The sequence below is a fragment of the Flavobacterium reichenbachii genome, assembly GCF_002217435.1.
In the GTDB taxonomy this organism is placed as follows: domain Bacteria; phylum Bacteroidota; class Bacteroidia; order Flavobacteriales; family Flavobacteriaceae; genus Flavobacterium; species Flavobacterium reichenbachii.
Genome location: NZ_MUHF01000001.1, coordinates 1 through 57,671, shown reverse-complemented (window position 1 = coordinate 57,671; position 57,671 = coordinate 1). Strand labels below are relative to the sequence as shown.

At 33.9% G+C, this 57,671-nt stretch carries 46 protein-coding genes (1 of these 46 running past the window's edge); 27 read left to right on the top strand and 19 right to left on the bottom strand.

Translation table 11 applies throughout. The features are described 5' to 3' along the window. Positions 1-75, top strand: the end of a protein-coding gene (locus tag B0A68_RS00225) for a triple tyrosine motif-containing protein (RefSeq protein WP_035685943.1). Its footprint begins 2,796 nt before the window's first position; 75 of the gene's 2,871 nt are visible here — the last part of the coding sequence; its start codon lies beyond the left edge, outside the window; its stop codon occupies positions 73-75. A 40-nt stretch (positions 76-115) separates the two neighbouring features. Here the strand turns inward: B0A68_RS00225 and B0A68_RS00220 are convergent, their stop codons facing one another. Both B0A68_RS00220 and gldJ read right to left on the bottom strand, forming a co-directional pair. Next, on the bottom strand, positions 116-1,402 hold the full coding sequence (locus B0A68_RS00220) for a UDP-N-acetylmuramoyl-tripeptide--D-alanyl-D-alanine ligase (protein ID WP_035685946.1): 1,287 nt from the start codon (positions 1,400-1,402) through the stop codon (positions 116-118). 117 nt (positions 1,403-1,519) lie between these two features. Then, positions 1,520-3,205 carry a gliding motility lipoprotein GldJ gene (gene gldJ, locus B0A68_RS00215; RefSeq protein ID WP_035685949.1) on the bottom strand — a complete coding sequence of 562 codons (1,686 nt, stop codon included), beginning with the start codon at positions 3,203-3,205 and terminating at the stop codon, positions 1,520-1,522. Between the two features lie 213 nt (positions 3,206-3,418). Between gldJ and porU the strand changes: the two genes are divergently transcribed. From porU to B0A68_RS00175, 9 genes are all read left to right on the top strand, one after another. After that, the gene (porU, locus tag B0A68_RS00210) at positions 3,419-7,255 is read left to right on the top strand and encodes a type IX secretion system sortase PorU (RefSeq protein ID WP_035685952.1); all 3,837 of its coding nucleotides are present in this window, start codon (positions 3,419-3,421) and stop codon (positions 7,253-7,255) included. Between the two features lie 40 nt (positions 7,256-7,295). Next, positions 7,296-8,501 (top strand): type IX secretion system outer membrane channel protein PorV, encoded by a 1,206-nt coding sequence (gene porV, locus B0A68_RS00205; RefSeq protein WP_035685955.1) that lies wholly within the window; start codon positions 7,296-7,298, stop codon positions 8,499-8,501. 74 nt (positions 8,502-8,575) lie between these two features. Beyond that, positions 8,576-9,058: a cytidine deaminase gene (cdd, locus tag B0A68_RS00200; RefSeq protein ID WP_035685958.1), complete on the top strand. Its 483-nt coding sequence runs from the start codon at positions 8,576-8,578 to the stop codon at positions 9,056-9,058. Between the two features lie 156 nt (positions 9,059-9,214). Then, positions 9,215-10,213, top strand: a complete 999-nt coding sequence (gene pdhA, locus B0A68_RS00195; RefSeq protein WP_035688251.1) for a pyruvate dehydrogenase (acetyl-transferring) E1 component subunit alpha — start codon at positions 9,215-9,217, stop codon at positions 10,211-10,213. A gap of 4 nt (positions 10,214-10,217) precedes the next feature. Next, positions 10,218-11,867, top strand: a complete 1,650-nt coding sequence (locus tag B0A68_RS00190) for a pyruvate dehydrogenase complex dihydrolipoamide acetyltransferase (RefSeq protein ID WP_035685961.1) — start codon at positions 10,218-10,220, stop codon at positions 11,865-11,867. Positions 11,868-11,978: 111 nt separating this feature from the next. After that, positions 11,979-13,826, top strand: coding sequence for a hydrolase/aminopeptidase (locus B0A68_RS00185; protein ID WP_035685963.1), 1,848 nt, complete (start codon positions 11,979-11,981; stop codon positions 13,824-13,826). A 263-nt stretch (positions 13,827-14,089) separates the two neighbouring features. Further along, positions 14,090-14,269, top strand: a complete 180-nt coding sequence (locus B0A68_RS24290) for a hypothetical protein (protein WP_123947460.1) — start codon at positions 14,090-14,092, stop codon at positions 14,267-14,269. Positions 14,270-14,390: 121 nt separating this feature from the next. Next, entirely contained in the window at positions 14,391-14,930 is a 540-nt protein-coding gene (locus B0A68_RS00180) for a carboxymuconolactone decarboxylase family protein (RefSeq protein ID WP_035685966.1), read from the top strand. An 87-nt stretch (positions 14,931-15,017) separates the two neighbouring features. After that, the gene (locus B0A68_RS00175) at positions 15,018-15,893 is read left to right on the top strand and encodes a helix-turn-helix domain-containing protein (RefSeq protein WP_035685970.1); all 876 of its coding nucleotides are present in this window, start codon (positions 15,018-15,020) and stop codon (positions 15,891-15,893) included. Here B0A68_RS00175 and B0A68_RS00170 read toward each other — a convergent pair. Next, positions 15,890-17,134 (bottom strand): glycosyltransferase, encoded by a 1,245-nt coding sequence (locus B0A68_RS00170; protein ID WP_035685973.1) that lies wholly within the window; start codon positions 17,132-17,134, stop codon positions 15,890-15,892. The two genes, B0A68_RS00175 and B0A68_RS00170, sit on opposite strands and share 4 nt — an antisense overlap. Positions 17,135-17,245: 111 nt before the next feature. On the opposite strand from B0A68_RS00170, the gene miaE reads away from it, so the two are divergent. Together miaE and B0A68_RS00160 are read left to right on the top strand one after the other, a co-directional pair. Continuing rightward, on the top strand, positions 17,246-17,827 hold the full coding sequence (miaE, locus tag B0A68_RS00165; RefSeq protein ID WP_035685975.1) for a tRNA-(ms[2]io[6]A)-hydroxylase: 582 nt from the start codon (positions 17,246-17,248) through the stop codon (positions 17,825-17,827). A gap of 56 nt (positions 17,828-17,883) precedes the next feature. Continuing rightward, positions 17,884-20,631, top strand: a complete 2,748-nt coding sequence (locus B0A68_RS00160) for an AsmA-like C-terminal region-containing protein (protein ID WP_035685978.1) — start codon at positions 17,884-17,886, stop codon at positions 20,629-20,631. A gap of 116 nt (positions 20,632-20,747) precedes the next feature. Here the strand turns inward: B0A68_RS00160 and B0A68_RS00155 are convergent, their stop codons facing one another. The 3 genes from B0A68_RS00155 to rplU form a co-directional block, all read right to left on the bottom strand. Further along, on the bottom strand, positions 20,748-22,049 hold the full coding sequence (locus tag B0A68_RS00155) for a hypothetical protein (protein ID WP_240475259.1): 1,302 nt from the start codon (positions 22,047-22,049) through the stop codon (positions 20,748-20,750). Between the two features lie 147 nt (positions 22,050-22,196). Next, complete coding sequence (gene rpmA / locus B0A68_RS00150) at positions 22,197-22,457, bottom strand: 50S ribosomal protein L27 (protein ID WP_035685981.1); 261 nt, start codon at positions 22,455-22,457, stop codon at positions 22,197-22,199. Positions 22,458-22,481: 24 nt separating this feature from the next. Then, positions 22,482-22,925, bottom strand: a complete 444-nt coding sequence (rplU, locus tag B0A68_RS00145) for a 50S ribosomal protein L21 (protein ID WP_035685985.1) — start codon at positions 22,923-22,925, stop codon at positions 22,482-22,484. A 271-nt stretch (positions 22,926-23,196) separates the two neighbouring features. Here rplU and B0A68_RS00140 point away from each other — a divergent pair, with 271 nt between their 5' ends. Beyond that, a complete protein-coding gene (locus B0A68_RS00140; protein ID WP_035688253.1) occupies positions 23,197-24,519 on the top strand; it encodes a M16 family metallopeptidase in 1,323 nt (440 codons plus the stop codon). Positions 24,520-24,529: 10 nt separating this feature from the next. Next, the gene (locus tag B0A68_RS00135) at positions 24,530-26,581 is read left to right on the top strand and encodes a M16 family metallopeptidase (RefSeq protein ID WP_051892668.1); all 2,052 of its coding nucleotides are present in this window, start codon (positions 24,530-24,532) and stop codon (positions 26,579-26,581) included. Between the two features lie 71 nt (positions 26,582-26,652). Here B0A68_RS00135 and B0A68_RS00130 read toward each other — a convergent pair whose 3' ends face one another. After that, entirely contained in the window at positions 26,653-27,519 is an 867-nt protein-coding gene (locus B0A68_RS00130) for a DMT family transporter (protein ID WP_035685990.1), read from the bottom strand. 101 nt (positions 27,520-27,620) lie between these two features. Here B0A68_RS00130 and B0A68_RS00125 point away from each other — a divergent pair, with 101 nt between their 5' ends. Beyond that, positions 27,621-27,998 carry a heavy-metal-associated domain-containing protein gene (locus B0A68_RS00125; protein ID WP_035685992.1) on the top strand — a complete coding sequence of 126 codons (378 nt, stop codon included), beginning with the start codon at positions 27,621-27,623 and terminating at the stop codon, positions 27,996-27,998. 75 nt (positions 27,999-28,073) lie between these two features. Then, on the top strand, positions 28,074-28,433 hold the full coding sequence (locus B0A68_RS00120) for a hypothetical protein (RefSeq protein ID WP_123947459.1): 360 nt from the start codon (positions 28,074-28,076) through the stop codon (positions 28,431-28,433). Positions 28,434-28,622: 189 nt separating this feature from the next. Here the strand turns inward: B0A68_RS00120 and gldD are convergent, their stop codons facing one another. From gldD to mutY, 4 genes are read right to left on the bottom strand one after another with little or no spacing between them, the layout of a single operon-like run. Next, positions 28,623-29,183, bottom strand: a complete 561-nt coding sequence (gene gldD / locus B0A68_RS00115) for a gliding motility lipoprotein GldD (protein ID WP_035685996.1) — start codon at positions 29,181-29,183, stop codon at positions 28,623-28,625. Position 29,184: 1 nt separating this feature from the next. Then, entirely contained in the window at positions 29,185-30,480 is a 1,296-nt protein-coding gene (locus B0A68_RS00110; RefSeq protein ID WP_035685998.1) for a gliding motility-associated protein GldE, read from the bottom strand. 24 nt (positions 30,481-30,504) lie between these two features. Continuing rightward, the gene (locus B0A68_RS00105) at positions 30,505-30,945 is read right to left on the bottom strand and encodes a single-stranded DNA-binding protein (protein WP_035685999.1); all 441 of its coding nucleotides are present in this window, start codon (positions 30,943-30,945) and stop codon (positions 30,505-30,507) included. 35 nt (positions 30,946-30,980) lie between these two features. Further along, positions 30,981-32,024, bottom strand: coding sequence for an A/G-specific adenine glycosylase (gene mutY, locus B0A68_RS00100; RefSeq protein WP_035686001.1), 1,044 nt, complete (start codon positions 32,022-32,024; stop codon positions 30,981-30,983). 140 nt (positions 32,025-32,164) lie between these two features. On the opposite strand from mutY, the gene B0A68_RS00095 reads away from it, so the two are divergent. From B0A68_RS00095 to B0A68_RS00085, 3 genes are all read left to right on the top strand, one after another. After that, complete coding sequence (locus B0A68_RS00095; protein WP_007805026.1) at positions 32,165-32,455, top strand: HU family DNA-binding protein; 291 nt, start codon at positions 32,165-32,167, stop codon at positions 32,453-32,455. Between the two features lie 384 nt (positions 32,456-32,839). Continuing rightward, positions 32,840-34,384 (top strand): Rne/Rng family ribonuclease, encoded by a 1,545-nt coding sequence (locus tag B0A68_RS00090; protein WP_035686002.1) that lies wholly within the window; start codon positions 32,840-32,842, stop codon positions 34,382-34,384. 476 nt (positions 34,385-34,860) lie between these two features. Next, entirely contained in the window at positions 34,861-35,655 is a 795-nt protein-coding gene (locus B0A68_RS00085; RefSeq protein ID WP_051892669.1) for a hypothetical protein, read from the top strand. A gap of 101 nt (positions 35,656-35,756) precedes the next feature. Here B0A68_RS00085 and pbpC read toward each other — a convergent pair whose 3' ends face one another. The 4 genes from pbpC to B0A68_RS00065 form a co-directional block, all read right to left on the bottom strand. Further along, a complete protein-coding gene (gene pbpC, locus B0A68_RS00080; RefSeq protein WP_394332270.1) occupies positions 35,757-38,150 on the bottom strand; it encodes a penicillin-binding protein 1C in 2,394 nt (797 codons plus the stop codon). A 161-nt stretch (positions 38,151-38,311) separates the two neighbouring features. Further along, positions 38,312-38,746 carry a transposase gene (locus tag B0A68_RS00075; RefSeq protein ID WP_316930991.1) on the bottom strand — a complete coding sequence of 145 codons (435 nt, stop codon included), beginning with the start codon at positions 38,744-38,746 and terminating at the stop codon, positions 38,312-38,314. A gap of 246 nt (positions 38,747-38,992) precedes the next feature. Beyond that, a complete protein-coding gene (locus tag B0A68_RS00070) occupies positions 38,993-44,683 on the bottom strand; it encodes an alpha-2-macroglobulin family protein (RefSeq protein ID WP_035686005.1) in 5,691 nt (1,896 codons plus the stop codon). Positions 44,684-44,826: 143 nt separating this feature from the next. Then, a complete protein-coding gene (locus B0A68_RS00065; RefSeq protein WP_035686007.1) occupies positions 44,827-45,270 on the bottom strand; it encodes a nucleoside deaminase in 444 nt (147 codons plus the stop codon). 60 nt (positions 45,271-45,330) lie between these two features. On the opposite strand from B0A68_RS00065, the gene B0A68_RS00060 reads away from it, so the two are divergent. The 7 genes from B0A68_RS00060 to B0A68_RS00030 are packed head-to-tail and all read left to right on the top strand — an operon-like array spanning position 45,331 to position 52,618. Beyond that, positions 45,331-46,161 (top strand): energy transducer TonB, encoded by an 831-nt coding sequence (locus B0A68_RS00060; protein ID WP_051892672.1) that lies wholly within the window; start codon positions 45,331-45,333, stop codon positions 46,159-46,161. Beyond that, entirely contained in the window at positions 46,158-47,003 is an 846-nt protein-coding gene (locus B0A68_RS00055) for an energy transducer TonB (protein WP_051892674.1), read from the top strand. The genes B0A68_RS00060 and B0A68_RS00055 overlap by 4 nt, the downstream gene beginning before the upstream one ends. Next, a complete protein-coding gene (locus B0A68_RS00050) occupies positions 47,000-47,932 on the top strand; it encodes an energy transducer TonB (RefSeq protein WP_051892676.1) in 933 nt (310 codons plus the stop codon). Before B0A68_RS00055 ends, B0A68_RS00050 begins: the two co-directional genes overlap by 4 nt. Positions 47,933-47,988: 56 nt before the next feature. Beyond that, entirely contained in the window at positions 47,989-48,870 is an 882-nt protein-coding gene (locus B0A68_RS00045) for a hypothetical protein (protein WP_123947458.1), read from the top strand. A gap of 10 nt (positions 48,871-48,880) precedes the next feature. After that, positions 48,881-49,741 carry a hypothetical protein gene (locus tag B0A68_RS00040; RefSeq protein WP_240475260.1) on the top strand — a complete coding sequence of 287 codons (861 nt, stop codon included), beginning with the start codon at positions 48,881-48,883 and terminating at the stop codon, positions 49,739-49,741. A gap of 53 nt (positions 49,742-49,794) precedes the next feature. Continuing rightward, positions 49,795-51,582: a 1-deoxy-D-xylulose-5-phosphate synthase gene (locus B0A68_RS00035; RefSeq protein ID WP_035686009.1), complete on the top strand. Its 1,788-nt coding sequence runs from the start codon at positions 49,795-49,797 to the stop codon at positions 51,580-51,582. A gap of 34 nt (positions 51,583-51,616) precedes the next feature. Then, positions 51,617-52,618, top strand: coding sequence for a DUF3078 domain-containing protein (locus B0A68_RS00030; RefSeq protein ID WP_035686012.1), 1,002 nt, complete (start codon positions 51,617-51,619; stop codon positions 52,616-52,618). Here the strand turns inward: B0A68_RS00030 and B0A68_RS00025 are convergent, their stop codons facing one another. The 4 genes from B0A68_RS00025 to B0A68_RS00010 all read right to left on the bottom strand — a co-directional run bounded on the left by B0A68_RS00025 (position 52,619) and on the right by B0A68_RS00010 (position 56,275). Further along, positions 52,619-53,965 (bottom strand): deoxyguanosinetriphosphate triphosphohydrolase, encoded by a 1,347-nt coding sequence (locus B0A68_RS00025; protein WP_035686014.1) that lies wholly within the window; start codon positions 53,963-53,965, stop codon positions 52,619-52,621. Between the two features lie 70 nt (positions 53,966-54,035). Beyond that, entirely contained in the window at positions 54,036-54,512 is a 477-nt protein-coding gene (locus B0A68_RS00020; RefSeq protein WP_051892683.1) for an RDD family protein, read from the bottom strand. A gap of 407 nt (positions 54,513-54,919) precedes the next feature. Next, positions 54,920-55,501, bottom strand: a complete 582-nt coding sequence (locus B0A68_RS00015; protein WP_035686017.1) for an outer membrane beta-barrel protein — start codon at positions 55,499-55,501, stop codon at positions 54,920-54,922. Positions 55,502-55,696: 195 nt separating this feature from the next. Beyond that, positions 55,697-56,275 (bottom strand): outer membrane beta-barrel protein, encoded by a 579-nt coding sequence (locus tag B0A68_RS00010; RefSeq protein ID WP_035686020.1) that lies wholly within the window; start codon positions 56,273-56,275, stop codon positions 55,697-55,699. Positions 56,276-56,422: 147 nt separating this feature from the next. Here B0A68_RS00010 and gldA point away from each other — a divergent pair, with 147 nt between their 5' ends. After that, positions 56,423-57,319 (top strand): gliding motility-associated ABC transporter ATP-binding subunit GldA, encoded by an 897-nt coding sequence (gldA, locus tag B0A68_RS00005; RefSeq protein ID WP_035686023.1) that lies wholly within the window; start codon positions 56,423-56,425, stop codon positions 57,317-57,319. The last annotated feature ends 352 nt before the right edge of the window (positions 57,320-57,671 follow it).

The window sequence follows — 57,671 nt, the reverse complement described above, 5'->3', positions numbered from 1 at the left end:
GCCCGCTATCGACTGCGAAAAAAACTGGGTTTAAATAAAAAAGAAAATTTAATTGGATTTTTAATGAATATTTAAAAAACAAGAAAGCCATTCGTCGCAGCGAATGGCTTTCTTGTTATGATATATATTCTAATGTCCGCTCCAGAGCCATTCCTCTTGAACCTTTTATTAAAATGGTATTCTCATTAAAATGAATGGTTTTTAGAAATTCTATAAAGGAATCAAAAGTTTCAAAAAACTTAATGTTTTCAGCAGCTATTCTGTTTTCATAAAAAGCTTTTCCAATAAAGTAACAAGTAAAATGATGCTTTCCTGACAAAGAATCAACAATGATTTTATGTTCTTGCTGACTTTCATTTCCTAATTCAAACATATCCCCCAAAATCATAATCTTATTCTGATTTTCGAGTTGTAAAAAATTAGTAATTGCCACTTCCATGCTACTTGGATTAGCATTATAGGCATCTAAAATAATTTCGTTTGACCCTTTTTTTAGCAATTGAGATCTATTATTTGCCGGGATATAATTTTCAATTGCTTTTTTTATCTTGTCGTCTTCTACTTTAAAATAACGTCCAATAGAAACTGCTGCATTAATATTATTAGCATTATACAGCCCTATCAAATGAGATGCAATAGTGAAATCCTTATATTCAATTTTAACAAAAGGACTTGCCTCAATAGCACTAATATTGACATCAGCTTCTTGTTTCTGAACTCCAAATGTAAATGATTTTATCCCTTTTGATTTCTCAATCTGAATTGAATCTTCAAGATTAACAAAAACTATTTTGCTGTTTTTAGAAAGATATTGATACATTTCACTTTTACCGGCAATTACACCTTCAACACCGCCAAAACCTTCTAAATGCGCTTTTCCAAAATTAGTAATATAACCAAAATCGGGCTGAGCAATTTCACATAAAAACTCAATTTCTTTTTGATGGTTTGCCCCCATTTCAACGATACCAATTTCTGTCTCTTTTGTAAAAGAAAGCAAAGTTAACGGAACACCAATATGATTGTTTAAATTTCCAATAGTTGCTTTTGTTTTAAACTTTTCAGCTAAAACTACATTGATAAGCTCTTTTGTTGTTGTTTTTCCATTACTCCCTGTCAGGGCTATTATAGGAAGTTTTAAATAAGAACGATGAAAGTTCGCGAGTTCCTGAAGTGCTTCTAAACTGTTATCAACCAAAATAGTTCTTTGATCTACAATATAAGCTGGATTATCAATAACAACATACAATGCACCTAAATCAAGAGCTTCTTTAGCGAAAGTATTAGCATCAAAATTTTCTCCTTTGATGGCAAAAAACATAGAATCCTTCTCAATCTTTCTAGTGTCAATTGAAAGGGATTTACATTGCAAAAACAAGTTATGAAGGTCTTGAATATTCATTTAATTATATTTTAATAAGTCATAAAAGTAGAAAAAAAACAATAAAAAAATTCCAAATTCCATACTGAATATTCAGCTTTTGGAATTTGGAATTTTTTATATTGGAATTTCTAAATCTTAATTCCTTGGTGATTTTCTTCTTTCAGTTTTAGCACCAACTCTAGACATTGCACATCTAAATCCAATGTAGTCAGTTGCCATATCTTGAGGGAAATATCTTCTTTGAGCTGGATCTAACCAATAAGCTCTATCTCTCCAAGAACCTCCTTTGTAAACTCTTACCTTATCATCGATCAAAGTAGTACGTTTACTAGAGTTATCATATTTTCTTGTCATTTTACCTAAACTATCTGTAGTGATATTATGTTTAGGAGAATTGTACATCGTTTGATCTGTTTTTGCTCCAGACTCAGGATCTCCAAAGTCAAAATATTTAGATGATTGTTTATCACCATCTCTATAATTGATATTGTCGCTTGTACTGAAGTTTGTTCTCAAATACGTTTCATTTTCGTCAACTGGAACCTGAGCAATTTCTCCTGGAAGATTTCTTGCAACAACTTTTCCATTACTTAAAGTATCGTATTTAATAGTAGCTGGAGTAACAATTTCTAACTTACCGTCTTTACCAATTTTGTTTTTCCCGTATTGATTTCCTCTAAAATAGTTGAAATCATTTGCTTCGTTATCAATAATAGGTCTGTAAACATCGGCAACCCATTCTGCAACGTTACCAGCCATATCGTATAAACCGAAATCATTAGCGGCATAGCTTTTTACAGCATTTGTAATATCTGCACCATCATCAGACCAACCTGCAATTCCACCGTAATCACCGTTTCCTTGTTTAAAGTTAGCCAATTGATCACCTTTGTTTTTACGTTTAGATGAACGAGTATAATCACCAGACCAAGGATATTTCTTTTGTCCTTTATATATATTGTATTCTCTTTGTCCAACATCAGCTGCTGCTGCATATTCCCATTCAGCTTCGGTAGGAAGTCTATATTCTGGCAAAATAACACCTGAAGAACGTTGTGCATAAACATTTTTTTCTTCTGGAACTACTCCGTCTTTACCAGCTTTTGGTCTTCTTCCGTTAGGGTTTTTCTTCAATACCAACTCTTCGTTTCCTCCGTATGTTGTTGATGGAGACGCAAGATATCCTTCTGTATTAAACAAACTTTCTGCAGTAACATCTTGAGATTTAGCACCTTTTTTAAGATATCCGTTTTTCTCCAAAACTGCTTCGTTTACACGGTCAGTTCTCCATTTACTAAATTCAACAGCCTGAATCCAGTTTACACCTACTACAGGATAGTTTGCGTATGATGGATGTCTCAAATAGTTATTAGTCATCGTTTCATTATAACCTAAACGATTTCTCCAAACTAAAGTATCTGGCGATGCTCCTTCGTAAATATTTTTGTAATTTTCTTCTGTTGGAGGAAACACTTTCTTTAACCACTCAAGGTACTCTAAGTACATACCATTAGTAACCTCAGTTTCATCCATGTAGAATGACTGAACGTGTTGTTGAGTTGCTGTGTTATTCCAATCATGCATAACATCATCTTGTACTTTACCCATAGTAAATGTACCTCCTTCAACAAAAACTAAACCAGGACCAGCCTGTTGTTTTTTCCCTGCGTTTCTAGCAGCAGTTCCATTCTGACTATCTACATCCCAACCAGTGGCTCTAGAAGCATGGCTTGAACTCGATTTTTTGCTACAACTAGCCGTGCCCAACATCAATACCATTGACATCATTAATTGCAAGACTACAATTTTGTTTACTTTCATACTCATTCTTAGGTGATAAATTTAGGTGCTGCAATATAATAATTAACATTTAATTAGCAACATCTGTTCTAATAATTTTATTTAGCTGTTTTTTACCAGAAAATAACCTATAGTTACGAACGCAAAAATATACTTTTTATTATTTACTATAACATGAAATACTATATTTTTACTAGCCAAAATGATTTTAAATTAATTCCGTTTTTTTGACCGATGAAACAGGCCCTAATCTTATACCTTTTTTTGATTCCAATTATCTCATTTTCCCAGATAAATGGGAGCTTAACGCTGGATTGGCAAGCCAAAAAAGAAGTAAGTTTTGGTGATAGGAAAATTATTATTCCTTACTTTTCCGGAAGTCATTTTCGCTTCGATGCTGGCAAAAAAAGCATAACCTTACTGCTAAACCTGGGAACATCGAACTATTCTAACAACAATTCTGTGCAGCTAAGCAGCATTTTTTACGAGACCATTTCAGCAGCCGAATTAGGAGATTTAACACTCTCAAACATACCTGACAAGCCCAACGAAACGCTGCAAACAACATCAGCAAGGGATAAAACGCATACTTTTATTTCACTTTCACCAATAATAAAAGAAGGAAACACCTTTAAACGCATTAAATCATTTTCTTACAATATAAATAACAGTACATCTAAAAACAGCAGTTCTTCAGCTTTTCAAAAATCAAATCAAATTTCAAATTCAGTTCTGGCGTCTGGAGATTGGTATCGATTTTACATCGAGAAATCAGGCGTTTATAAAATCTCGAAGTCTTTTTTGCAAAGTTTAGGATTCGATCCCGGCAAAGTTGATCCTAGAAAAATTAAAATTTACGGTAATGGCGGTAATATGCTTCCTCTTGCAAATAATGTATATTATCCAGAAGATCTAACTGAAAATGCGCTACAAATTGCCGGAGAAAATGACGGCGTCTTTAATAATGAAGATTATATCCTTTTTTATGGCGAAGGAGTTGAAAACTGGAATACAGAAAGTCAAACCAATATTAATGCATATAGCACAAAATCATATTATTATATCACAACTACAGGTGGAGATGGCAAACGAATTTCACCATTCAACCAGCCTACTAACAACAGTACATTAGAATTAAGCACTTATGACGACTATCAACACCATGAAATTGACAAAATAAATATAGCTCATACAGGCCGTCAATGGTTTGGAGAATCATTTGACATCAATGCAGAACAGGAATTTGATTTTAATTTTCCAAATCTTGAAACTTCAACACCAATCAAAATAGAATTAAGCGTTGTTTCAGCAGCCTATACTCCTACTTCATTTGTAGTATCCGGAAATGGACAAACGATCGGAACATTAAACTTCAACACTTTAGTATCAAATTCTGACATCAAATTTTACAGTAGAAATCTGCCTGCAAACAGCACATTTACTGGCGCAGAGAATGTAAAAATAAAACTTACCTATAATAATAATGGTGTACCGGGATCTAAAGGCTATCTGGATTATATTAATTTAATAGCCAAAAGAAAGTTATTAGGAATCGGGAAACAATTTAAATTCCAGTATGATTTAGCAGGCTCAGTTACCGGAACAGTAAACTACACGATCGGAAACGCCGCTGGTATTTCTCAAATTTGGGATATTACAGACCTATATAATGTATCAAAAGCTGAAACTGCAAATCAAACCTCTTTCAGCTTCAAAGCCACTTTAGGCGAAATCAGAAAATATATTGCTGTTGATCCTGCAGATTATTATACTCCTTTAAAAGAAAGTCAATCAAAAATTGCCAATCAAAATTTAAAAGGAACTCTTTTTAAGAATGCTCAAAATACTTTTCAGGATATAGACTATGTAATTGTTACGCCCAGATCATTAGTATCTCAGGCAGAGAATTTAGCCAATTTTCATCGAACGTATTCTAATTTAAATGTAAAGGTAATTTCTTTAGAAAATATATATCAGGAATTCTCTTCTGGAAAACAAGACGTTGCTGCTATCAGAAACTGCATTCGATACATTTATGAAAACGCTTCTTCTCCAGAAAAAAGAATAAAATACCTAAACATGTTTGGCGATGCTTCATACGATTATAAAGACCGCACTGTAAACAATAATAATATTGTACCTACCTATCAATCCTTAAGAAGTGATACTGTTGGAGAAGGTTCTTTTGCTTCAGACGATTTTTTCGGACTTATGGATTCTGATGAAGGAAACATTCTTTATTATGCAACCGGGATTGATATAGCCGTCGGACGAATGCTGGTTTCTGATAATGCTCAGGCTCAGGAGATGGTAAATAAAGTTTTAGAATACCATAATATTAAATCTTTTGGAAACTGGAGAAACAATTTTGTTTTAATCAGCGATGATTCTGATCAAAGTTCTGATGCCACACTGCAGGCACGCCAAAACAGCTTAGCAGATCTAATAGCCACAGAAAAACCATTTTTTAATATCGATAAAATTTTTCTTGATTCTTACACACAGGAAGCTTCGGCAGGAGGATCAAGATATCCTAAAGCAAGAACTGATATATTTAATGCTTTTGAAAAAGGCGCTTTAGTATTTAATTATTTAGGACACGGAGGAGAAGACGGACTAGCCAGCGAACGCATTTGGGAAAAATCTGATAGTCAAAACTTAAACAACCAATACAAATATCCATTATTTATTACTATAACCTGCGAGTTTTCCCGATTTGATGATCCTACAAGGCCAACTGCCGGCGAATATACTTTCTGGAATCCTAAAGGCGGAGCTATTTCCATGCTTACCACAATTCGCGAAATAGGTCAGCCTAATGCAGAAAATTTTAGCGACGGTTTAGCAAAAAACCTTCTCTCTTATGGATCAAATCAATATACAACTATTGCAGAAGCGCTTAGAATTTCTAAAAATGAAGACCCAAGCTCGTCGAGTAATGTTGTTTTTTATATTGGTGATCCCGCCTTAATGCTGGCAATTCCAAAACCTCGAATAATTCTAACAAAAGTAAACGACATTGCAGTATCACAGCAAATTCCTGACTTTAAATCATTAGCAAAAATTAAAATATCAGGCGAAATTACAGATGAAAATAATATTCTTTTAAGCAATTATAATGGAGAATTAGCGACTTCAATTTTTGATAAATTAATCACGACTTCTACTTTAAACAATGATGGTTTTAGCCCTGTAATGCAATTTAAGACACTCGGAGAAACTATTTTTAGAGGAAATGCTTCTGTCACCAACGGTCAATTTGAGTTTAGTTTTGTTGTACCAAGAGATATTAGAATTCCGGTAGACAATGGAAGAATTAGCTTTTATTCGAAAAAAAATGAGGTTTTAGAAAACCAGTCAGGTTATAATAACGTTATTAAAATAGGAGGAATTAATGAAAATGCAGCGCAGGACAATATAAATCCGAAAGTTAAGTTATATATGAATGATGAGACTTTTGTGTCAGGAGGTATTACAAACGAATCTCCATTCCTTTTAGCGTTTCTTGAAGACGAAAACGGAATCAATACAGCAAGCGGCATCGGACATGATATTATAGCGGTTTTGGATGGAGATGTATCTAATCCTTATATATTAAACGACTATTATCAGACAAAACTAGACGATTATACCAATGGAAATTTACGTTTTCCTTTAAGAAATCTAGCTCCGGGATTGCACACAATAAGCTTTACTGCTTGGGATGTTTACAACAATCCGGTAACAAGCGAAATACAATTTACAGTTGTTGGAGACGAATCATTGACATTAACACACGTTCTAAATTATCCGAATCCTTTTTCAACTTATACACAGTTTTGGTTTTCACACAATCGACCATATGAACCTTTAGATGTTCAGGTTCAAGTGATGACTATTACCGGGAAAGTGGTTTGGACAAAAAATCAAATAATTACAACAGAAGGTTTTTTATCACGAGAAATAACATGGGACGGGAGAGATGATTTTGGGGATAGAATCGGAAAAGGAGTTTATATATATAAACTCACAGTTAAATCAAATTTAACAAATAAAAAAGCAGAAAAATATGAAAAGCTTGTAATCCTTTAATTATATATATTTGCATCACCTAAATTATATTAACCCCATAATGAGAAAAATATCACTTTTACTAATTTGCTTTTTAATTATTTCATACGCTAAAGCTCAAGAACTACAACCTATTACTACTGGAGTTCCATTTTTATTAGTTGCAGCAGATGCCAGAGCGGCCGGTTTGGCTGATCAGGGTGTTGCTACTTCTGCTGATGCCTTTTCTCAGCAATGGAACCCTGCCAAATACGCTTTTTCTGTAGACAAACAAGGTTTATCTATAAGTTACACCCCGTATTTGACAGATTTAGCAAATGACATTTCACTCGGACAAGTAACCTATTATAACAAAATTAATGAGCGAAGCGCCTTTGCGGGAAGTTTTCGTTATTTTGGTTTTGGAGGAATCGAGCTTAGAGAAACCGGCGACCCAAACGAAGCCGTAAGAGAAGTAACTCCTAACGAATTTGCCCTGGACGGATCATACTCCTTAAAATTAAGTGATGAATTTTCTATGGCAGTTGCCGCGAGATTTATCAACTCTAATTTGAAAGTTGCTTCAGAAAATGTAGATGCAAAAGCTGCAAGCACATTTGCAATAGACGTCGCTGCATTTTACCAATCTGAAGAAATTGCCTATACAGACTTTAACGGAAGATGGAGAGCCGGTATCAACCTGCAAAACATGGGTCAGAAAATAAGTTATGATAATGATGATATAAGTTCAAACTTTATACCTGCAAATCTGAGATTAGGTGGAGGTTTTGATTTTATTTTAGACGATTATAATAAGGTTGGAGTAAGTGTAGAGTTTTCTAAACTTATGGTTCCAACTCCTCCAGGACCAGGAACTGCAGTAGATTTAAACGGAAATGGAAACTTTACAGATCCAGGAGACATTTCGCAGCAAGAAGCAAACGACATCAGCTACAATAAATACAATGATATTGGATGGGTTTCTGGAATGTTCAAATCTTTTGGAGATGCACCAGGCGGATTTAGTGAAGAGTTAAAAGAAATAACATACAGCGTAGGAGCAGAATATACTTATCAAGATGCTTTTGCAATGCGTTTAGGATATTTTCACGAAAGTCCGGAAAAAGGAGCCAGAAAATTTTTCTCATTAGGAGCTGGTTTCAAATATAACGTAGTAAAAGTTGATGTTTCTTATTTATTTTCGGCGTCAAATGTTAAAAATCCTTTAGAAAACACACTTCGCTTTTCTTTAACCTTTAACTTTGGAGACAAATACGAAGTTTATTAAACAATAAAATATAAAGCAATACAAATCCAAATTTCTATTTTTTAGGAATTTGGATTTTTTTTCCCATAAAAACAATGAAAGAAATAAGCATAACATCATCATTTACAGTTTACGAAAGCCTTGCAGAACTCCCTACAGAAATTCAGGACTTAATGAACGAGGCTGTTGAAGTTCGTAAAAAAGCTTACGCCCCCTATTCGCAATTTAGAGTTGGAGCAGCTTTACTTCTTGACAACGGAAAAACAATTTTAGGATCAAATCAGGAAAATGCTGCATATCCATCAGGATTGTGTGCAGAGCGAACTGCTATTTTTTATGCCGGAAGCGCTTATCCTGATGCAAAAATTTTAAAAATGGCTATTACTGCCGCTTCAGACACTAATCAGACCACTGCTCCAATCCCGCCTTGCGGTTCTTGCCGACAGTCAATTGCAGAATACGAAATCAGACAGGAAACCCCTATAGAAATCTATTTTATGGGTGAAATTGGTGAGGTTTATAAATCTTCATCCCTAAAAAATCTGCTCCCTTTTATGTTTGATAAAAAGTTCTTGTAAAAAAAAGCCAAAAAGTAGCTTTTAAATTTTAGTTCTTAATAGGAAAGTCTTATTTTTGCATCCCGACCTTTCGGGCGCAAATTTGTGGGAGGAAACTATTTTGCGTTACAGGCAACAATTGATAACACAACAACTTTAGCAAAAGAAAGAATTCAAATGAAAGAAGTTACAAAAGAGGTATATTTAAAGTGGTACGAAGACATGCTGCTTTGGAGAAAGTTTGAGGACAAACTTGCAGCGTTATACATTCAACAAAAAGTTAGAGGTTTTCTACACCTATATAATGGTCAGGAAGCTGTATTAGCAGGTGCTTTACATGCAATGGACTTGACTAAAGACAAAATGATTACTGCTTACAGAAATCACGTACAGCCAATTGGTATGGGAGTTGATCCTAGAAACGTTATGGCGGAACTTTTAGGAAAAGTAACAGGAACTTCTAAAGGTATGGGAGGTTCTATGCATATTTTCTCTAAAGAACACCGTTTTTACGGAGGTCACGGTATCGTGGGTGGACAAATTCCGGTAGGAGCTGGTTTAGCTTTTGCTGATAAATATTTTAATACTGGCGGTGTTACCATGACTTATTTTGGTGATGGAGCTGCTAGACAAGGTTCTCTTCACGAAGCTTTTAATATGGCTATGTTATGGAAATTACCAGTTGTATTTATCGTTGAAAACAACGGTTATGCAATGGGAACTTCTGTAGAAAGAACTGCTAACCATACTGATATCTGGAAACTTGGTTTAGGATATGAAATGCCTTGCGGACCTGTTGACGGAATGAATCCTGTAAAAGTTGCTGAAGCAATGCATGAGGCAATCGAAAGAGCGCGTCGCGGCGACGGACCAACTTTCCTTGAAATGAAAACGTACCGTTACAGAGGACACTCTATGTCTGATGCACAATTATACCGTTCTAAAGAAGAGGTTGAAGAATACAAAAAAATCGACCCTATTACTCAGGTTCTTGATGTAATCATGGATCAAAAATATGCTACACAGGAAGAAATCGAAGTAATTGACCAAAGAGTTAAAGACTTAGTTGAAGAATGTCAGAAATTCGCTGAAGAATCTCCATATCCAGACTTACAACAATTATACGATGTAGTATACGCACAAGAAGACTATCCATTTACACCTCATAAACTATAACATCATGGCGATTAAAGTAACAATGCCTCGTTTGAGCGATACTATGACGGAAGGAACGGTAGCGACTTGGTTAAAAAAAGTAGGCGACAAAATTAGCGAAGGAGATATCTTAGCTGAAATTGAAACAGATAAAGCAACAATGGAGTTCGAATCTTTTAACGAAGGAACTCTTTTACATATCGGAATTCAGGCTGGAGAAACTGCTCCAGTTGATTCACTATTAGCAATCATTGGTAATGAAGGAGAAGATATTTCGGCTCTTTTAGCTGGTGGTGATGCTCCTGCTGCTAGTCCAGAAGCTTCTGCACCAAAAGCGGATGCTCCTGCTGCTGAAGCAAAAACTGAAACTGCTGCTCCTGCTAAAGCAGCAACTGAATTACCTAAAGGTGTTGTAGTAGTAACTATGCCACGTTTGAGTGATACAATGACTGAAGGTACAGTGGCAACTTGGTTAAAAAAAGTTGGAGATGCTGTAGCAGAAGGTGATATTTTAGCAGAAATTGAGACAGACAAAGCTACAATGGAGTTTGAGTCTTTCAATGCTGGTACATTATTATACATCGGAATTCAAGAAGGAAATACTGCTCCTGTTGACAGCTTATTAGCTATCATTGGACCTGCAGGAACTGACATTTCTGGAATTGCTGACAATTATACTGCCGGAGGCGTTGCACCTGTAAGTGCTCCTGCTGCCGAAGAAACAAAAGCTGCTCCAGCTGCTGAAAAAGCACCGGAAGCCGTTGCTGAAACTTCAAACGGAAGAGTTTTAGCTTCACCTTTAGCTAAAAAAATTGCTTCTGATAAAGGAATTCAATTAAACCAGGTTAAAGGATCTGGAGAAAATGGACGTATCGTAAAAAGCGATATCGAAAACTTTACACCAGCTGCACAGGCACAACCTGCTGCAAAAACTGATGCAAAACAAGAGACTGCTGCACCAGCTGCTCCAAAAGTTTTTGTTCCTGCAGGAGAAGTTTTCACAGAAGAGATCAAAAACTCTCAAATGCGTAAAATTATTGCAAAACGTCTTGCTGAATCATTATTTACTGCACCTCACTACAACTTAGTGATCGAAGTAAGCATGGACGATGCAATGGCTGCAAGAGCAACTATCAATACTGTTCCGGACACGAAAGTATCTTTTAACGATATGGTAATTAAAGCTTGTGCTTTAGCATTGAAAAAACATCCAAAAATTAACTCTCAGTGGAAAGAAGATGCTATCATAATTAACCACCACGTAAATATTGGTGTTGCTGTAGCAGTAGAAGACGGATTGGTAGTTCCTGTATTGAAATTTACAGACGCTATGAGTTTATCTCAAATTGGTGCTTCGGTAAGAGATTTAGCAGGAAGAGCTAAAAACAAAAAATTAGGCCCTCAGGAAATGGAAGGAAGTACTTTTACAGTATCTAACCTTGGAATGTTTGGTATTACTGAATTCAATTCAATTATCAACCAGCCAAACTCTGCTATCCTTTCTGTAGGTGCAATTGTTGAGAAACCAGTCGTTAAAAACGGTCAGATTGTAGTTGGAAACACTATGATGTTATCATTAGCTTGTGACCACAGAACAATTGACGGTGCAACTGGCGCTCAATTTTTACAAACACTAAAACAATACATCGAAAGCCCAGTTACAATGTTGGCATAATTTCAATGTCAGCCTGAGCCAAGCTTAAGGTATTTATAATAAAATCCCGTTTTGTTTATTCAAAACGGGATTTTTTGTTTAATTTTCATCCCAAATTCAATACTTCATAACATGAAAAAACTAATCATTGCAGTCTTATTTCTGACAGCAATTGCCTGCCAGAAAAAAGAGCAAACCGAAAAAATAGCTGCCGTTATTGACGAACACAGCTACTCTAAACCAGAACTTGCAGTTGTAAAACATTTGGATCTTGACATTAAAGTTGATTTTGAAACGCAGACTATTTCTGGAAAAGCTTCTTGGACAATTGACAATAGCAGCAAAGGAAATGAAATCATTTTTGACGAAAATACTCTTAACATTACCAAAGTAACTTTAGGTGATGACGAAAAGGAAACAAAATTCGAATTAGGTACAAACGTGGAATTTCATGGAAAACCACTTCATGTTACCATCGAACCTAATACAACTAAAGTAAATATCTACTACAGCACAACAAAAGATGCTGTTGCTTTGCAATGGTTAAAACCGGAACAAACTGCTGACAAAAAGAAACCGTTTCTTTTCTCTCAAGGAGAAAGCATTTGGTCCCGTACTTGGATTCCGTGTCAGGATTCACCGGGAGTTCGTTTTACTTATAATGCAAAAGTTACGGTTCCAAAAGATTTATTAGCGGTAATGAGCGCTGTAAATCCACAGAAGAAAAATGATACAGGAGTTTATACTTTTAAACAAGATAAAGCAATCCCTTCTTATTTAATGGCTATTGCTGTTGGAGATATTGAATTTCAATCTATCGACAACAGAACCGGAGTTTACGCAGAACCATCTATGTTGAAAAAATCAGCTTGGGAATTTGCTGAACTTGGAAAAATGGTTGTGGCCGCCGAAAAGCTTTATGGACCTTATCGCTGGGGACGTTATGACGTTTTGGTTTTACCTCCAAGTTTCCCGTATGGCGGAATGGAAAATCCAAACCTAACTTTCTTAACTCCCGGAGTTATTGCAGGAGACCGTTCATTGACAAGTTTGTTAGCGCACGAATTAGGTCACAGCTGGAGCGGTAACTTAGTAACCAATGCGACTTGGGATGATATTTGGCTAAACGAAGGTTTTACAACTTATGTTGAACACCGAATTGGCGAAGCAATCTTTGGCAAAAAAGAATTTGAAATGCAAAACGTGATCACTCGTAAAGAATTGATCGATAACGTAGCAGAATATGGTGATACAAATCCGGATACAAGATTAAAAGTCAGCTTGACTGGAAGAAATCCGGATGATGGAATCAGTCAAATTCCATATGTAAAAGGATATGCTTTTTTAAGAGTTATTGAAAATGCCGTTGGGCGCGAAAAATTTGATTCGTTTATCAAAAATTATTTTGATTCGCATGCTTTCAAATCAATTACAACAGAAGATTTTGTGAAATATTTAAACGAAAATCTAATCAAAGATGACAAAGCTTTAGCAGATAAAATAAAATTAGACGACTGGATTTACAAGCCTGGGATTCCATCAAACATTACTCCGGTAAGTTCAGCGGATTTTGATGCTATCGATGCTATCCAAAAAAACTGGAGAGAAACTGGTGTTGCAGGTTTGAGTAAAAAAATTACAACAACCGCAGAAAAACAGCATTTTATAGATCATCTTCCAGCTGATATTACAGTAAAAGAGATGGAAGCAATTGACAAAGAATTCAACTTTACAAAAGGCGGAAACTTCATTATCAAACGTCAATGGTTTGTTCAGGCAATTCGTCATCAATACAAAACTGCAAATCCTGCAATCGAGCAATTTTTAATTGGAATTAGCAGAACTGGATCTGTAATGATGCTTTATAAAGAAATGGCAAAAACTCCGGAAGGAAAAGTTTGGGCGAAACAGATTTTTAACAAAGCTAAATCTGGTTATCATGCTACAACGATTCAGGCTGTTGAAGGTATTTTGAAATAAGTTCTTCAAGAATATAATTTTAAAAATAGGTTGTCCTTGAAGGGACAACCTATTTTTTTTACATATTGCTTGTCATTTCGTAAGGAGAAATAAAACTCATAAATCGATAAAGATTAGAGAATTTCTGTGGGTGATTTTCTCGTTCCTCGAAATGACAAGATTACGGAAGTGGTTGGTGAGGAACTTTGTCAAAGTTTGAAACTTTGACAAAGTTGATTACACACAAAGTCTGTCATTCCTCACAAATAAACAAAAACATTATTGTGAAAACGAATGCCCTAGCCCAGATTGAAGTGGAAAGCCCGGAACTCAAAAACCTGATTTTCTTGCCAGAAAACAGCGACTCCCGAGGCTTCGGGAGAAGCTCGTTTTATGGTTTAGAAAAATCAGGTTTTTGTCCCGATAGCTATCGGGATGAAACGGAAAGCTGGATCAGCTCCTAAAAAAAGTCAGGGAAAATTGTCCACCACATAGCGTAAATTCTCCATGTTCTAAAATCTGTAATCGTTGCAACTTTGTAATGTCAAAAGACAACAAATAATTATAACTTAAAAATTAAATAAAATGACACGATTAACAGCATTAAACCCAGAAGAAGTTACAGGAAAAACTAAAGATTTATTCAACGCTGTACAGGCAAAATTAGGCGTAGTTCCGAATATGATGAGAACAATGGGAAATTCTCCTGCGGTATTAGAAGGATATTTAAATTTAAGCGGTGCTTTAAGCCACGGAAAATTAAGTGCAAAAACAGGAGAACTTATCGCCTTAGCAGTTTCTGAAAGTAATTCTTGTGATTATTGTTTAGCCGCTCACACTTTTATTGGTGAGAAATTAGTAAAAGCAGATCCGGAAGTATTACACAATGCCAGATCAGGAAATGCAGCTGATGAAAAAACAGCAGGAATTTTACAATTTGCAAAAACATTAATCAGCAAAAACGGATTAGTAAATGATCAGGATGTTGCTGCAGTAAGAAATGCTGGCGCAACAGATGCAGAAATTTCAGAAATTATTGCTCACGTAGGATTGAATGTATTTACAAACTACTTTAACAATACAGCAAATACAGAAATTGATTTTCCTGTGGTTCAGGCTGTATAATTTCAAAAAAAACAACACAACAACTCCCTAAAGATAGTTATGATTCATTTCATAACTATCTTTATCTTTACCTAAACAATTCAGATTATGAGCAATCAGAACGCTTTTACCTTAATAAATCCACAAAATGGAAATCTTGCTTTTAAACTTCTTTCATTCGAAGACAACAGTCATTTTGACCATATTCAGCGTAATAATTATTTTTCTCTGATTTGGGTTAACAGAGGAAATGGAAAAGTAAAAGCCGATTTTGCAGAACATCAGTTTGAAGAAGGTTCGCTCCTCGCCTTTTCTCCCTATCAGCCCTTTATGATTTGTACAAAAGAAGATATTGAGGGAATTGCAATTCATTTTCATCCCGATTTTTACTGCATCCATATGCATCAAAAAGAGGTTTCGTGCAACGGAGTTTTGTTTAATAATGTTTATCAGCCTCCATTTACACGAATTACAGATCAGGCAAAAGCTACGTTTCAGATGGTTATTGACCAAATGAAAACCGAAATACAAAATGCAGAATTAGCCCAATACGAACTATTGATTTCGTATCTGAAAATCTTTTTAATTACTGCATCACGATTAAAAAACGAACAATTAGAAGAATCAAAATCGACTCCGGATTCTAAAGAACCATTTATTTTACAGAATCTAAAAGACGCTATTGAAGATCATTTTAAAACCAAACATTCTGCCGGAAATTATGCCGATTTATTAAATATTTCGCCTAAAGCCTTGGCAAAATTATCTAAGAATTATTTCAACAAAACCCTTACAGATCTTATTGCAGAGAGAATTATTATTGAAGCAAAAAGAGAATTGTATATGACGAATAAAACCATAAAAGAAATTGCATACGAATTAGGCTATGATGACGAGCATTATTTCAGCCGATTCTTTAAAACCAATGCAGATGTTTCGCCTCAATTGTATCGTGAAACAGTAGGATTTGGAAAAATGGTTTAATTTTTATTTTTCGCCTCGATCCATTTAGACATGTATTTGGTACTTTTTAAAGTATGATGTTGCAGCAGACTTCCCATAAAATTGTGCAGACGATGATTTTCTGAATCATTCATTAAATCATTTACAGTATTTACTAAAATCGAAGCAAATTTATCTTTCTGATAACATTCATTTACGATAGCAATTCCGTTTTTTTGAGATTGCTCCCAAAGATTTTTATCTTGATATAACGTTACGGCTTGTTTAGCAAAAAGTTCTATATCATTAGTAATAAAACCATTCCAAGGCAAATCGGCATGCATTGCTTCTGCACCTATTTCTGTTGTTAGACTTGGAGTTCCGCATTGCATGGCTTCTAAAAGTTTACCTTTAAGACCTGCGCCAAACCGAATTGGAGCCAAAACTACTTTTGCTTTTTTTACAATTTCATTTGCATCAGAGGCTCTTCCCATAATAAAAAATCCATTCTTAGGCTGGTGTAATTGCAAAACTTTTTGTGATGGGTATGCACCGTAAACCTGCAAAACAGCTTCAGGAAATTCTTTTCTAATCAAAGGCCAGATACTTTCTTTTAAATGCTGAACAGTATTCCAATTGGGCTCGTGAAGAAAATTTCCGATAAAAACAAAACTCTCACGTTGTTCAAATAATGGCAAATTCAGAAGATCGCTTTCATCCATTTCATCTGTTAAAAAAGGAAGATAAAACAACAATCTACAATTGATTTTAAAAATATTATTTAGAATTTTCATTTCAAATTCTGAAATAATCAAAGACAAATCACACCTCAAAACACTAGCAATTTCACGTTTGGCAACTTCTTCAGACAATAAATCCTGAAGTTCAAAAATTCTGTTTTCTTTAAAAGCTTTCTGTCTTGCTGTCCTTAAGCAATGTAAATCTTCTGTATCTAAAACACGAATTGCTTTTGGGCAATTTTCTGCAACACGCCATCCGAACTGCTCTTCAATCATAAAACGATCAAACAAAACAACATCTGGATTTAATTGAATTATAAAATCATCAAAACTGGAATTATTTAATTCGATCGATTTTTTTTCAACTCCAAATACAGACAAATCCACCATAAAATCACTGTCCAGAGCCGGGCTTGCAAATGTAACTTCAAATCCATCTTCCTTAAAAACAGCTATTAACTGCATCATTCTACCACCGGCTGCAGACGAATTTGGTTCGGGCCAGACAAAACCAATTATTAAAAGTTTTTTTGTTTGATTCATTTTGATTCTTTGAACTGCAAAATAATGCATTTTAGGCGTAATTACACGATGTTTCCTGATTTTAGGAGATAAAAAAGACTAATTTTGCAAAATATAAAATCTGCAATAATTATGTTAGGATTAAAATTGGCCACGGATCCACGCTGGGTAAATATAGTCGAATCAAATATCGAAGAAATTTTGACGGATCATGCTTGGTGCGAACAAAAAGCCGCTTCGAACGCAATAAGTTTAGTTACGTATAACTCTGAACTAGAGGAATTAGTAACAGAAATGCTGGTAATTGCAAGAGAAGAATTAGAGCATCTGCAGATGGTGCATGATATAATCAAGAAGAGAGGCCTGACTTTGGGGCGCGAAAGAAAAGATCATTATGTAAATGAACTTTTTAAGTTTATGAAGAAAGACGGAAGTCGTAAAGACGCTCTCTGCGATCGTTTACTATTTTCTGCAATGATCGAAGCAAGAAGCTGCGAACGTTTTAAGGTGCTTTCTGAAAATATAAAAGACGAAGAACTGGCAAAATTTTATCGTGATTTAATGATTTCTGAAGCCGGGCATTACACCACATTTTTAGGATTTGCCAGAAAATATACAGACAATATCGATATTGACAAACGCTGGAAAGAGTGGATTGAATATGAAGGTTCGATTATTACAAATTATGGGAAAAGTGAAACCGTTCACGGCTAACTTTTTTACCATTTTACCATCTTTACTTTATAAAATTCAATTTTAACAAATTTGTTATGTCAAAAAATAAATCCAAATCGATCGTATTTAAAATTGCTAAATACGTCGGAATAACGTTTGCCGTTATTTTAGGATTGTTGTTTTTAACCCCAATCGTTTTTGCAGATCAAATTAAGGAACAAATCAAAAAAACGGCTAACGAAAGGTTAAGCGCCGAATTAAATTATTCTGATGTTTCTGTTTCTTTCTTTCGCCATTTTCCATCATTAACTTTAACCTTAAATGATCTAAAACTAAACGGATCAGCACCTTATAAAGATCAGCAATTTATTACCGCAAAAGAGGTCTCTTTTGGTATAGACGTTGCTAGTTTAATCTTTAGTAAATCGGTTAAAATTGACCAGATTTATCTTTCTGATTCGTCTATCAATATAAAAGTAAACGAAAAAGGGGAAGCCAATTATAACGTTTACAAATCATCTGCGCAGACTCCAAAAACAAAAGACAGCACTGATACCGCCTTGAAACTGGAAAGAATAGAGATTATAAACAGTAAAATTGTTTATGATGATCAATCTACTAAAGTCCATTTTGATGCTCTTAGTTTCAATTATCTGGGAAAAGGAAACTTAGATAAAGCCATTTTCGATTTGTACTCAAAAGCTAAAATTGAAAAATTAAATATTGTTTATGATGGCGAACCGTATTTAATGAACAAACAAATTGATGCCGACTTAATTACTAAGGTTAATGTCAATTCTCTATCTTTTGTCTTCGAACAAAACAACTTAAAAATCAATCAGCTTTTGGTCGATTTTAAAGGAAAATTTGATTTCCTAAAAGATGGTTATAATATGGATCTTGTTTTAAAATCAGACAACAGCGACTTATACGATGTGTTTACTGCTTTTCCTCCCAAATATATTACCTGGCTTTCTAAAACAGAATTAAAAGGAAATACCAATCTTTTTTTAACTTTAAAGGGAAATTATATTGCGTCTCAGCATGTTGCTCCTGATCTAAATCTTGATTTAAAACTAGAAAACGGTTTTGTAAACTATAATAAAAGCCCATTTCCGGTTTCGAACTTAAATTTTGAGATTAAAACAACTGTTCCATCACTAAATCCAGACCTTTTAATTGTTGATGCTAAAAATTTATCTTTAAATGTCAATAAAGATTATTTAAAATCAACATTGTACATGAAAGGTTTAAATACGCCCGATATCAATGCTGATTTTAAAGCTAAAATTGATTTGGAAAAACTAAATAAAGGGCTTGGAATACCAGATTTAACTTTAAAAGGAAGTTTAATTGGAGATGTTACTGCAAAAGGAAAATTTGATCAAAAAAACAAACTTTTTCCCGTTACAAAAGGAAATATTGATTTAAAAAATGGATATTTAAAAACGAAATATTATCCAAATGCAATTACCAAAATTGCTTTAAATGCAAAAATTGAGAATCAAAAAGGAACTTTCAAAGATTTAAAAATCAACCTTAAACCAGCACAATTTACCTTTGAAGGAAAACCTGTTTTTGTAGAAGCTGCTCTGAGCGATTTTAATGATTTAAATTATGATATTAAAGCAAGAGGAGAACTTGATGTTAATAAAATATACAAAGTTTTCTCTCACGACGGCCTAAATTTAGATGGCTACGTAAAAGCTGATCTGGCTCTGAAAGGCAGACAAAGTGATGCCGAAAAAGGGAATTACAGCAAACTAAACAATAAAGGAACTCTGGAACTTAGAAACATTGGAATTGCTTCTGAATACTTTCCTCAAAAATTTGTAATTAAAGAAGGTATTTTCAAAATCAATCAGGATAAAATGACCTTCAATAACTTTTTGGCCGCTTACGGACAGTCTGATTTTACCATGAATGGTTATTTGCAAAATGTTTTTAATTATGCAACAAGCAAAACAGGCATTTTAAGAGGTTCTTTTAAAGTCTCGGCGCGATATATCAATATTGATGAGTTTATGTCGAAAACAACAGCTGATGCTTCTGTAACACAGCCTGAAATTCAAAATAAAACCGAAACAAAACAAACTGGAGTAATTATAATTCCAGCTAATTTGAATCTGCAGTTTACAGCAAATGCTCAAAAAGTAAATTTCGATAAATTGAACATTCAAAATGCTGCTGGAAATTTAAAAATGAATAATGGCAGACTAACCATGCAGAATACTGGTTTTAATCTGATTGGGTGCAGTGTGACAATGAATGCTAATTATCAAGCTGTAACACCACAAAAAGCAAATTTTGATTATGCTGTTAAGGCAAGCGATTTTGACATAAAAAGAGCTTATAATGAAATTGATGTTTTCAAAAAAATGGCCAGTGCAGCTGAGAAAGCACAAGGAATTGTTTCTTTGGATTATCAGCTAAAAGGAAGATTAAACGGAAACATGGAACCTGTTTATCCGTCTCTTGCGGGTGGAGGAACGCTTTCTATAAAGAATGTAAAAGTTAGAGGTTTAAAGATGTTTAACGCTGTAAGCAAACAAACCAGTTCTGAAGCAATGAAAAATCCTGATCTTTCTAAAGTTGATATTAAAACAACAATCAAAAATAACATCATGACCGTTGAGCGCTTTAAATTTAAATTTGCAGGCTTTAGACCAAGAATAGAAGGAACAACAAGTCTGGATGGTAAATTAAATTTGAAAATGCGTTTGGGACTTCCTCCTCTTGGAATCTTCGGAATTCCAATGACGGTAACCGGAACTCAGGATAATCCAAAAATAAAAGCAGGAAGAAAAACAGAAGACTTAAAAGAAACTGTTGATACAGAATAAAAAATCAATTCCAATTCTGCTTCTTATTTAATAAAACAATTACAGCCTTTATCAAAGTTTAAAACTTTAATAAAGGCTGTTCTTTTATAGTGAGCAAAATTTTCAATATAAATTCATTATCCTGCATACAATACCTGAGAAACATATAATATGCCTTTGGCCAGAAGCCACAACAATACTGCCATACCTAAGAAGCCCCAGGTCCACGTGTTTCGTTTTTTCCAGCTATTAAAAAAAGTTGGTATTTCCCAATATTTTATTACTGCAAAGACACTTATCCCAACCAGCGATACCCAGATTATTTCGCCAGACTTTGTCTGAAAACCATAGAACAAAGTAGCGGCCAAAAAAGCTGTGGTAATTAATTGCTGATAATAATAATTTTGATACCTGTTTCTAAGGTTTATTTTTAATGATAATATTAAAAATGATATAATTAATAAAATTATTAATGCTGTTATTATATACAAAAAAATAGGATTTAACAGCCCTATAAGCAATCCTAAAATTAATAAAGCTAAAACTGTACACGCCGCAAGAGAATAAACTGCTCTCTCGATTCGCTCATCTTTAAAAGGAATCAGAAGTGGAGAAATATATTTTTCTAAAGTACGCCAGAAAGGCATAGCACAAATAGTTGCTAATACCGAAACAACGATTTCATAATTATAAAACGTATCATTTGGAACTTTATATAATACATACAAAAGAGCAATACTAACTATGATTGCGGGAAAACAAATTGTTTTAACAGTTAACCATTTGTCATTTTTCCAGAAGTTATTATTTATTTCAAAAATATATTTATGCACCAAATATTTTTTGGTAAAAATAGCCGTTGATTGACTCCATAATAAGAACAAACCAATATGTATCACTATTGTTCTCATAAACATATCTTCGATAAGGTATCCAAAAGCAATACAGGCAATTCCGATTAACAATAATTCGTAAGTCAGTAAAATTGCCGAAAATAAAAGTCTGAATAGAGGAGCAAACTGCCTGATTAATATATCAATGAGTAAATTCCAATAATTACGCAACAAACCTATTACTGCACAGATTGCAATAAATGCTGCCGCATACAACATCCAATTGGTAAATGATTGTGCCTGCATCCAGAGTTGAACAGACGAGTTTTTTGCTGGTTTATAAAGGACATTAGAATTTATAAAAACCTCATTCGCCAATTTATCTCTAAGTCTATCATTAAATGCCGGAAACTGATTTTTATGTTTCAGCCAATAATGTGAGGCATCAGAACTATTTTGCTGTAATACGGAAAACTCGTAGAGTATCTTTTTTTGCGCGTCATTTAACCGAACTATTTCGCTTGCAACAGTAGTATCTTTTTCAGCATGGTTTTCTTTTGCATATATACTAATACAAAAAAGAAGCAGGAATATTATTTTTCTCAAAATTGAATAAATTAATCAATCAAAAATACAAATAATTAAATTTAATCTGCAAGTACGTTAAATTGCTTCGTCTCAATTAGCAAATAGTTATAAAACAAAAAACCCGATCTTTTCAGAACGGGTTTTGTAAATAAGTGATCTTAATGATTATGCTTCGAATGGAAGGATAGATACATAAGATTTGTTATCTCTTTTCTTTTGGAACTTAACAACTCCAGCTACTCTTGCGTGTAGTGTGTGATCTTTACTAATGTAAACATTTTCACCTGGATTGTGTTTTGAACCTCTTTGTCTAACGATGATGTTCCCAGCAATAGCAGCTTGACCACCAAAAATCTTAACGCCTAAACGTTTTGATTCTGATTCTCTACCATTCTTCGAACTACCGACACCTTTCTTGTGAGCCATGACGTATAAGTTTAAATATTGTTATTATTCTTTAGTAGCTTCTTTTTTTGCTTTTGGAGCTGCTGCTTTTTTTGCTTTTGGAGCTTCAGCTTCTTCAGATACTGCTGTATCTTCTGCTACAACCGCTTTTTTAGCTGCTGCTTTTTTAGTTCCACCTGCTGCAGTAATACCTTCAATTACAATTTGAGTAAGATATTGTCTGTGACCATTTCTTTTTTTGTATCCTTTTCTTCTTTTCTTTTTGAAAACGATAACTTTATCACCTTTTAAGTGTTGTAACACTTTAGCTTCTACTGAAGCACCTTCTATAGCTGGGGCGCCTAAAGTTACGCTTCCGTTATCGTCTAATAAAAGAACTTTGTCAAAAGAAATTTTTGAACCTTCTTCATTAGCCAAACGGTTAACATAAACCTTTAAGTCTTTGCTTACTTTAAATTGTTGCCCTGCTATCTCTACGATTGCATACATACCAAATTGATTTATTGATTTTTAAGGTTGCAAATATACAATTAATAATTTATTGTGCAATATCTAATTTTAAAAATATTTTTATCCCGTTAAAGTCTGTTTTTAAGGCCTTTTAACTCTTCTAAAACATCTTCCAGAGCTAAAACACTGTTAAAATACACTCAAAATAGTGTCAATCTTAAATAGATGGTTAAAAAAAGTTATTTTTGATGTAACTAAAATCAATCCCTGGCAACCTACTCAATTAGGTAATTATAAATTATTAATCTTTATGAAAAATTCGATAATGATGTTAAGCGCAGCTCTAATGCTCGGCGGAGTGGCCCATGCTCAAAAAGTAGCTTTTGAAGAATACAATCTAGACAATGGAATGCATGTTATTCTGCACAATGATCCTTCTGCACCAGTTGTCATTACTTCTGTAATGTACCACGTAGGATCTAAGGATGAACGCCCGGACAGAACTGGTTTTGCGCACTTTTTTGAACATTTATTATTTGAAGGAACACAGAACATAAAGCGAGGTGAGTGGATGAAAATCGTAACGGCAAATGGCGGTGTAAACAATGCCAACACGTCTGACGACAGAACTTACTATTACGAAGTTTTTCCTTCTAACAGTCTGGAACTTGGTTTATGGATGGAATCTGAGAGATTAATGCATCCTATTATTAATAAAATTGGGGTTGAAACGCAAAATGAAGTTGTAAAAGAAGAAAAAAGAATGCGCTACGACAACCAGCCTTACGGAAATATTCTTCCTGAGGTAAAGAAAAACATGTTCAAAAATCATCCTTATCGCTGGACCACTATTGGCTCTATGAAAGATTTGGATGCTGCAACTCTTGAAGAATTTCAGGCTTTTAATAAAAAATTCTATACACCTAATAATGCAGTTTTAGTTGTTGCGGGAGATTTTGATAAAACAAAAACAAAAGAATGGATTCAGAAATATTTTGGACCAATTCCTAAAGGAGAAGTTGTAAAAAAACAAACTTATACAGAAGAGCCAATTACGCAGACTATCAAAGCAACGTATGAAGACCCAAACATTCAGATTCCAATGATTGTTGCCTCTTACAGAACGCCGTCAATGAAAACGCGAGATGCTAGAGTTTTAGACTTAATTTCTTCTTATCTGAGCGACGGAAAAAGCTCAAAATTATACAAAAAGATTGTTGATGATAAAAAAATGGCACTTCAGATTGGTGCTGTAGGTTTTAGTCAGGAAGATTACGGAACTTACATTTTGTATGGTTTACCAATGGCTGGATATACCTCTGCAGACATTTTAAAAGAAATGGATGAAGAAATTGTAAAAATTCAGACCGATTTGATTTCTGAAAAGGACTATAAAAAATTACAAAATAAATTCGATAATAATTTTGTGAACGCCAATTCGAATGTTGAAGGAATTGCAGAAAATCTGGCATCTTATTATTTACTGTACGGAGATGTAAATCTTATTAATACAGAAATTGATCTTTATCATTCTATTACAAGAGAAGAAATTAGAGAAGTTGCCAAGAAGTACCTTAACCCAAATCAACGCTTAATTTTAGATTATGTTCCTTCAACAAAAGTTCAAAACTAAGAATCGAATCATGAAAAATATACATACAGTTTTAATCCTTTTATTCCTAACTGGAATTATGCAAGCACAAGATCGTCCACAACCAAAACCAGGCAACCCGCCTGTAGTCAACATCAAAAAACCTCAAACATTTGTTTTGCCAAATGGAATGAAAGTTTTGATTGTTGAAAATCATAAACTGCCTAGAGTTAGTTTTAATCTGACACTAGACAATGCTCCTTTTACAGAAGGCAACAAAAAAGGTGTAGACGAATTAACCAGCAGTTTGATTGGTAACGGATCTAAAAAAACAAACAAAGAAGCCTTTAATGAAGAAATAGACTTTTACGGCGCAAATATTAATTTTACATCGCGCGGCGCTTATGCGAGTTCATTATCAAAATATTCCGGACGCGTTTTAGAACTTTTGGCCGAAGGTTCGTTACAGCCAAACTTTACTCAGACTGAATTTGATAAAGAAAAAGCAAAATTATTAGAAGGATTAAAAGCAGACGAAAAAAGCGTTCCTGCAATTGCCAATCGCGTTGTTGATGTTTTAGCTTTTGGAAGAAATCATCCTTCTGGAGAATATACTTCTGAGGAAACTGTAAAAAACGTAACTCTTGCAGATGTTCAAAATAATTACAATACTTATTTTGTTCCCGAAAATGCTTATTTAGTAATTATTGGAGACGTTAAATTTAAAGAAACAAAAACGGCTGTAGAAAAACTTTTTGGCGCATGGAAAAAACAAACTGCTCCAAAAAACAGTTATGCAGATCCTCAAAACGTTTCAAAACTTCAAATCGATTTTGTAGATGTTCCAAATGCGGTACAATCTGAAATCTCATTGGTTAATACTGTGAATTTAAAAATGAGCGATCCTGATTTTTTCCCCGCAGTAATCGCAAACCAAATTTTAGGCGGTGATTTTAATAGTTATTTAAACATGAATTTACGTGAGCAGCATGCCTGGACTTATGGAGCAAGCTCAAGTATTGGAAGCGGAAAATATGTTACAAAATTTAAGGCTTCTTCTGCTGTTAGAAATACCGTTACAGATAGTGCAGTAGTTGAATTTATAAAAGAAATTAAAAAAATCAGAACTGAAAAAGTTTCCGAAGATATCTTAAAAAATGTAAAAGCAGGATATATCGGCAGATTTGTAATGCAGGTAGAAAAACCACAGTCTGTGGCTCGTTATGCTTTAAATATTGAAACAGAAAAGCTTCCTGCTGATTTTTACGAAAAATACATCCAGACAATTAACAGTGTTACTCCAGAGGACATTTATCGTGTTGCCAACAAATATTTCCTTCTTGATAATATGCGAATTATAATTGCAGGAAAAGGAACAGATGTAGTAGCTGGTTTAGAAAAACTTCAGATTCCGATTTTCTATTTTGATAAATACGGAAATCCTACTGATAAGCCTGCAGTAGCATCAAAAGCAATTCCGGCGGGAATAACTGCCAAAACGGTTTTTGAAAATTACATTAAAGCAATTGGTGGCGAAAAAGCAGTTACGGCAGTAAAAACATTAGCGATGAACGGCAGCACTACTGTCCCTCAGGCTCCTGTGCCTTTAACTTTTACATCTAAATTAGATTCTAAAGGAAAAATGATGGTTTCTCTTTCTATGGGAAGCATGAATTTGATGAAACAAGTGGTGAATGACAAAGGTGCTTACATCGAACAACAAGGTCAGCGTAAAAATTTAGAAGGCAACGATTTAGCCGAAATGAAAGCTAATGCAGCTCCTTTTGAAGAACTTGTGTTAAGAAAAAGAACTGATTTAAAAGTCGACCGAATAGAACCTGTAAATGGAAGCGATGCATATGTAATTAAAGACGGTAAAACAACATATTTCTATGATGTTAAATCTGGCCTGAAAACTGCTGAAGCCAAAGATAGAGAACAAGGCGGTAAATCAGTTTCTCAAATTACAAACTTCAATGATTATAAAGAAGTAAAAGGTGTAAAAGTTCCTTTCAACCTAATTCAAAACGTTGGTTTTGAGTTGGATATTAAAATGTCTGACATTAAAATTAACGAAGGAGTTTCTGACGGAGATTTTTTATAAAATAAGATACTAAGATTCTAAGTCTCTAAGATTTTAAAAGCTTTGTCAAAGTTTTAAACTTTGACAAAGCTTTATTTTTTAGCAGACAGATACACTCCAATCAAAATAACGAAAGCGCCAAAAAACTGAATTGGTGTCAGCATTTCATTGTCTAACAACCCCCAGAAGAATGCTACTATCGGAATTAAATAAGTTACTGATGTTGCAAATACCGGAGACGACATTTGTATCAATTTAAAAAACACCACATTTGCAATTCCGGTTCCTAAAACGCCTAAGATCATTACAAACAAAATAGAATGCTGTGCGGTTTCAAAATGTATTTTTTGTCCAATATCTGTAGTACTCAAAATAATTAGAGCAGGAAGAAGTAAAACAGCAAAATTTCCTGTTGTAATACTAAGAGAATTTAAATCTGATAAATGTTTCTTGATTAAATTTACATTTACAGCATAACAAAGTGTTGCAATTACAACCAAAAGAACATAGTAATAATTTTGTCCAGGATGTGCCGATGCGCCGCTCAAAACCAATAATAAACAGCCAACAAGTCCTATAAAAACTCCTATAACCTGTTTTTGCTGAAACTGAAGTCCAAAAAACAAGATTCCCAAAACCAATGTGTTTAGAGGCGTAAGCGAATTTAAAATAGCCACAATAGAACTATCAACTTGTGTTTCTGCAATTGCAAAAAAGAAAGCAGGAATCCCAGTTCCAAAAACCGAAGTTAAAGCAATATATTTCCATTGGTGACGGGAAATTTTCTTTAAACTTTTAAAACCAATAATCAGCAAAAACAAACCTGCAAAGATAATTCGGAACGAACCGACCTGAATTGCCGTTAAACCAACTAAACCTCTTTTAATTAAAATAAAAGAACTTCCCCAAATTAGCGAAAGCACAAATAAATAAATCCACTTTAATTGTCTTGCATCCATAATTGATATTTTACCACAAATTTGTACTATTTTTATCAATTGACCGCTTGATTTTTATTAATTTTGCTATGAAAATGTTGACAATCTAAAAATTATATATAATGAAATTTACAAAAATCATAGCTGCATTAGCAATTGCGGGTTTAGTATTTACAAGCTGTAAAAAAGAAGAAGATAAAAATCTGGCTAATATAAAACCCTTAGAAACAACTTCTAAAGAACATAAAGCAATCACAGCTGAAAATGTACAGACAGCCAGTTTCGAAATCAAAGGAATGACTTGTGCAATGGGATGCGCTAAAACGATCGAAAAAGAATTATCTAATCTTGAAGGAGTTGAAAAAGCTGCAGTTGATTTCGATAAAAAAACAGCAACTGTTACTTTTGACAAAACCATTCAAAATCAAGAATCTTTAACTAAAATTGTTCAGGAAACAGGAGATGGAAAAACTTACAAGGTTTCGAACTTCAAATCTTAAGTTCTAAATTCAATAATTACAAAAGGCGCTCAATTTGAGTGCCTTTTTACTTTACATTTGTTAGAAAATAAAGAAATGAAAAAATTCGAATTGTATTGGAAAGATCTCAATATAGGATCGATTGTTGAAACCAACTGGGATATGAGAAGTTCTGGTGATATTTTGTTTAAGTTTGATTATTTGACTGAGCCATCTGAAAACAAACATTTGGCAGACTATATAAAATTCTCTATAAAATACAGCCTTTTATTAGACGAAGGAGTTGAAGAACCTGATATGTATTTAGCTGAAGAAGAAACAAAATTTCTTGATTTAATTATTGATACTACAGATTGGTATATTATTAATGAAAAAGGTGAAAAAAAGATAATTCTTTGTCCAATATTTCATGAAGATGATGCAGTAACCTGGATGACAGATCCGAAATACTTTTAATGACTTCTTACGCACTTTAATGATGAACAAAGAAAAATAAAACTATTACAAAAGGAAGCACAGCGGGTGTTTGGCTTTACTATCAATAAAGTTTAGAAATATCGAAAGACTTTCGCTGGGGCTAGAATATCATTAAGAACTCAAAAAATCCACATCCAAAAAAAAGAATCCAAATTGGATTCTTTTTTTTTATTTCCACTTCAAAGTTTCCATAAGCCTTTGCATATCATTTTTAATATAGCTCGCTGCCGGCATAACGGAGTCAAAATTGGGTTTCGCATAAAAATAAACAGAACCCGTTATAAAATGTTTTGTACTGTCTGTAACGTAAAACTGAGAGTTTGTAGCCGCATTTCCGTCAACTTGGTAAAACATTCCGTAAACCTTTTTTTCCGGGTTTAAATAAGGCTGTTCCAATATATCATCGGCTTTGATAACATGCTCGTATGTTAGTTTTTGAGCATCTTTCAGCAATTTATCTATATTATTATTTACAGGTTTATAAGTCAGGTAAATAGTTGCTTTCATTTTTGGATACGTGATCGTAAAACCGCATTCCTTTTCTCCTTTAATAATTGCCGATTCATTCATTTCAAATTCAAATGGGCAGCTATTTTCAAAATGAACATATTCTGCTTCCGGATAATCTAAGCGAAGAAAACTTCCCGGCTTAGGAAGCACATCATTTTTACAACTTAAAACAGTCAATGCCAGCAAAACTGACGCTATTGAAATTGTTTTTTTGAACATTTTATTCTATTGTTACTTTTATTTGTTTTACGCGCTTTTTATCTACTGTTTCTATTGTAAAAACACAGTTTTCAAAAGCTACCTTTTGATCTTTTTTGGGAAAATTACCCAGAATTTCAAGAATAAATCCAGCTAAAGTCTCGGCTTCTCCTTTTTGAGCTTCAAAAACATCTTCATCAACATCTATTATTCTATAAAAATCTTTCATATTAATTTTCCCTTCAAAGAGAAAATTCTTTTCATCTATTTGAGAGTAGTTTAAATTTTCGTCATCAAATTCATCACTTATATCTCCCACTATTTCCTCTATAACATCTTCCAGAGACACTAAACCAGATGTTCCTCCGTATTCGTCTACCACAATTGCCAAATGGCTTTTAAGACTCTGAAAATCCTTCAATAAATTATCAAGTTTTTTATTCTCAGGAACAAAAAAAGCTTTTCTCATCAAAGTCGGCCATTCAAATTCTTCTTTATCAATATAAGGCAGTAAATCTTTAACAAACAAGACACCTTCTATCTGATCAATATTATCTCGGTAAACCGGAATTCTGGAAAATCCTTTTTCTATAATCTTCGGACAAATTGACTGAAATGTTTCGGATATTTCCAAAGCAAAAATATCAATACGAGGACTCATAACCTGCTTGGTATCAGTATTACCAAAAGATACAATTCCTTCTAAAATCTTTTGCTCTTCGGTAGATGTTCCTTCAGAATCTGTAAGTTCCAAAGCCTGAGAAAGCTGGTTTATAGAAAAATTGTTTTTTTGTCTTCCTAATTTATTTTGCAAATATAATGTAAGACTGCGCATTGGCAGACTAATTGGAGATAGTAATTTATCTAAAAAAGCTAATGGATAGGCATAACGTTTGGCAAACTTTAGATTGTTACGGCTGGCGTAAACTTTAGGAAAAACTTCTCCAAATAATAATATAAGAAAGGTAACTACGGTAACTTCTAAAAGGAATTTTAAAGCTGGAGAATCAATATTAGAGAAAATATCCTGTCCTATAAAAGCGAATAAAATAACTACACCAATATTCAAAAAATTATTTGCTACAAGCAGAGTCGCTAAAAGCTTTTTGGGTCTATCTAAAAGCTGAGAAATAATTTTTCCTTTTGAAATATTTTCATGCAGTGCTTCGTCAATTTCTTTTTGAGTTAAAGAAAAAAGGGCAACTTCAGCACCTGAAACAATTGCCGACAAAAGCAGCAAGACAAATATCCCGACAAAACCTATTATTAAATGGCTGTCTAAATGGGTAGTTAAAAATAAACTGGGCTCCGGGTCCAAATTGTAAAAGATTAATTAAACGTATCAAAAAGGTAAATCGTTTATAGGTAAACCTTCATTTGCTGCGTCAAAGTTAGTGTTTTTTACTGATTCTGAATCGTTGTTCTGTTTATGGTTTACGGTTTCTTTTTTAGTTGTCAAGAAAGTAAATTCCGTTACCTGAATCTCGGTTGTGTATTTTGTTACGCCGTCTTCTGCCTGCCACTGACGTGACTTTATACGTCCCTCAACATAAATTTTATCTCCTTTAGAAAGGTATTTTTCACAAATTTCAGCTGCTTTATTTCGCACAACTAGATTATGCCATTCTGTAGAAGTAATCTTTTCATTAGTCGTTTTATTGATATAAACTTCATTTGTAGCCAGCTGAAAACGTCCAATACAATTCCCTCCATCAAAATAATGCATCTTTACATCATCGCCCAAATGGCCAATGAGCATCACTTTATTTAATGTTCCGTTCATAATTTTGGTGGTATTTCTATCAAAGATACATTTTTTTAGCAATTTATTTCCTGCTTTTCTATAAAATTGTAAATCACTATAGGAAAAGGAAAAGTTTTTAAATCTAATGCATTAACACCATTTTGTACTATTTCCTTTATTCTGACTTTCCAAAATTGAATATGAAGACGCTGATGCGAAAGTTTATGAATTACTGCCGACTCGCATTCTTCTATACCTAATATAGTATACGATGAAAAAATCTCCTCTTTCACGGCTTTTAAAACGAAATCAACATCAACGATTTTCTCAGTTTCCAGAAGAGGAAATTCATATAAATTATGCCAGATTCCTTTTGCCGTTCTTTTTTGAATTAAAGTATTTCCCGAAAAATCTTCAAGCACTATGTAATTAAAAAAGCGATTGGTCACTTTTATCTTTTTAGATTTAACCGGAAGCATGTTCACTTTCTTCTTTTGCAGTGCAACACAGCTTTCATTAAAAACACAAATTTCGCAATTCGGACTTTTAGGCACGCATTGCAATGCACCAAACTCCATTATGGCCTGATTAAAAATTGCTGGATTATCTTTGGGCATTAATTGAGCGGCCAGAGCTGTAAATTCTTTTTTTGAAGCAGGCAGTGCAATATCCGATTCAATATCAAAGTAGCGCGAAAGCACCCGAAAAACGTTTCCATCGACTACAGGAACTTCTTCATTATAAGAAAAAGAAGCAATTGCTGCTGCAGTATATTCGCCTACACCTTTTAATTTTAATAAATTTTTATACGAATCCGGAAATTTGCCGTCTAACTCATTAGCAACATATTGAGCCGTTTTATGAAGATTTCTAGCGCGAGAATAATACCCTAAACCCTGCCAAAGTTTCAAAACCTGCTCTTCTGAGGCATTTGCAAGATCAAATACAGTAGGAAATTCCTTTGTAAAAGCAAAAAAATACGGCATTCCCTGAGCGACTCTTGTCTGCTGCAGCATAATTTCTGACAGCCAAATATGGTACGGATTGACCGTATTTCGCCATGGTAAATCACGCTTGTTTTGTAAATACCAATTTATCAATATGTTATGAAAATCCATTGCAAAATACTTAGAATACAAAAGTAAATGTTTATGTAATTAAAATTTAACGAATTAGCTTGATTAATTATTTTTTTAATTCCTATATTTGCAAACTCAAAAAAATAGTACATCATTTATAAAATAAAATAGGAAAGAAAATGACGAAAGCAGACATCGTAGCAAAAATTTCAGAGAAGCTAGGTCTTGAAAAAGGAGACGTTCAGGCAACAGTTGAAACTTTTATGGAAGAAGTTAAAACTTCATTAGAAACTGGTGACAATGTTTACCTAAGAGGTTTTGGTAGTTTTATCGTGAAAACGAGAGCTGAAAAAACAGGTAGAAACATTTCTAAAAACACCACTATCAAAATTCCAGCACACAACATTCCTGCTTTTAAACCTGCAAAAGTATTTGTAGAGGGAGTTAAAACAAACAACGAAGCAAAATAATATTAATTAATTATAAAATCGACACGATATGCCAAGTGGTAAAAAAAGAAAGAGACATAAGGTAGCTACTCACAAACGTAAAAAAAGAGCGAGAGCTAACCGTCACAAAAAGAAAAAGTAGTTTTAAACTACTTTTTTCTTTTTAACGTTCATTGAAATTGAAAAAAGATGAAAGAGTAAAGAAAATAGATTACAGGCTTTAAGCCTATTCTCTTTGTTCTTCTTTATTAATCTTCTTTTCCCCGGGTTCAATACCTGTTAAAATATTGTTTAATCCATCTGTAGATAAGATTTTAGATCTTAGATTTTAGATTTTAGATTTTTTAAATCTATGCTCTTCTCTCTATATTCTATTTTCTGAAAAAACAGATAAAAATTTACAGTGTGAATAAAGAATTAATCATTAGATCTAGTTCTGAAGCCGTAGATTTTGCCTTATTAAAAGATGGAAAACTAATTGAATTACACAAGGAAGAAGAGAAAAGCAACTTTCAGGTTGGTGATATTTTTATTGCCAAAATCAGAAAACCAGTTGCCGGACTTAATGCTGCTTTTGTAAATGTAGGCTTCGAAAAAGATGCCTTTTTACATTATCATGACTTAGGGCCAAACTTAGCTTCCCAACTGAAATTCATAAAACTTGTAAGCGCAGGTAAAATAAAAGATTTCTCCCTAAAAACCTTTCAGTTTGAAAAAGAGATTGACAAAGATGGCATCATTACTGATATTTTAAGTGCCAATCAATCTGTTTTAGTACAAGTTGTAAAAGAACCAATATCTACCAAAGGTCCTAGGATAAGCGCTGAGCTCTCTCTGGCAGGAAGATTTATTGTTCTGGTTCCGTTTTCTGACCGTGTTTCTATTTCTCAAAAAATAGAAGACAAAAAAGAAAAGGATCGTTTAAAAAAACTTGTAGTATCGATCAAACCTAAAGGATTTGGTATTATTGTTCGCACAGTAGCCGAAGGCAAAAACGTAGCCGAATTAGAAAAAGATTTGCAGAACCTGCTTAGCAGATGGAATGCAATGTGTAAAAAATTACCAACTGCTCATCATCCGTCAAAAGTATTAGGAGAGCTCAACAGGGCTTCTTCAATATTAAGAGATGTTTTTAACGATACTTTCAGCGGTATCCAAATAGATGATGAAGAGTTGTACCATCAAACGAAGGAATATCTGCAAGAAATTGCACCTTCAAAACAATCGATTGTTAAGTTTTATCAATCAAACGACACTCCGATTTTTGAGAAATACAATATAGAGAGACAAATCAAAACTTCATTTGGCCGAACTGTTTCCATGAGTAAAGGTGCCTATCTTATCATTGAACACACTGAAGCGCTGCACGTTATAGACGTAAACAGCGGAAACCGTTCAAACAAAGCAACCAACCAGGAAGATACAGCCATGGAAGTAAATATGATTGCCGCAGCAGAAATCGCAAGACAACTTCGTCTGCGTGATATGGGCGGAATAATTGTAGTTGATTTCATCGATATGTCTAATCCCGAAAACAGGAAAGTTTTGTTCGACTTCTTGCGAGAAGAAATGAGCGACGATAAAGCAAAACATAAAATCTTACCGCCTAGTAAATTTGGTTTAGTTCAAATTACAAGACAACGCGTGAGACCAGAAGTTAATATTAAAACTAGAGAAGAAGATCCAAATAATGAAAATGGCGAAATTGAAGCGCCAATTTTAATCATTGATAAAATCGCATCCGATCTAGATAGAATTCTAAAAATCCACAAAAATGTCGTACTCAATGTACATCCATTTGTGGCTGCATACCTCAGTAAAGGTTTTCCATCATTACGTTCAAAATGGTTTTTTGAACATAAAAAATGGGTGAAAATCATACCTCGTGACGCTTACACGTACTTAGAATACCATTTCTACGATAAAAAAGGGAATGTTATTTCAGAATAAAATAAAAACCGCCTTTCGAAAGACTGGCGGTTTTTTTATGCACTTTATTTTTTTTTAGCAATAAATAAGCTAAAGTAATTCACGAATTAATTTCCTTACTAATTTGTGAATTCGTTGCGAATAATTTTATTTAGAAGCAATTTCCAGCTATCCGTTTCAATCTTTTATTTTTTAAAGGAAAAAATAAAAGGATTTCCACTTCTATCTGGGCTAGACACTCGTTTCCATAAGAAGTTTATTTTATTTTGTCCTTTCAATTGCAGAAACAAATCTCAAAACCATACTACATCTTTCTCAAAGTTTAAAACTTTGAGAAAGATTATCTCACTATACTCCGAAAGAACTCTGACTCTCCCTCGCAAACTTCTACTTTCTAAATATTTACCCTTTAGTATTACAAAAAAGACTTTTAGTTGTTCTAAAAAAGAAAAGTATTAGTTAGTTTAGTACAGTTTCTCTTCATTAAAAATAAGCACATGCAATCTAAAAAAACTGTCAAACCATTAAAGAAAAGAGCAATAACTTTTATAACTTTCATCATAATTTTATTTTCAGCGAAATTATGTGCTCAAAATGACACAATCTTTTTTGACAAAGATTGGAAAATATCCAGTAAAGATGTCGCATTATACTACAGAATCAAACCTCTTAAAATTAAAACCAAAGATGCAGTAGGCTATAAAATAAAAGATGTTAATTCTCTTTTTGTAATTCATGACTACTATTTAAAAAACAATGCCATACAATTTCAAGGGTATTCGGAAGACTACGATGGCGAAGATCTCGTTGGAGTTGCGAAATGGTACGATGAAAACAGTAACGAGGTTTACACAAACGATTTCTACAGGAAGGAGAATAATAATAAGAAATATAGAATTCTAGAATTACCGATAGTTTATATTGACTATAAAATTGCGACAAAAAGTCAATTTATAGGTGGTTTAGAGTTTTGCTTAGATTGTAAAAATGACAACAAACTCTTTTTAGGCGCCGGCTACGGAATAACATCTTATAATGGCATCTATTACGGTTTACCAGATTTACATTTATCTTACAACGCACCATACTTCTTATTTATCAAAGGCGGAGTTTCAGATAAACATGCTTATGGGCTGGCCGGATTTACTATTCTTAACGCAGTAGATTTAGGTTTTGGCTATTCTCAGCAATTTAACAAAAACGAACTCCCCATAATCAAAGGCTTTACTTTTGGAATTACTTTTAGATTTACCAATAATAAAAAAGTATATACCAAATTAAAAATGATGTAATCTTTGCGTGCTCGGAATTTTTTATTTAACTATTCTTTACTATGAGAATTACCAATAATAAAAAAGCATACATCAAACTAAAACTTTTTTAACAAGCCAAATTACTCCCGGACAACCTCAATTTTTCTTCCAATTTCATTACCTGCTTCATCCACGACAGTGATATAATGAAATCCTGCACTCATAATAATGGGTTTTTCATGAAAAACTTTAGTTGCGCCTTTGTACACATGATCTACATACCAAAACAATTGTTTTTCTCTTTGCGAATACGCCACTTTAAAAATTACTGGCTGTACTTCACTATTAAAATTCTTTGTTAAGTAGATTTTACTATTTGTTTTTGGATAAATAAAATCCATCGAAACTGTTTGATTTCCTTCGCATCCTTCTTTAAAAGGCGGCAGAGGCAGATATTCGATATGTTTGCTTTTATAGTACCAAGCCATAACAGGAGGGAGTACAAACCAGTTTTTAGTAATTATCTTATCTATGCTTTCACAACTGCTGTTTACCTGAAATTGTTCCGTTTGATCTATATGAATCATTTTATGATAAGGACATACCGTTGTTGATTTCCCTTTTTTAGAAACCCATTGTTTGATCTTCGGACAATCCTCTTTAGCCAAATAACCGCTTAATTTGCAAACCTCAACTTCTTCTAAATCCTTGTAAGGTGTTTCAAACCATCTTTGTCTCGGCAGTAAATTAAATACATCAAACAAGATTGGCGCCGCGCTGGTTACACCTGTTAAGGTCGGTCTTCCCTCTCCTGTCGCATTTCCAACCCAGATTCCAACCACATATCTGGAATTTGTACCGATTGCCCAAGCATCTCTATTTCCGAAACTGGTTCCTGTTTTCCAGGCAATTTTTAATGAACTGTCATAAAATTTCCAGGCTTCATCGCCTTCCGGTCTGTTCACTTCTTCCATTGCATTATAGGTAAGCCAAATCGACCCGGCACCTAGTACATTCTTTTGTGTAGTTTCTGAGCCAAAATCTGGTTCAAAATCATGCTTGTAATTTAATTCTGCAAATTCGGCTGTTCGATATTTTCCGTCGCTTTTATTAAAATAATTTAATGTCGAAGATAAATTAGAATAGGTCCCGCACAAATCCCATAAATTACTTTCGGCACCACCCAAAATAAGAGACAATCCATAATGATCAGGCGATTTATTGATATTTCTTAATTTGAATTTCTGTAATTCTTCATAAAACTTATCCACTCCAAAATCCTGTAACATTAAAACTGCCGGAATATTGAGGGAACGTGACAGCGCACGATGAGCCGGAACCGCGCCATCAAAAGTCAGATTAAAATTCTGAGGAGTATAGCCTGCAATCTGAGTAGGAACATCTGCCACCAAAGTATTGGGCAGTAATTCGCCGTCATCCAGCATTGCGGCGTACAATAACGGTTTCAGAATACTTCCTGTACTTCTGGGGGCATCAATAATATCTACATCTTTCTGATGGTCTTTGTCTGTTGGCGAATTACCGACGTAACTTATCACATTTCTATTTTGAACATCAATTACTAAAATTGCCAGATTATGAACTTCATTTTGCTTATATTGATTGTAGTAATATTTTGCAATTTGATTGACTCTGTTCTGAAGCGCAAAATCTACAGTTGTTTTTACACGCGTTCCTTCTTCATTTTTTGCTGCACGCTGTAATAAATGCGGGGCAATCTGCGGAAGATTATAAGGTTTTTGAGGCAATGGTTCGTCTACAGAAAGTTCGTAAGTCTGCTTATCTATTACACCTTCTTGGTTTAATTTCAGCAAAAGCCTATTTCGTTTTTCTAATAGCTTTATTTGATTTTTTCCCGGATAAATTAAACTGGGAGCATTCGGCAAAACTGCCAAAACAGCATTTTCTGCCCATGATAATTGATTCGACTGCACTCCAAAATAACGCCAGGAAGCCATTTCTAATCCAACTACATTCCCGCCAAAAGGAGCATGAGCAGCATACAATTCTAGAATTTCGTTTTTAGAATATCCTAATTCTAATCTTGTTGCCAGAATAACTTCTATGATTTTTTCGAAATACGTTCTCTTCTTTCCTTTTCTGGAAAGTCTTATAACCTGTTGTGTAAGCGTGCTTCCGCCACGAACTACTTTTCCAGCTTTTCTGTTTTGTTCAATCGCATTCACCATCGCTGCAGGATTAAATCCCGGATGTCTATAAAAATATTCATCCTCAAAATAGACAATGCATTTTTTAAATTTATCCGGAACGCTGTCTTGTGCGGGAAAACGCCATTGTCCGTCACGAGCAATTTTGGCGCCCAGCAATTCGCCTTCCTGGCTTTCTATAACTGTCGAATAGGGTTCTTTAAATAAAGTTCGGGGTATCGAAAAATAGTAAATCAGCAAAAGCAGAAATGCTGTTGCTGATTTTATTTTGTTCTTTTTTATCCAGTTTAGGACGCGTTGAAAGAACGCCTTTAATGTATTATTAAACTTTATATTCAAAGTTATTTATTCGTTTGATATCCTAACAGTTTTTGGAAACCTGTTAGGTATGATTTAGCTTTTTTATATTCAAATTCTATTAAATACCTAACAGGTTTCCAAAACCTGTTAGGATACGAAAAACTATTCGTCCATCATATTAACATCATCTATTACTCCTTTATAAACTACTCTTCTTTATCATGACAAAACTTAAAATTTTCTACATTTTCAAATAAATTAAGAATAAAATCTCTATCAATACTTGTTGACTTATCTAAAATATAAGATCGATAAGAGGAATGCAAATATGATTCAAATTGTTTCTCATACTTATGCTTAACAGGATTTAAATGAACATATAAAATTAATTGCTTTAAATATTCTTCATTTTCTATTCTGTTTCTCTGCAAATGTTCTTGAAACAAACTCCCTGTTCTATTATAAGCTTTATTAATACTTTTAGAATACGAATTAAATAAATTCGAAAATGGCAAATGAATTTTTTCTTTAAATTTTTCCGGCATTTCGTTTTTACCCTTAATCCTTAAAACTATATGAAAATGGTTTTTAAGTAAGCAATAAGCATAAATATCAGCTATTGGCAAAATGTATTGCTTCAATTTTTGAAGAAAATAATTATAATTTTTCTCTTCTATAAAAATATTCTCTTTATTATTTCCTCTATTATAAATATGGTAATATTGTCCCTCTTCAAAAAAAATCCTTCTTCATCACACTCTGTCAAATTTATTATCCTAACAGGTTTTAAAAACCTGTTAGGTATCTTCTTCAGCTTTATTTTTAACTTATATTCAAATTCTATTAATACCTAACAGGTTTTGGAAACCTGTTAGGATACGTATGTTTTACTTTACAACCTGTACCCAAAATCCTTTTGTTCTGGCCAGGAATGTATGATCGTACATTGCCTCACATTGTAAACCAGGCAGATAATAAGTTCCCAGATAAGATGCATTCAATAAAATCCTGAAGGTTTTCGTTTCTCCTGCTTTTAATCCAAAATAGAAATTTGTTCTATCATCTCGTATGTCGATATAATCGGCTGTGTTGTTTGTTGCTTCTCCATAATCTGTAAAACGTGTATTTACAATTTCGAATCCTGAAGGCAGAATCTGAGACAATGCAACATTTTCTACACGCTCATTTTTCTGATTTCGAACGGTAACTTCAGCTGTAAATTCTGTACCCTGAGCAATATTAGACACATCAATTACATTGCCTTTTTTGCTTTTGAAAACAATTGCTGCAGAAAGATTACTCTGAACCACATTTTCCTCTCCAACCGGAAGAATTCCTGTATTTAGTACACGAACATATATAGTATTCTTTTTATTATTTCTTAACGTTATACTATTTGCTCCTGTTTTTACAGTCAAATTCCTATCTGCAACAGTTTTAGCGGTTTTAATGGCTTGTGCTTTTCCATCTTTAGTAAACTGAACATCTATTCCTTTCGGACCATTATTTAGTGAGAATTTTGACATTGCGTACAAACAATATGCTGTTGTCTGCGTACTCATCCATTGATCACTTGCCATATTTTTAGCTAGTTTTGATGCCATTGCAAAAGCTTTTTGTTTTTGATTTAACAACAGCATAGTTTCGAGTACCATCGCTCTGTTTCTATCACTGGAACCATAATAGTAATAATTATAATCATTCGAATCATCATCAATATTACTGTTTAACAACAACGATGAAGCGGCACTTTTTTGTCCTGCCAAAACATAGGCTGCTGCTAAACGCAGTTTGCTTTCGTTTGCAATTCCTTTTGTTTCTCTCAATCTGTTCATAGAAGCCAGATCTGAAGAACCTGCCAAAGCTAAAGTATACAAACGGTATGCCTGCGCTAAATCATTCCCATAGCGCTGTTCAAAACGCCAATTTTTAGCTTCTTTTTTCTGATAGGCAATCCATTTTGATTTAAAATTAATTGGAAGTACATATCCTTTTTTCTCTGCTTCAATTATAAAATGTCCTGCGTAAGAAGTTCCCCAATCGTCTGCAATTGTATTTCCCTGCCAGTAAGAAAGTCCTCCATTTGGCAGTTGAAAACTTCCTAATCTTGCAATTCCTGCCGTGATATTTTTCTGAATCAGCTGTTGGCGTGTTTCATCAATATCTGCAATGTCATTTAAGAACAATTGCGGAAAAACAGAAGAAGTGGTCTGCTCGACACAACCATGAGGATATTGAATTAAATACTGCAGTCTTCCATTCAAATTAATTGTCGGCATTGAAGAAACTTCGAGTTTGGTTTTGTTACTTCCAGAAACTCCAAAGGTTTTCCAAGAAATGGTTTTAGAGCTATTGGGTTCCAAAATCACATCTGTATAAGTATTCGTAACCGGATTCGGATTTGTCATATCAATCTCAACATCGTAAGATGATTTTTCGTTTCCTGAAGTGGCAATAATCTGAACTTTTGCAATTCCGGTTTGATTTCCTACCGCCAGATTAAAATAGGCCATTTTCTCGTCTGGCTGAGAAAAAGCAACATTTTGCGCTGCGTTTCCAATTACGCGCAGACCAGCGCTGGTTTTAATCTGAACCTTTACATTCTTAATATTTTTCTCTGTTGCAAAAACAGTTACCGGAATTGTAACTTTTTCTGATGGGGAAATTTTTCTTGGCAATGAAGCTAAAACCATCAACGGACTGCGAACCGGAGTGGATTTATCAACACTTCCGTAAGCACTCGTCGATGCATCACCTGCTACAACCATAGTTCTTACAGATCCAATATATTTAGGCAATGTAATCTGATGTGTTTTCGTCTGACCTTTTTCTAATTTGAATGGCCCAAGATAAATGACAACCGGTTTAAATCGATTGGCTTTTTTTGCTTTTCCTCCGCCTAAATCCTGATCACCTCCAATACTAAAAATCTGATTTACTTTTCCGCCGTAAGCGCCAATAACATCATCATAAACATCCCATGTTTTTACGCCTAAAGCTTCACGAACATAAAAACTATCCCAAGCATTTGGCGTTTTAAATCTTGTCAAGTCTAATAATCCGTCATCTACTATAGCAATGGTATAGGTCATTTCTTTTCCGGATTTTTCACTCACTTTTATAGGAAATGATTGTTCTGGTCTTAAAACATCAGGCATTGCAAGTGCTGGTTCCAGTTTTGTGTTTTTATCTACAACTCCAATCGGAACAATTCCATACATACGTATCGGCGAATCATTTTTGGTAGACGCATGGGGCTGCAAAAGTGTAATATTAAAATACACATTTGGAGCCATCGCGGCCGTAATCGGAACTTGAACTTTTGTTTCTCCCTGCTCTGTTTCTACCCAAAGTGTCTGAACTACTTTTGATCCATTTTCTATTGAAACTAAAGCACGTCCGCCTTCACTTGATGGAAAAGAAATCTGCGCTTTTTCGCCTACGGCGTAATCATTTTTATCTGTAGAAAAAACAAGCATATTTGCTGTTGATGCATCAGTATTTCTGGTTTTTCCAGACCAGATTGGCCAGTCAATATTTACGGTCAATGCAGTTGCATGCCCGCCTGTTTCATCTGAAACACGAATTAAATAACGTCCCCATTCTTCATCTGATAAAGCAAATTGTATACTTCCTTTTCCGCTTGAATCTGTATTGACTCTAAATGTTTTATAAGAAGTAGTCGCTTCAGAAGAATTATAATTCGAAAGATTATCGCTTGATGCGTCCCACCACCAGCGCCACTCTACCTTATAAACTTTTACTTCCAGATCACGCACCGCTTTTGGTCTTCCGTTCTCATCTACAGTCACAATATCAAAGCGATTGCTGGCTCTGGTTTCAAGCATTCCGTAACGGTTTACTTCTGGAGATTTTACTCCAACATACGTTTTATATGGAGAATATGTTGCAGCCATTGCATCCATGCTGAAATCACCGCCTTCTTCGTAGACTTTTGTAATAAATGAAGCGCGAAGCATTCCCGGTGCCTGACCTTGTAATTTAGGATTAATATTTACGGCAGCTCTTCCTCCGGCATCTAGTTTTCCTGAGAAAATATTCACTTCTTCTGTGCTGAATCGGCGTACTAAATCATCAAAACTATATTTTTCGTATCCTTTAAAAGTAGTTTTCTGTTCTGAGAATTTTGCCTGCATTTCTACATTCAGATTCTTTGCAATTGCTCCATGCAGCCAAGTAACCTCAAGATTGCTTGAATTAGGATATGAAGATGATAAAATTGCTTTTTTGAAGCTGTTTTTAATTTTCAAACGATTTGGCTTTATCGTTTCAATTTTGATGTTTTTATAGAATTTTGCACCTCCAACACTTATCATCGCCTCCCAGCTTCCTGTTGGCGCATCTGGATCTGTTGGTACAATAAAAGAATAGTGATTTAATTCATTTGTTCTTTGAACGGTTTGATACGTAACTTTTCCGTTTGGATCTGTAAGCCTGAATTTTATCGGATGTGACTGAGGCAATTTATTTGAAGCGTCATTTAAAATAAAAGACAAATACAAATTATCACCCGGACGCCAGACTCCTCTTTCACCATAAATAAATCCTTTAAGTCCTTTCTGAAGTGTTTCTCCGGCAACATCAAAATTACTTACCGATAAAGAATTTCCGTCGTCCAGCTTCACGTAAGTAGATTGATCTCCCAAAGTTACAATGGCAAAGTATGCAAACTTATCGATTTGGAATGTTGCAATCCCTTCACTATTTGTTGCTTCTGTAGCAATTTTTTGCTGTTGAAAAGTGTATAATTCTACACGAGCATTAGAAATTGGTTCTGTAGTAAGAATGTTATTTACTGCAAATAAATACGATTTATTTTCTCCTCTTTTTGCTATTACACCTAAATCTGAAGCTAGAATATTGGTCGCAATTCTGGCATTATAATAATAAGAACCAGAACAAGGATCTTGACTTTCTCTCCAGTCATAATCTTCGTAATAATAATCATCGTATGAATTACTGCTGTAGTTCACATCATTTTCATCTACTTCTTCCTCTTCGTTTTCCTCTGGATCAGTTGATGGAGTTTCGCATCTGTACAAAGAGTATTTTTTCTTATATGAGAATTCAACTCTATAAATTGCGCCTGGTTCGGGTTTGATAATTTTGGATAAATCTAAAGCAAAAGTGTTCCATTTACTTAAATTGACCAATCGGTTTTCTTTAAGATTTATGGTTGTCTTAGCAATAGGCTGCGAAACACGTTTCAAATTTTGTGATCCGTTAAGTTCATTATTCTGAAGAAACTGCAGAATATTGTTTTTGTAAATTTTGTAAACTTTTACATCTACAGCACTTAGATTGGCAGTTTCAAAATTCAGCTTCAAATTGTTGGAACTTGGCAGAATCGTTCCGTTTTTAACAAAACGTACGTTTGGTTTTATTTGGTCAAAAGAAATTTTCTGAGTAAAATTTTCTTCCATTTTTTTGCCATACTGACTCTCTATTCCCTGAAAAATTTCTAATAGCAATTCTCCTGTTAGGTTTTGCCCTGAAGTTGATTCTTCTACTGCTGCAGGTTCAGGTTCTTCTTCTACAACTTCTTCCTGTACAGCTACCGCAGCACTATCTACTACAACGCTTGCTGAATCTACTGCAACTGAATCTACTGCTTCTTCTACTACAACTTCATGAACTACTTCTGGCTCTGGTGCTGTTTTTTCTTTATTAAAATATACTTTTAATGTATTTCCTTGGGTTGAAAATTTAAAATTACCGGTATTTTGAATTGCTACTAAACCCGCAAAATCTTGTCCTTTTTCCAGAGGTTCTGAAAAATTTATGGAGACCGACTGATTGTTTTCATCCGGAACTTCTACTTTAATAACCTTAAATTCATTTATGCTTGTAATCGGAAAATCTATTTTTCCTTTTTGGTCAATATCAAAGTCACTTCCGTCATAAGCAATTTCGATTTCACTTTCCTCAGAAAAACGCTTGATGTTATCAATAATAAATTTGAACTCTCTTCCTGATTTTACAGCATTATCAAATATGATTTTTAGGTCGTCTCCTTTCTGACTTGCCGAAACCAGCTTTTGTGCGGTTTCAATATCTATTTCGTCTGCCGTTTTCAGCACACAGTTTAAATATTGATATTCCTTGCTTCGTGATTGGATATCAAGTGTATTTACTGTAAAATCCTGTTTTATGGTTTTAACTGTAAAATTAAATTTAGAAAGCGATGCTTCTTTTTCTTTAGGAAGCGTGATCAGTTTATCTAAGTTTAATGTAACTTGATATTCTGTACCTGGTTTTAGTTTTTTCTCTGGTATAAAAGCTATTGTATTACTCGAAAGAGCAACAACTTTTCCGCTGACACTTGGTGAAATATCAAATAAATTGTCATCAAGTTCTTCATTGATTTTCCATTCTTTTTTATCGAAAGCCAAAACCACACGTATGTCTGATTGCGAGGGGACAATACCGCTGGTAAAACTAGTTATGTACTCTCTGAATAATGAAAAATCGGAATTAAAATCGGCAGCTGATTTTCTGCCACAGGCTTGTATAATAAAAAACACCAGAAATACGTAAACTAATCTTTTTGCTTTCACTTTAAATAGAATTAACGGTTAGAAATTAGATTGTATATAACAGAACTGGCTGTAAAACCTAATTATGTTACGGTAAATGTAAGAATATTTTATAATACTTTTAAGAAGAAAATTCGCAAAAAAATTGAAAGAATTAAATTACATTATTTACGTCTTTCGACAAAAAAACGCTTCATTAAGTCGGCAGCTTCATTTGCCATAATACCAGAAACAACTGTGGTTTTAGGGTGAAGTTTTGCCCCCATAGTTATAAAACCTCTTTGTTCATCGCGGGCGCCAAAAACAATTTTCGAAATTTGACTCCAATACAAGGCGCCTGCGCACATTTGGCAAGGTTCAAGCGTTACATATAAGGTACAATCTTTTAGATATTTTCCGCCAAGAAAATTAGCTGCGGCGGTTATCGACTGCATTTCTGCATGAGCAGTAACATCTTTTAGTAATTCGGTCAGGTTATGACTTCTTGCAATTACTTTATCAGCAACAACAATTACAGCACCAACAGGAATTTCGCCTTTATCAAAAGCCATTTCAGCTTCCTGCAAAGCTTTTTTCATAAAATATTCGTCGGTGAAGGGATTTATCATAAATGCAAAAATAAGATTTTAGTATTATTTTTTATTACATTTATTTCCTGATATTCAAATATGGAAACAAATTATAAAATCAGCATTCCTAAACCTTGCACTGAAAACTGGGACAAAATGACTCCAAACGATACTGGTCGTTTCTGTATGAGCTGTTCTAAAACGGTTGTTGATTTTACAGCAATGATGCCGGAGGAAATTCAGCATTTTTTCATTCAAAATCAAACCGAAAGAATCTGCGGAAGGTTTAGAAAATCGCAATTAGACAATATAACTATTCAGATTCCAAGTCGAGTTTTGTATGCACAGACACAATATCATAAAATGTTTTTGCTGGCTTTGTTTATTGCAATGGGAACAACTTTGTTTAGCTGTGCTGATAAAGACGGAAATAAAACAAAAATTGACAAAGTAGAACTTGTTGATAATCCTGAACAAAACGAATCTGTTTCTGTATGTTATGGACATCAGATCGAATCAAAAAAGGTAAACTCCAAAAAACCTCTCGAAAGGACTATAATGGGAGCCCTAATTGCTCCTGACTCTTTTGAAAAAGGAAGTTTTGAGTATGATATTATATATAATTCAAATGATTTAGATATTTTACCTGTTCCAGAAGACGGAATGAAAAAATTATATACCTTTTTAAATAAAAATTACATTACTCCAAACGATACAGAGGAGAAACAGAAAAAAATATTTATTTTGTTTGTTGTAGAAAAAGACGGCACTTTAAGCAATTTCAACATTGTTAAAAACACAGACCAAAAAAGCGGAGCAGAAGCTATAAGAGTTTTAAAAACAGCTTCAAAGTGGATTCCAGGAAAATTGAACAATCGCATCGTTCGATCATCTTATATTTTACCTATACTCATTCAAAAAATAAAATGACAAAACCTATACATAAAATAACCGTTCCAGAACCTTGTCATGAAGATTGGGATAAAATGATGCCAAAAGATAACGGCCGTTTCTGCATGAGCTGTTCTAAAACGATTGTTGATTTTACCTCTATGCTGCCAGAGGAAATTCAGCATTTTTTGATTCAAAATCAAACCGAAAGAATCTGCGGAAGGTTTAGAAAATCGCAGTTAGAAACGATTAACATCGAAATTCCCAGCCAGATTATGTATTCGCAGACAAATTATCGTAAGATGTTTTTATTGGTCTTGTTTATTGCCATGGGAACTACTTTATTTAGCCAGAATAAAGAAGGGAACAAACAAAATATAAATGAAATAGAAGTTGTTGAAGATAGTGTGGCAAATAAATCTGTACAAAAACCAAATGAGAATTTAAAACAAACAGCGCCACCGCCTGTACCACCAAAAACAATCTCACAAAAAAATGAAAACAGAACTGTAACAGGAAATTTTAAGGTAGAAGATTCAATTCATAAATCTATTGATTATGATGCTGTTTTCGAACCCTCTAGTTTACACATTACACCTGTTCCAGAAGATGGCATGAAAAATCTGTATAACTTTATTTACGCTAATTATGTTATTCCAGATGGAGCAGAGGAATATACAGGAAAAGTTATTATCTCATTTATTATAGAAAAAGACGGCAGCTTAAGTACTTTCAAAATAAAAAAAGATTTTGGCTTCGGAACTGGAATGGAAGCAATCAGAGTACTAAAACGGTCTCCTAAATGGATTCCAGGAAAGTTAAACGATCGTATCGTTCGATCATCTTACATGTTACCCATATCCATTAAAAAAATAAAATGACAAAACCTCTACATAAAATAACCGTTCCAGAACCTTGCCATGAAAATTGGGATAAAATGACACCAAAAGATAACGGTCGTTTCTGCATGAGCTGTTCTAAAACGGTTGTTGATTTTACTTCGATGCTTCCTGATGAAATTCAGCATTTTTTCATTCAAAATCAAACCGAAAGAATCTGTGGAAGGTTTAGAAAATCGCAGTTAGACAATGTAACTATTCAGATTCCAAGTCGAGTTTTGTATGCACAGACACAATATCATAAAATGTTTTTGCTGGCTTTGTTTATTGCAATGGGAACCACTTTGTTTAGCTGTGCTGATAAAGATGGAAATAAAACAAAAATTGACAAAGTAGAACTTGTTGAAGATTCTACAATGATAAGAACCAAAACAATTGGGATTCTTTTACCTCCAAAACATGATCCAAAAGACAGTTTAAATCAAATAAACGCTCCTGCAGCAAAAGTCGAGCAGATTAAATTGCAAAAAACGGCAAAAAAAAACAGTAAAGCAATTACTGTTACTTCTTCGACAATAATCTGTGCCTTAATAGTACCAGATCATCCTACTACAATAATTGCTGATGAAAATAATACAATTCAAGAAGTTGCAGAAGAAGATGTTATAGTTATGGGCGCTTCTATAGAAACCTCACCAAACTATCCTGGCGGGATTAATAACTTTTATCAATTTTTTATGAATGAATTTAAACTGCCAGAAGAAGCAGAAAATCCAAAAAAGCCGATTATTGCTTTTTTTGTTATAGAAAAAGACGGCTCCTTGTCATCGTTTGATATTCCAAAAAATGCAGATCCTCGAATTGGTGCAGAAATAATTAGGGTTTTAAAAAAATCACCAAAATGGATTCCAGGCGAACAAAATGGTAAAAGAACCCGAACGAAATATAGTTTCCCAATAACATTTGAATAATGGAAAACAAACACAAAATAACAATTTCAGAACCCTGCCATGAAAACTGGGACAAAATGACTCCTAATGAAAATGGGCGTTTCTGCATGAGCTGTTCTAAAACCGTTATTGATTTTACTTCGATGCTTCCAGATGAAATTCAGCATTTTTTCATTCAAAATCAAAACAACAAAATTTGTGGAAGATTTAGAAAATCCCAATTATCTACAGTAACAATTCAGATTTCAGATCAGGTTCTGTATTCGCAGACAAATTATGGCAAAATGTTTTTACTCGCTTTGTTTATTGCCATGGGAACCACTTTATTTAGTTGTCAGGATAAAGATGGGAACAAACAAAAAATTGAAAAAGTAGAAGTTATTAAGGATTCTTTAAAAACAAAAGCCATTGATAAAAACTTATCATTAAAAGATAGCTTGGATGAAAAGCCTTCTCATCTCAAAAGGACTAAACAAAAGGAGTTATCCATAACACTGGCTGTTCCCGAACCGCCTGGCCGAGCTGCCATGGCAATAATTGATGAGCCAGATAATCATATAATGGGAGGTATTGGATTGCTTTCTACACTGCCCGAATATCCCGGTGGAATCCAAAAATTTTATGACCTTATACAAAAAAGATTTGAGACACCTGCAAAAGCAAAAAAAAACATTGGCACAATCAAAGCATCCTTTTCGATTGAAAAAGATGGTAGTCTGGATAATTTCAAAATTATTGAGGACATTGGAGATGGAACTGGTGATGAACTGATGCGAGTCTTAAAAACTATTAACCCCAAATGGATTCCTGGTGAAGAATATGGCAGAAAAACAACAAACGATTACAATCTATTTATTGTGATACAAAAGGATAGTCTTAACGAAAAAAGAAGAAAGAGAAAATTTTCAAAGATAACTTCTGTTCAAATTCAAGAAATAGAAGGTGCAGAAATAAAATAGACATCAAACAATGGAAAGAAAACACAAACTAACTGTTCCCCAGGCTTGCCATGAAAATTGGAATAAAATGTCTCCCGATGAAAATGGGCGTTTCTGCATGACCTGTTCTAAAACGGTTGTTGATTTTACTTCGATGCTTCCAGATGAAATTCAGCATTTTTTCATTCAAAATCAAAACAATAAAATTTGTGGAAGATTTAAGAAATCGCAATTGAATTCTATTGATATTCAAATTCCTGGTCAGGTTCTGTATTCGCAAACCAATTATCTTAAAATATTTTTACTGGCTTTGTTTATTGCTATGGGAACTACTTTGTTTAGTTGTGTAAATAAAGAAGGAAATAAACAAAAAATTGATAAAGTTGAAGTCGTTACTGATACTGCTAAAAACGAAACCACTATTGGCAAAGCTTTAATCAACAATAAAGATTCCCCTCATAATATACAGCCTCCGCCAAAAGTGGATCAGGTAAAATTTGTAAAACCCAAAGAACATAATAATCTAAAATCTGAGAAAATAGACAATAAAAAAAATAGCGATGCAAAAGTCGAAGTTTACGCTGGTCCTACTGGAGAAGTAGTCTCTAAAACCAATGCAGAATTTCCGGGTGGCATTGACCAATTCTATACCTTTTGGGGAAAAGAATTTAAAAAGCCTAAAGATATTTATATCAAAAATCTTAAAATTAATATCTCGTTTGCAGTCGAAAAAAACGGCTCGATGTCTTATATACAATCAGATCCTGTTATTGAAAAAACTTTAGAAAACGAAATCATTAGAGTACTCAGCGTATGTCCTAAATGGAAGCCTGGAGAATTGGGTGGAAAAAAAATTAAGATGCAATATTCTCTACCGATTGTATTACAATAGCGCTCACTAATTAAAATTAAATTTAAAACCGTAAATTTGCTTTTTACCTTACAATGAAAAGCAATTTACTCTCAAATATTTACAATCCAGCCGATTTACGTTTACTCAGCGAAACTCAACTACCAGAATTGGCCAAAGAATTACGTGATTTTATCATTGATATTGTTTCGGTAAAAGAAGGGCATTTGGGAGCCAGTTTAGGCGTTGTAGAACTTACTATTGCTTTACACTATGTTTTTAATACTCCCGAAGATCTATTAGTCTGGGATGTTGGGCATCAGGCTTACGGACATAAAATATTAACAGAAAGAAGAGAAAATTTTGATACCAACAGACAACTCGGCGGTATTTCAGGATTTCCGAAAAGAAGCGAAAGTATTTATGATACTTTTGGGGTAGGACACTCTTCTACTTCTATATCTGCAGCGTTGGGAATGGCGATTGCTTCTAATTTAAAAGGCGATTTCGAAAAACAGCACATTGCAGTTATTGGCGATGCTTCGATTTCCTCCGGAATGGCGTTTGAAGGTCTAAATCATGCCGGAGTTACGGATGCTAATTTATTGGTCATTTTGAATGATAATGCTATTGGAATTGATCCGAGTGTTGGTGCACTCAAAAAATATCTTACTGCTGTAAAAGAAGGAAAAAATCCGAAGAAAAATAACATGATCAAGTCGCTGAATTTTGATTATTCAGGTCCCATTGACGGTCATGATCTTACTATTTTAATCAAAGAATTAGATCGCTTAAAGAAAATTAAAGGTCCTAAATTTCTTCATATTGTAACTACAAAAGGAAAAGGCCTGCAGCAAGCAGAAGAGAATCAGGTAAAATATCATGCTCCTGGAAAATTTGATGCTTCGACAGGAGAAATTCATTTAAAATCTGAAGAAAATCTGCCTCCGAAATTTCAAGATGTTTTCGGTTTAACTATTTTGGATTTAGCCAGAAAAAACGAAAAAATAATTGGAATCACGCCTGCAATGCCTTCTGGAAGTTCCTTAAAATTTATGATGGATGAAATTCCGGAACGTGCTTTTGACGTTGGAATTGCAGAACAGCATGCTGTGACTCTTGCTGCCGGAATGGCCACACAAGGCATGATTGTGTACTGCAATATTTATTCTACATTTTTGCAGCGCGCTTACGATCAGGTAATTCATGATGTGGCTTTGCAGAATTTACCCGTAATCTTCTGCCTTGACCGTGCTGGTTTAGTCGGCGAAGACGGCGCAACACATCACGGTGTTTTTGATATCGCTTATTTACGCGCAATTCCAAATATGATTATTTATGCACCAATTGACGAAATTGCGCTGCAAAACATTCTATATACTGCACAATTGGGACTCAATCATCCGATTGCAATTCGATATCCGAGAGGTCGAGGCGTTATTCCTGATTGGGAAGTAAAAAATTTCGGACATTACGAATCTGTTAAAATCGGTGAGGGAAAATGCCTGAAAACAGGAACAAAAACGGCTGTTTTATCAACTGGAACGATTGGTAATAATGTTACTCAGGCTATAGGTGAATGTACGAACCCTGATTTAATAGCACATTATGATTTTTCATTCATTAAACCACTAGACTACAGACTCTTAAAGGAAATTCTTTCTAGTTTCGAACGTATCATTACTATCGAAGATGGAACTGTTACAGGTGGTTTTGGAAGTGCCGTTTTAGAATTTGCAGCATCAAATAATTTTAAAAACGACATTGAAATTCTGGGTATTCCTGACGCTTTTATTGAGCATGGAACAGTAAACCAATTACAACAATTTTGCAGCATCGACGTTAAAAGTTTAAGAAATCTTTTTTCAAACGATACAAAATAATTATTTTGCAGCACCAAAAAAAAAATTAAAACTAATGAAATTATTGCGTTCTACTCTATTGCTCTTATTGCTTTTGTGTACCTCAAATAACTTTGCTCAAATTATTCAAACAACTTTAGGTCCAAATCAAGCGCCTCCGCCGCCTTCAAATTGGTCTAAGAAAAATCAGCTTGGTTTTGATATTTCGGAAATTGCTTTTGTGAATTGGAGTGCCGGGGGAACAAGTTCTATTTCTGGCCTATTTAAAGGTGAATTTAATAGAACTTACGCAAAAGAAAATCATAAATGGGTTAATGAACTTATAGTAAAATATGGTTTAAACAAACAGGATGGTATCGAATTAAGAAAAACAGACGATGCTTTTCAATTTAACTCAACTTACGGATACAGACGCGATACCCTGTCTAACTGGTACTATTCTTCTAAGTTAAATTTTAATACGCAGTTTACCAACGGTTACAATTATCCAAACAGAGATATTGCAATCTCTAAACCTTTTGCACCGGCTTATATCTTTTTAGGAGCTGGAGCTGAGAATTCTAATAAAGCAAAAAACAGGACATTTTATTTCTCTCCAATTACGCTAAAGACTACTTTGGTTTTAGATCAGTATTTGGCAAATCAAGGAGCATTTGGTGTTAAAAAAGCGGTTTACATGGCTGACCCTCTAAATCCAGATGCGCAGATATTAGTTGAAGAAGGACAGAAAGTAAAAGCCGAATTTGGTATTTTATTTACCGGATATATGAAAACCGAAGTTTATAAAAATGTTTTTTACGAAAACAGATTAAGTTTATATACCGATTATCTAAACCGTTTTGGTAATGTCGATATTGATTACGACACGCGCCTAGACCTTGTGGTCAATGCTTACGTAAAAGCAAATATTGGAGTTCATCTTGTTTATGATGATGATATCAAAACCAAAAAAGATGTTGTAGATCCAGTATCTGGAGCAAAAAGTCAGGTCAATGACGGTCCAAGAATGCAGTTACGCCAGGTTTTAGGCGTAGGTTTAGTATATGCTTTTCAATAATTAATTTGGTTTTCTTCCGTTAATCATTTCAAATAATTCTAACGCATTTCCATCAGTCAGCAGCGAAACATAATGACAAATATGAAGCAGACGATCGTATAGATTATTTTTTTCTAAACGATGCTTTTCAGGAAGCATTTTCAGGATTAAATTATCGTAATTCGAAGCTTTTCCTTCATATTTGTTATTGAATGCTGTTATGAACTTATCCAACAGTGTTTGAATGATTTGATAACCCACAATTTCCTTCTCAATAACTTCTCGGCTTTGGTAAATTTTATCAACACTTAAATTGATAATATCATTCATTTGAGCTTTGTATTTGCTTTTATCTGTTAATGCAAAAGGGAAATTACCTGCCAGAATCAATTCTTCATTTTCGATAAAAACATCAACAGCATCATTAATCAAAGCTCCAATTGCAAGTGCGCGCAGGTAGCTGATTCTGTCTTCTTTGGTTTCTAACAATTTATATTTAGAAACACCAATATTGTCTTTTACCAATTTTATTAAATATTCTAAAGCATAATCTTCAGAAACCAGTCCTAGATTTATTCCGTCCTCAAAATCAATAATTGTATAACAGATATCATCTGCTGCTTCAACTAAATAGGCCAGAGGATGTCTTTCAAAACCAATATCTTCTCCAGATTTATTGGCAATCATTCCCATATCTTTGGCTACTTCTTCAAAAAAAGTTTTGTCAGACTGGAAGAAACCATATTTTTTATCTGCAATATTACTGGTTGGCTTTTTAGGAAGACTTTCTTTTGGGTATTTCATAAATGCGCCCAAAGTGGCATATGAAATCCTAAGTCCGCCTTCAATTCCGGGACGACTTGCTGTTAGTACAGAAAAACCATTTGCATTTCCTTCAAAATCTATTAAATCCTGCCATTGTTTTGCAGTTAGTTTGTCTTTATATTTTAATCCGTTTCCGATAGAAAAATATTCTCCAATTGCTTTTTCTCCAGAATGACCAAATGGTGGATTTCCTATATCGTGTGCCAGAGATGCGGCAGCGACAATGGCTCCAAAATCATTCATATGATAACCGTGAACTTCTTTTAAATAGGGGTATTTTTCGATAATCTTTTTTCCAACCAAACGGCCTAAAGAACGGCCGACAACAGAAACTTCTAAACTATGTGTTAATCGTGTATGAACAAAATCTGTTTTAGAAAGCGGAATAACTTGTGTTTTATCCTGCAAAGATCTAAAAGCTGCCGAAAATATAATTCGGTCATAATCTACCTCAAAGCCTAAACGGGTATCGTCTTGTTCTATACGTAATCTTTTGCCTGTGTCGCCTTGTTTTTTAAGAGATAAAAGTTGTTCCCAGTTCATTTTTTAATTTTAGATTATAGATTGATGATTTTAGATTGTTAATCTAAAAGGTCAAAAATACATTTTTATTTTAGGATTTATCTAAAGATAGTAACTCGAAATGTTCTTTCATTTGCATTTCGAATTTTGATTTTATAACAACAAAAGTTCTGGAATTTTCATCGTGCAAACCTAAAGCACGTCCTCTTAAAAAGCTTAACGGCTCCAAAGGCAAAATACGAAATATTGTTCGGACCAAGATAACCATCAAAGTTGGTTTCGATCCATCAGCCATCACAACAATTGTTTTAGTCAAATATTTAGCAGGAGAACGAGAAAAAAAGGATTCTGTTATTCCGTAATACACAAAACTTACGCCACTCCAAAATAAATAGCGCTCGATTCGATCAAACGAATTTATTGTATTTGAAATCTCTAAAATATTTAAAAACTGTATTACGACTCTAACGATAATCATAATTATTATTGCATCGATAATAAAATTCAAAAATCGTTTTAGTTTTGATGCCAGTAAATAATTTGCGATTTCAAAATCTTCTTTTTTCATTTAGACTTCAGATTTAAAAGCCAAAAATACATTTTATTTTAGGATATAAATATCCCACAGATTAATTTGATTTAAAAGATTAAATGTTTTGTTCGCCACGAATTTCACTAATTAATACAAATCATTGTGCTTAAATTAATTCGTGAAACTTCGTGAAATTCGTGGCGAATAAAGATTCTAATCTGCGGCAAAATATCATTAAAATTCTAATGCTGTACTATGCTTAATTTCTCCCATTACAAAATCCTGATAGCTAGCCATATCCTGAACTAAAATTTTAAGCACCACAAAAGGATGCCGCTTTTATTAGGGCTAAAAATCAAGTTTTAGTTTTCATAAGACCTTTGTAAACAAAGAAAGCATCCGCCATGGCGGATGCTTTCTGAAATTAAATATATAATCTAAGATTAGAAGTTTTTAGAAATTCCAATATTAACCGTTTTCCCAAAATTAAACGAGAATTTACTATAATCAACATCCTCACTATCAATAGCTAAAGTTTCATACCCTAGACCGCCAATACTGAAATTAAGACCAAAACCTTTTTTCATATTAATGAAAAGAGCTGGAGTTACACCCGCATAAAAACCATCAGCTTTACTTTCTGAAAGAAATACTCCATTGTCATTTGTCTTTATTTTTTGATTTTGAAAACCTGCTCCTAAGTCAGCGAAAACAGAAAAAGTTTCATTCAACGGCATTGTATAACGTACAAATGCTCCAGCTTTAAAATTATTAGCTTTTCCTTCAAGTCCTCCATTATTAGTTTTTGAAGATTCTACAACAAATTCAGCACCTGCCGTCCAATTATCGTGAAATTGATAGCCCACTTTTGGAGAAAACTGAAAAGTATTTGTTTTTAGCGCAGATACCTCCCGATCAATTTTTTCAGAAGTATAACCAATATTTCCTCCCACTAAAATTGTTCCCTTTTGGGCATTTGCAAAGCCAAAAACTGACAATGCAAGAATAAGTAGCATTTTTTTCATGTGTTTATTTATTAAGATTTCACATACAAAGAACAATAAAAATACCAATCTTAAGCAGCACTATATTTAGTAACAATTAATTAAAAAAGACGCTGATTTAACAAGACAGAATTAAAAAAAACTAAAAGAAATTGTTATAAAAAAAAAGCATCCGCCGTGGCGGATGCTTTCTGAAATTGAATATATAACCTAAGATTAGAAGTTTTTAGAAACTCCAATATTAAATGTTCTACCAAAATTAAAGTCAAAGTTTTTGTACTCTGGACCGTTATTATCGTAATTGATTGTACTATATCCTAAACCTCCAATGTTGAAGTTAAGACCAAAACCTTTTTTCATATCGATGAAAAGAGCTGGAGTTAAACCAACATACATACCATCTCCTTTTGCAGTTGTAGTAATTGGTCCTGTGTACGTTTTATCTTTTTCACTTTGAAAACCAGCTCCAAATTCAGCAAAGAAAGCGAAAGTTGGATTCAAAGGAATAGTGTAACGTAAAAATGCACCAACTTTTGTAGTATTAAATCTGTCTTCATTAGTTCCTTGTTTTGTTTTTGAAGAACCAAAAGAAGCCTCACCTCCTACTGTCCAGTTATCGTGAAATTGGTAACCTACTTTTGGAGAAAAATTAAATTCATTATCTTTAATTTCAGTGTTACCAAGTGTTCTAGTTTCTGAAGCATAACCAATACTTCCACCAACTAAAACTGTTCCTTTTTGTGCATTTGCAAAGCTGCAGATAGCTAATGCCGCTACGATTAAAAATTTTTTCATTTTTGAGTTTTGTTTAAATTCAGATTCCTTTTAACAATAACGATGCCGACTCAGCCTAAAATTTATATTTAATTAAAATTTCATTTGAAAGCCAAATTTTAGCAATCAATACTATTTCTGTTTACTTTTGTAGTAAATAAAAAGTCTATGTCGATAGAAGTAAACAGCATATCAAAAAGTTACGGAGAGCAAAAAGCTTTAGATGAAATTTCATTCTCAATTAAGAAGGGAGAAATCGTAGGATTTCTTGGACCAAACGGAGCAGGAAAATCTACTTTAATGAAAATCCTGACCACTTATCTGCTTGCCGATAGTGGCTCAGCACTTGTAAATGGCCACGATGTCATGACAAATGCAAAAGCAGTACAGCTTTCTATTGGTTATCTGCCGGAACATAATCCTTTGTATTTGGATTTGTATGTTCGTGAGTATTTGGCATTTAATGCTGATGTTTATCATGTAGAAAAATCAAGAATTGAAGAAGTAATTCAGCTGACAGGACTGACACCAGAAAGCCACAAAAAGATCAGCCAGCTCTCAAAAGGATACCGCCAGCGCGTAGGACTAGCAAATGCTTTATTACACAATCCAGACGTTTTAATTTTGGATGAACCAACTACGGGACTGGATCCTAATCAGTTAATGGAAATTCGAAACGTTATTAAAAATGTTGGAAAAGATAAAACAGTTTTTTTATCGACACACATCATGCAGGAAGTAGAAGCAATTTGTGATCGTGTCATAATTATTGACAAAGGAAAAATTGTTGCAGATAACAAATTAGATCATTTAGTTGCTGTAAATAAAGAGCAAGTTATTGAAGTAGAGTTTGATTACCAGGTAGAAGAACAGCTTTTGGCCAAACTTGAAAATATCAGTTTGTACAAAAATACTCATGACATGACGTGGGAACTAACTTTTATTACAGAAAAAGATATGAGACCTGCCATCTTTGACTTTGCTAACCAAAACGGATTAAAGACACTGCAATTGAATCAAAAAAATAAAAATCTGGAAGCTGTGTTTAGAGAAATAACTAAATAAGTTTTTAATTCTCAGTTTCAAATTACTTATAAACCGCTTTATTCTCAAAGAATAAAGCGGTTTTTTTATCCCCTTTTTTAATTAAAACACTATTTATCATTTAGTTAGTGTTTTATTATACATTTTAAAATATTTTTATTTAGAATTGTTTTAAATAGTGTTATATTTGCTTCTATAAATTCAATGTTTGACAGCCTTAGAGCTCCAAACATCAACCTTTGACTCCAATATCAGGAGTTTGAACGTCGTGAATTTGAATCCGTTAACTTTGTTTTTTTGTTTTTTATTTTTTTTGAAAGAAAAGAGCCTGCTAATTTTAGACAGGCTCTTTTATTAACTTATAACTTAAAAT

Bases quoted from the DNA above. Each gene is read 5' to 3' on its own strand.
- B0A68_RS00130 (WP_035685990.1), bottom strand. From the start codon at position 27,519: ATGGATGCAAGACAATTAAAGTGGATTTATTTATTTGTGCTTTCGCTA.
- B0A68_RS00060 (WP_051892672.1), top strand. From the start codon at position 45,331: ATGGAAACAAATTATAAAATCAGCATTCCTAAACCTTGCACTGAAAAC.
- rpmA (WP_035685981.1), bottom strand. From the start codon at position 22,457: ATGGCTCACAAGAAAGGTGTCGGTAGTTCGAAGAATGGTAGAGAATCA.
- B0A68_RS00015 (WP_035686017.1), bottom strand. From the start codon at position 55,501: ATGAAAAAAATGCTACTTATTCTTGCATTGTCAGTTTTTGGCTTTGCA.
- B0A68_RS00135 (WP_051892668.1), top strand. From the start codon at position 24,530: ATGAAAAATATACATACAGTTTTAATCCTTTTATTCCTAACTGGAATT.
- B0A68_RS00035 (WP_035686009.1), top strand. From the start codon at position 49,795: ATGAAAAGCAATTTACTCTCAAATATTTACAATCCAGCCGATTTACGT.
- B0A68_RS00030 (WP_035686012.1), top strand. From the start codon at position 51,617: ATGAAATTATTGCGTTCTACTCTATTGCTCTTATTGCTTTTGTGTACC.
- porV (WP_035685955.1), top strand. From the start codon at position 7,296: ATGAGAAAAATATCACTTTTACTAATTTGCTTTTTAATTATTTCATAC.
- B0A68_RS00160 (WP_035685978.1), top strand. From the start codon at position 17,884: ATGTCAAAAAATAAATCCAAATCGATCGTATTTAAAATTGCTAAATAC.
- B0A68_RS00185 (WP_035685963.1), top strand. From the start codon at position 11,979: ATGAAAAAACTAATCATTGCAGTCTTATTTCTGACAGCAATTGCCTGC.
- B0A68_RS00105 (WP_035685999.1), bottom strand. From the start codon at position 30,945: ATGAACGGAACATTAAATAAAGTGATGCTCATTGGCCATTTGGGCGAT.
- B0A68_RS00180 (WP_035685966.1), top strand. From the start codon at position 14,391: ATGACACGATTAACAGCATTAAACCCAGAAGAAGTTACAGGAAAAACT.
- cdd (WP_035685958.1), top strand. From the start codon at position 8,576: ATGAAAGAAATAAGCATAACATCATCATTTACAGTTTACGAAAGCCTT.
- gldD (WP_035685996.1), bottom strand. From the start codon at position 29,183: ATGTTCAAAAAAACAATTTCAATAGCGTCAGTTTTGCTGGCATTGACT.
- B0A68_RS00085 (WP_051892669.1), top strand. From the start codon at position 34,861: ATGCAATCTAAAAAAACTGTCAAACCATTAAAGAAAAGAGCAATAACT.
- miaE (WP_035685975.1), top strand. From the start codon at position 17,246: ATGTTAGGATTAAAATTGGCCACGGATCCACGCTGGGTAAATATAGTC.
- B0A68_RS00050 (WP_051892676.1), top strand. From the start codon at position 47,000: ATGACAAAACCTCTACATAAAATAACCGTTCCAGAACCTTGCCATGAA.
- B0A68_RS00010 (WP_035686020.1), bottom strand. From the start codon at position 56,275: ATGAAAAAATTTTTAATCGTAGCGGCATTAGCTATCTGCAGCTTTGCA.
- B0A68_RS00045 (WP_123947458.1), top strand. From the start codon at position 47,989: ATGACTCCTAATGAAAATGGGCGTTTCTGCATGAGCTGTTCTAAAACC.
- B0A68_RS00095 (WP_007805026.1), top strand. From the start codon at position 32,165: ATGACGAAAGCAGACATCGTAGCAAAAATTTCAGAGAAGCTAGGTCTT.
- B0A68_RS00170 (WP_035685973.1), bottom strand. From the start codon at position 17,134: ATGAATCAAACAAAAAAACTTTTAATAATTGGTTTTGTCTGGCCCGAA.
- B0A68_RS00125 (WP_035685992.1), top strand. From the start codon at position 27,621: ATGAAATTTACAAAAATCATAGCTGCATTAGCAATTGCGGGTTTAGTA.
- pdhA (WP_035688251.1), top strand. From the start codon at position 9,215: ATGAAAGAAGTTACAAAAGAGGTATATTTAAAGTGGTACGAAGACATG.
- rplU (WP_035685985.1), bottom strand. From the start codon at position 22,925: ATGTATGCAATCGTAGAGATAGCAGGGCAACAATTTAAAGTAAGCAAA.
- B0A68_RS00220 (WP_035685946.1), bottom strand. From the start codon at position 1,402: ATGAATATTCAAGACCTTCATAACTTGTTTTTGCAATGTAAATCCCTT.
- gldJ (WP_035685949.1), bottom strand. From the start codon at position 3,205: ATGAAAGTAAACAAAATTGTAGTCTTGCAATTAATGATGTCAATGGTA.
- mutY (WP_035686001.1), bottom strand. From the start codon at position 32,024: ATGGATTTTCATAACATATTGATAAATTGGTATTTACAAAACAAGCGT.
- porU (WP_035685952.1), top strand. From the start codon at position 3,419: ATGAAACAGGCCCTAATCTTATACCTTTTTTTGATTCCAATTATCTCA.
- B0A68_RS00020 (WP_051892683.1), bottom strand. From the start codon at position 54,512: ATGAAAAAAGAAGATTTTGAAATCGCAAATTATTTACTGGCATCAAAA.
- B0A68_RS00055 (WP_051892674.1), top strand. From the start codon at position 46,158: ATGACAAAACCTATACATAAAATAACCGTTCCAGAACCTTGTCATGAA.
- B0A68_RS00190 (WP_035685961.1), top strand. From the start codon at position 10,218: ATGGCGATTAAAGTAACAATGCCTCGTTTGAGCGATACTATGACGGAA.
- gldA (WP_035686023.1), top strand. From the start codon at position 56,423: ATGTCGATAGAAGTAAACAGCATATCAAAAAGTTACGGAGAGCAAAAA.
- B0A68_RS00140 (WP_035688253.1), top strand. From the start codon at position 23,197: ATGAAAAATTCGATAATGATGTTAAGCGCAGCTCTAATGCTCGGCGGA.
- B0A68_RS00025 (WP_035686014.1), bottom strand. From the start codon at position 53,965: ATGAACTGGGAACAACTTTTATCTCTTAAAAAACAAGGCGACACAGGC.
- B0A68_RS00040 (WP_240475260.1), top strand. From the start codon at position 48,881: ATGGAAAGAAAACACAAACTAACTGTTCCCCAGGCTTGCCATGAAAAT.
- B0A68_RS00120 (WP_123947459.1), top strand. From the start codon at position 28,074: ATGAAAAAATTCGAATTGTATTGGAAAGATCTCAATATAGGATCGATT.
- B0A68_RS00065 (WP_035686007.1), bottom strand. From the start codon at position 45,270: ATGATAAATCCCTTCACCGACGAATATTTTATGAAAAAAGCTTTGCAG.
- B0A68_RS00175 (WP_035685970.1), top strand. From the start codon at position 15,018: ATGAGCAATCAGAACGCTTTTACCTTAATAAATCCACAAAATGGAAAT.